Here is a 57,671-nt window from a genome sequence, read left to right on the forward strand (position 1 = left end):
TCCTCAAAAGCCATATTATATGACTAAATATTTTTGTTTTTTTCTTTATCTCTTGCTTGACTCATTACCGGAAATCTTCTCTATTAGTGTATCAACTAGAGGCTTATAAATCTCATAATTTGTTCCTGCGATAATACATGTATTTCCTTTTTCTTTATATTCTGTTAATATTTCCATTAACTTATCTATTCTCTCCTTATCAAGCGCAAGTTCTGGTTCTTCCCATATTAATAGCTCCGGTTCATTTATCAATGAAAGGGTTAGTTTTGCAATTTTTCTCATTCCATGAGATGATTTTTTATATTTTCTATTAAAATCTATATCCCAAAATTTTTCATACTTTTCCAGTTCTTCATTTAAATTTCCATAAGTAAAACCCTTTTCTTTCGCAAAATAAATTATATTTTCTTTTAAACTTAAATTTTTATATAGCCCCATTCCATCAACTACAACTCCCAGTTTTTTTAAAACTTCTGGCTCATTGTATGGTTCTTTTCCCAATACTTTTATTTTCCCACCCTTTGGTTTGATTATTCCGACTAATAACTTCAAAAACGTACTTTTTCCAGAACCATTTGAACCTTTTAAATAAACAAATTCACCTTTACTAATTTTCATAGTAAAGTTTTCAACAATCTTTGGTCCTTTCGTAAAATAAAATCGAACATTTTCCAAAACAACTGGCTCCACTTTTTTACCCCCCTCAAAAATTTTTTCGATTATTTAATAAAAAATGCTAAATCTACAAAAATAAAAATTTATTATTAATTTGTTCTTGTGATTTTTTTATCAAGATAATTTAAATTGTATTATCTTGTGAATGATAATTACAGTAATTTCGCATAGAGGTTATTTAAATTATTATTTATTTACATCTATCAGTTTATATTAATATTTTACAAAGATTGTAAATTTTACAAGATTTATAAATTCTCTGAAAGTTGTATTTTTATTATTATATTTTTGATTAATCTAAATTATACATTATTGAAATATAAATGTCAATTTAAAATTTATAGAAAATTAGAAGCCATAAATCAAATTTAATTTTAAATTGAATATTTATATGGTATTTAATGAATAATTATAGTATAATTATAGTATAATTATAAAAACTTTAGGAGGTAAATAATGAAGGTAAAGCTTATTAACCTATATGGATTTTTGAATTTTTTTACATTTGGTTTTGTTTTAGTACTTATTGGGCCTTTAATTCCAGTAATTGAAAAAAGTTTTTCTATTAATCATTCATTGATTGGGCTAGCTTTAAGTTTAGGTTCAGTAAGCTTTTTAATCGGGTCACTAGTTTTTGGATTTTTGCTTGAAAAATTTAATACATTTAATGTTGTTTTGATAGCGGGTGTTATTTTTTCTATTGGCGTGTTTATACTTTTCATAATGAATTCTTTTACTTTATTTGTATTTGGCAATTTCATGATGAATTTTGGGGGTGCTGCATTAGAAGTGAGCATCCCATTTTTAATAGGTGTTTCTGGAACTGGAAAAAAAGCAAAAAAATTAAATTTCCTTCATTCTGCTTTTGCAATTGGTGCAGTTATAAGTCCTATAGTTTCGTATTTTATATTAAAATTTACCAATTTATGGAGAACTACTTTTGCAATTGGGTTTATAACAAGTTTGCTACCATTTATTTTTCTTTTTTTGATAAAAAATACCATAAAAGAATTCCATTCTGAATATGTTAAAGAACAAATGCCTTTTAAAAATCTTATAAATTTTTCACTTGCAATTTTGATCTTAGCACTGTCCTTCTATGTTAGCTATGAAATGAACTTTTCTTCATGGATTTCTGTTTTTTTACATGAAGTAAGAAGTTTTAGTGTTTCTAGATCGGCAATTTTTCCTTCATTTCTGTGGTTAGGTTTGTTTGTCGGAAGATTATTTTTTGCAAAAATGCCAGAAAAATTTGGATATAAGAAATGGTTATTATTTGTTATAAGTTTTTCTCTGGTATTTTCAAGTTTTTCTGTATTTTTATCGATAAATTTTTTTATTTCTTCTATACTTATATTTTTTACCGGTTTATTTTATGCTACTACTTATCCAACTATTCAAGCTGTTATTGTTGAGAAATATAAATCAAATAAAGGTATTGCACTTAGTTTAGCATCATCTATCACTTCTCTGTTCTCGGGCGGAGCTTCATATCTAATTGGATTCCTCGGACAGTATTTTGGAATATTTTTTGGTTTTCTACTTATACTTATTTTTAATATTTTAGAATTAATAATTATTTCAATTTTTAAAGAGTATCGGAATAGATAAGAATGAATTTATAGATAGTTAGCATTCCAAAAGACCGTTTATATTCAAAAATAAGGCATATTTTTTTGGGTAATATATATATAGATATATCCGGAAATTAAAAAATGTCTTTATTTTCGAAAATAAAGATGTTTTTATTAAATGGCATAAATAAAGGAATTATTGAATTTTTATTTTAGATTCAAGAGATTTTTGTAATTAACCTATTGAATTAATTAAAAATTAAATAAGCATGTTTATTTTACTGAAAATGTTAATTTTTTAATTTCGTTTTGTACATTAAATAAGGTTACTACTTCAAAATGACAATTGCAAGATTTAAAATACTTGCAAATAAAACCCATAATATATATGGAATCAATAAAAATCCAGCTATTTTAGAAACTTTATAAAGCATATTATATTTATTAAAATAGCAATTCACAAAATAATAATAACTATAAAAGCCAAAAGCGGATTAGTTAATCCAAAAAATGAATATGACCAAAAAAAGATTAAGCACTAGTTGTAATAAGAAAACAAAAAGTAGAGTTTTAACTTTATTGCCAAAACCTTTTTCCCAAACAAGGAAAAGTGATAATCCTATCATTATAAACAAAATTGTTCAAAGAGGCGCAAATAACCAATTTGCTGGATTAAAGGAAGGTTTTTCTATAGTGATGTACCAAGTATCAAGAGATTTGTTTGTAATTAGTGAACTAATAAAATCTATAACCAGTGTTAAAATAATAGATAATAAAAACTTAATTCTTTTCCCAATTCTGTTTATCCATTTACGTTTTAATATAATAAATTTTCCAATTATAAATAAAACAAACATAGAATTTATTAAAATCCAAAGAACTGTGCCAGTATATAAGTAAAAATTATAACTTAATCAGGATAACCATGTGCAAATTATTTTAGAATTTTGTAGAAAAACTAATGTAATAATCTGTAGTTATAAATGGAATAAATATTTCTGGACCATTTTCAGTATATAAAGTATAACTGAGAAGATTATAAATCCAATCGGTTGCAGTAAATCCTTGAATAAATCTTAAAGGACTATCCTTACCCCATAAAAATAATCTATATCCTACTTCGATTCCAGAATAATTATCATAATACCAAGAAAACCCAAATTTAAAGGTTGAATAAATTGATTCTTGTCTTAATTCTTTAATAAAATTATCCCATTCACTATTTTTAGTTTCAGATGATGTAATTAAATTAAGAACAACTCCACTTTCTAGTGAGCCAAAAATTTCTATTTTATCTAAAATAAAATAACCAAGATTAATAAATCCTCTGGGTACTATAGCAAAAACATAATCTGAAAAGTCTGTTATTCCTGGAAAAATAATTTCAAAATAAGATTTAATTGAAGATCTATCAAAAATATAATTTGAAAAATAATAATTTCTCGTGGCAAAAATAAAGATAGGAGTACTTTCGATTGATTCTCTCATGTACACTCTAGAAACAAAAAGTGGATCTATGAAATAATTCTGTGATGAAAAAATAGCATTATTGTTAACGTAGTATCTATAATTTAAGTTAAAGATACCCAATATATCAAGTAGAGGCTGTGTCAAAATTTCAGAATTTTTAAAAGCGTATCCTAAAGACGTAAATTCAACAAAAGGACCTTCTTCGTGTTTTGGCCTAATGTATGAAAATTGAACTGAAAAAGCTTGAAAAATCAAGATTATTAAAAAGATAATTATTACTTTTTTAACCATAATATCACCTCCTATAATTTATTATATCACTTTTATATTATATAATACACGAATAATTCATTGAATTTTATATTCTTACTATTTGAAAATAAAAAAAGTAGTCAAGTGTTCCTAGATAGTAATTGTTTATTATGAAATTACCCCCTAAAATAAAAAGCTCCACGAATTGGACAATTCATGGAGCTTGTGATAACAAAAAAGTTTGTACACTATCTACAGTTCATTTTAACATTGTAAAGAACATCAAGTATTAGCATATTTAAATTCGTAGATTTTTAATTTTTATTGAATACCTTTCCATCAAACAAATTCACTTTTAATCTGACTATGAGATCAATATTTAAAATACATCAATAATAAATTTAAGATAATAAAACTTAATATCTAAGTATGAAAAGTTCTTAGAAAAAAATATAAAATTCCTATTTCAACTTACGAGGAGAAGAATATAAAAGTTTATGCATATCTTCACACCTTTTTATCCACCATTTTTTGTATTGATTATGCGAAATAATTTTTAAATGTGAAATGTTACTTATATTTTCATTTTTACACCAGTCAATACAAATTAAATATAATTCCCAATCAAGTTCTTCTGTTTCCCATTCAACTTTAATTTTTTTAAACCCCAATTTCCAAAGGGCAAATGCCCTTGTGTGACCATCTGTATAAAAAATAATATTATTAATTTTCTTAATAGGTATTGGGTCAAGGCTATTAACGCCTTTATTATATATGTATCTCATTACATTTTTGAGTTTTTCTTTTGAAATATAAAGTTGACTTGGCATTATTTTGTCAATATCAAAGTAAAAGTAATTAATATAAATACCCCCCATGAAATTTACAGATTTTATAGTAAGGATTCATTTGTTTTTTGATTACTAAATAAATTATATAACAATTTTTTGTATTTTTTCAAAATAGATTTGATTATCTATTCTTTTATAATATGGTTTGTAGCAGTTATTCCAAAACATATGTCGTTCTGTATTTAAAAAGCATATGATTATCAGATATCAATGTAAATAGATTTTAAGTACGTAAAACGTACTAATATTATTTAAAATTATTCAGACTCAGGTTAATGTAAAAAGTAGGTTAGAAAAAATTACACTAGTTAAGATTATTCTTGTACCAAAAAAAATCACTAACAAAAAGATGTAGCTTCTAAAAAAACATTTTCTTCAGTAAAAAACTTGTCATTTTTTACAGAGATTCATTTCAAAATTTTATGCTTCAAATTATTGTATTACCTCAAAGTATTTATATATTTAATTTTTCAGAACAACGAAAGAAAATATCGATAGAATAATGCAATATAATAGTTATTATATTGCATTTATTTTCGCTAATACATTTCCCTCTAAAAAGGAAATGAAATTATTAAAATTATAAAATTATCATTTTATAAGGAAATATACTCAATTAATTATAATTGATGCTACAATTTACAGGCATAAATATAGGAAGTAAATAAAAAATGCCAGTGTATTTCTACATCATCTAGCTGTATCTTTCCAACTTATTTTACGAGAATCAGAAGAAATATTATCATAATCGTATTTATTAAGTTTTTCTTTCAATTTCTGCCAACAATTTTGAGAACTTCTTTTGCCTCTGCCATTTTACCAAATTCAACTAATGCCTCAAGTATTGGTATTCTAAATTCCTTCTCTGGTGTTTTCAATCTTTTTTCTAATTTTACATATTTCTTTCTAGAAGTAATTTTTGATGCATCAATCATAAAAATTCTACGCCATTATCTCTTTAAATCCCCATTAATAAAAATTTCATTCCATTCTTTTTTTAGCTTTTATGAAAGAAATAGTACTTGATAAATTATTTTTAAGCAATTCGATGTATTCATAATTCCCACTTTTTAAAGATAGGACAATTTCATGGTTAATTTGTTAATAATTTTATTAACTTTAAAAATTAAAATTTCAAAAATTTTATCAACTTCATTTTTATTTTTTTCACTTTTTTCGCCTCTAAAAAATAGCATTTTTTATTGAACCAGATAAAATTTAATAATATTTATAATTAAAAATTTTTTCTTAGTTTTCATAATTAAACTTTTCTTTCAATATATTCTATTTCTTTTGAGGTTAATTCGTATAAATCATAAATTATTAAATTGAGTTCTATTTCAATTTTAGAAATCTTCTGTATTAGATTACTATTTTTTTGGCACATGATTATCTTTGAAACTAAAAAATCAATTTCTTTTTTCTGGTGTAACTTTTTTTTATTATGCAATAATGATATAGGTAATTTTTCTACAAATTGATTAGATAATAAAAAACCATTTGAGCCTAATTTATGAACATTCTTTAAAATGTAAAAATGAATCAATTTAGAATTCAAAATACCAGTTAAATAATTCAAATCATTCCCTGTAAAAAAGACCATACTATCTAATACATAAAAGTTAAATGGAACAATACAAAACATAGGTTTTTTTGTCACTCTTTGCCATACTACCTTTTCCTTTTCAAATTCTTGGTAATAATTTATAGAGTCTTGCGTCTCAAACCATTTATTGCTAGTTTTTTTTCTACTTTTGAACCCTAACTCCGGATATTTTTTCCCACTTTGCTCTAATTTTCTTATATCAAAATTTTTTAAAAAATATTCTTTTAAAGCTGGAAATTCCTCTATATTTAATTTTAAAGATGGAAAAGTCCCTATTAACCATTTCCCTGTCCATTTATATCTCCATTTTTCAATATCCCTACCTCTTAAAACTGGTTTAATAATTCCTTCAGTTCTTTTTCTTTCTTCTTCATTTCTACAGTTGTTTAATATCATATCTCTGGTATTTGCATCAATAATGAAAGCCTCATTTAGCCCTGTTAATACTCCTCTATATATATTTACATTCCAATCTTTCAAAGGTTTCCCCATTGATTCTATTTTTTCTTTAATCTTAAAATCAATATTATCTCCTATAAACCAAACATTCTTAGATGTATAAACCTCTTTTTGATTTTCTTCAACATATTTACTGATTTCCGTATTTCTATCCTTTAATTCAATTCCTTTTAGTTCATTTTTATTTTCTTCTTTTTGAATTATTAATATATTAGTATCAACCGTAGCCGCCCTAAATACTCCTGGCCCTAAATCAACAATTAATTTGGGATTGTATTTTTCAAAAAATTCCCTTAACTTCTCACCATATTTTGCTCTCATCCACTTATTACTTGTTATATAACAAAGTACTCCTTTATCTCTTAGTAGTTCTATTCCTCTTTCATAAAACAAACAATAAATATCTCCTGCTCCATCAAATGTTTTATAACCTTGTGTTTTATATTTTTTTGATAATTTTCCTCTATCTTTTTGAAGTTGGATATACGGTGGATTCCCTATTACTATATCAAATCCACCTTCAATTCCAAACATCCAAAATGGGTCGAAAAATTCTGCTGGCTCATCCCCAAATGGATCCCAGTTTTGTATATAATAGCCAAAAATTCCTTCTAAAAATAAAAAATTAAGAACTCCATTTTTTATTTTTTTAAATTCTCTCTTCAATTTGTTCTTTTTTTCAATTGAAATAGCACTAAAATATTCTTTAATTAATATTTTTAATTTTTCAATTTCTTTCGTTACAATTGTTATTTGATCTTTTTGTAAAGGTAATTTAATTAATGAATCAGCAGCTACAAATTTGAATTCAAGATTTGGTAAAGGTTGAATATTTCTATTTTCTTTTGTATCATCTACTTTCGATTCAATTATCAACGATAGATAAATTCTTAATTTCGCAAGTTCAATTGCCACTTCCTGAATATCCACACCATATATCGATTTTTCTATTATGTGTAACTTACGTATAAATTGAAAGGTTTCAGTTTTAAATCTATTTTCTAACGCAATTTTTAAGCTTGAAGATAAATTTTGAAACATTATTTCTTTGTAATAACTTGCTTTTGGATCAAGAAATTCTAATATATGTGTTAGTTTCAATAACATCCCAACTGGAAAAGCTCCACTACCACATGCTGGATCTAATATTTTTATGTTATAAAAAGCATTCAATATCTCTTTTTTTTCTTCACATGTTAATAAATCATCTTCATTTTGAATATCTAAATAACTTTGCAAGATTTTTTCAATTTTTTCTTCAGAAATATTTGTATGTTCAAGTAAATAGTACTTTAATGATTCTGTCACCATAAAATCTACTATTTCTTTTGGTGTATAAAAACTTCCAAGTTCTTTTCTTGCGCTTTCTCCTGTTTCTGGATTTATTTCAGCTAGCAGGTTCTCAAGTATTAATCCCAACATTTCTGGATCTATAGATAATTCAATATCTATTGGAGTATTCTCATCTACTGTAAAGTTATAAGTTTCTAAATGTTCAAATAATTCTTTAATTAAAATGTCTGGTATTCTTAAAGAATCATAATATTTAGATTTTCCACTTTCTTCTAATTCATAAAAATCGTGTTTTTTTGGAGTAAATAACCCTCCATTCAAAAATGGTATTTCCTCAAAAAATCGAATTAAATCAAATGTATTAATTTCAAAATTTCGTTTTCTTAACCTGATGGGAGTATTTAATATTTCAAAAAATAAAGGTTCGAGAACTGTATGATAGTAATTTTGCCTTATAGCCTTTGATGACAATATTTCTTCTGGAATTAAAGGCTTACCTTGTATGGATTTCTTCTTTTTTAAAAACCATAAGAAAATAATTCTACTTAAAAATCTAATTGTAAAATTTTTTCTGTTTTCATCATTATCGTCATATGGCAAAGAAATATTATTAACAAACTTATAAAAAATATCATGAATCCCTTTATAAAACTCTTTATTAACAACTTCAATAGAAAACCTATTTCTTAAATCTTCTAAAGAATTTACTTTACCAGAGAGCTGAGTCATCACTGTATGCAATTTGGAATTCGGACCTAATAAAAATGAATAACGTTTTGGATTAGAAGTTTCAACAATTACTTTTCCTTCATATCTGTAATTAACTGTTAAATAAGAAAATCTATAGTCATCCGAGTTTTCGGAAATAAAGACTGCCAGTGCATTTTCAACAAACTGATTTCTAAGAATCCTAAATGCTTCCTTTGTTAATGAAATTCGAGGATCTGATTGAGATGTGTGTTTGAATTCATAAATTGGTATTTTAAGCTTTTCATCTTCTCCTATGAGATAGCATTCTTTAATGTATCTACTCTTGGAACTTATATAATCATCAACAGGAATATATGAATTTTTTCGAACAAATCCATCAGTTAAGAATGATTCTAAAAATTTTTGAAATTCCTCTCTGTTATATCTTTTTGAAAAATCCATAGTATCCCTCCATTTTTGCTTTAAATTAAAAAAACAATTATCATATAATAAAAAATTATGTTCTCATTAATTATTTGCTTGTCTTTCAAATTGCTCAATAAAGATGATTTCAGCATCTTTTATATGTTTATTATTACCATTATATAATTTTTTCAGATATGTTTCTGGTATAAGATTTTTAATTTTTTTAATACATTCCTCTTTATCCTTTAAATTTTTAGTTAATTCATAAATCTGCTTTATATAAAATCTTGGTAAAATTCTCAATTTAATTACCTTCTCTAATAACTCAAAATATTCATCATTTAAATTGTTATAATTAAGAAAAGCTAACAATTTAAATTCTATTGATTGAGGACTCAAATTTACGCTTTCTTCTATTTCCATTTTGTAATCTTTAATCTTTTCTAAGAATTTGTCTAATTTTGAATCAACTTTTATAGATTTTTTATTTTTTACCTCTTTTAATAACTTTAGAGCTTTTTCTATTGGCCATTTATCAATGTCATCATGATTTAACATCAGAAACGTCAAATTAGTTCCTTCTTTGGCAAATACTAAAGCACCATCTAAATTTGCTACCAAAATCTTTGTTCTGACTCTTTTTGGTAATTTTAGAGCTTCATTATATATATTCTTTTTAAAATTCTGATATCGATGTAAGTCGTTTAAAAATTCAACATCCCATGAAATTTCTTCATCTGATAACTCTTTTGCAAAATATGAATTTAATTCTTCTTCAGAAGTCAAAGTTTTCATATCAGTTCCAAAAATAAAATTAAACATATGTATTTTAGCTGTAGAAATTTTCTTTACCGAAGTTTCATCTTCTCCAATTTCAGAGGGAAAATAATTATAAATAAATATTTCTTTTTGCACATTCTTACCAATTCTATTAATTCTTCCAACTCTTTGTATAACTCTAGTAGGATTATATGGAATATCATAATTAATCAATACATCTGCCCTGTTTAAATTAAAACCTTCAGATAGTGCATCTGTTGCAATTAACAGTTGAACATCATTAGCTTGGTTTTCATAATTTGCATCAAATTCCTGCATAATTATTTTTCTATTAAATTCTCTTGCATCTTCACTTGTATACTTCATTGTTTTAAAATCGTCTTTGAGATTTTCATATAAATAATTTACAGTATCAATAAATTCCGAAAAAACAACAATTTTTCTGTTTGGTTTTTGTGAATATAATATTTTTAAATGATCCTTAAAGGAAATTAGTTTTTTATCTTCTATTTTAAATAATTGATTATTAGAAAACCACATATTATATATTTCTTCCAAAATTTCTAAGTCAGATTCCATATCTTCTAAAAATGCCTTTTTGATTTCTTTAGAGTCAATAAAAAAGTATCCTTTTTCTTTTAAACTTTCTAGTTTTTCATCTTTTAATAAATCTTCATCGATATAATCATTATCAAAAATAAGCTCAGGATCAATAATTCCACCTCTTTTATAAATAGGAACTTTACCCGCTTTATACCATTTAATCATAATTTTTGTGTATTTCATCATATTCTCAATAGATTTTTTGAAAGCTTCTAATGAGCTTTCAAATCTTCTAACCAATAATTTTCTCATAAATTGTGAAAGATTCTCATGCAAAATTTCAAAATTTTCTGTGCCAAAATACTCAATTAGTTGTTCTTTATATTTATTGAAATTCTTAATATAGTGGGTTACTCTATATCTAGAAGCTCTGAAAAATTTACTATCGTTTTCTTCCGTTGGACAAATCATTTCAAGAGTTAAAAGATATTTGTCTTTTATATCATCTAATTTATATGTTAAAGATTGAGGCTCATTAACTTTTGGAAAAGTAATATTTTGTGATTGAAGATCTTCTCTATAAATATCTATTTTTTGCAAATCAAGCCTTGTTCTTCTAATTATTAGTGGATTTATTATATTACGAATTTCTTCAGATATACTTTTAATTTTTTCTTTATCATCTTTTTTTCTAGCATCTTTAAATTCATCATCTAATTTTTTAAAAATGTAATACAAATTTTTACCCTTTGTATTAATAAATGTCGCCCTAGCTGGGTTTTGGAATAAAGAAATTAAGTTAAAAATTTCTAATGGCCTATTATTAAAAGGCGTTGCAGTTAATAAGATAACCTTATTTCCATAACAAATTTGATGAAGTAAAGCATAGTTTTGGGTTTCATTATTTCTAAATCTATGTGATTCATCTACAATTATTAAAAATTCGTTGCTATTTATTTTTTCCATGTAATCCAATACATCTGATAATTTTCCACTACTAAAAACCTTACCTTGAAAATCAAAATCTTCTTTATACATTTCCCATGTACTTACAAGATGTGGAGGAGATATTATAATTGTTTTTTTTCTTAAAACATGAGCTATTGTTGAAGCTATTACTGTTTTACCTAACCCTACAACATCTGCAATTATTGCTCCATTATGTTGTCTTAAAATTGATACTGCTTTTTCAATCGCATCTATTTGATATTTTAAATCATAAAATTTATTATTTGTAATTGCTGAGGGCAAATATTCTTCTTCAAGCTGTTTTGTTTCAAAATATTCGTAAAGAGCTCTAACATAAATTAGTTCAGGAGAAGGAACAATGCCAAGAAAAGTTTCTTTAACAACTTTTTCTTCGAATTCTGTGAAATTATCTTTACTTACAATTTCTACAGATTCTTCCCAAAGCTTATCAAAGATTTCTTTTGCTTCAATAAAATAATGAGGATCCCTTAAAAATACATTAACCTCATTTTGAGATGAGAGACCACTTGCAGAAAAATTACTTGAACCAACAATTACATAGCCTGGATTTTCTCCATTTTCCTTATTTTTTCTTTCAAAAATATACATTTTTGAATGTGTAGAGTTTTTTGTTTTTCTTATTTCAAGTGTTCCATTTTTAATTTTTTCTAAGAAAACTTCAAATGCTTCTTGCATTTTTGATAAATCATAGTAATTAGTATTATTAATAAATTCTTTAAGTTTATTATAATAGTCCTCTCTTATTGATAATTTTGATTTATCCTCTGTTTTAAATATATTATAAGTTTCTTTATATATATCATCTAGACCTTTTTCTATATCAAGGCCAACAAGTATTTTTAATTCTTTATCTTTATAATGTTCATAAATTTCAGAAAATCCTGAAAAATAAAAATAGCCTACTAAAAAGTAACATTTTGAAATTGAACTACTTATGTTTTTTAATGTTTCTGATAACTTTTTATGTTTGTTTGTAATAAAAGTTCTCATTTCCATTTTTATACCTCTTTTCCAATAAATTCATTATAAACTTACTGACAAGTTTAATGCTATGGATTAGAATATAATAAATTAAAATATGAAACGCTTATAAAAAAATAAACCAACATAGTTTCATTTTTTAATTCTTTTAATAAGTTCTTCACCCTCAAAAAGTTTATCATATTTTTCTTTTCTAATTTCTTTACTGGAAAGATCTACTTTTATTCTTTTCAGAAATCCTTTAAAATCTGGATTTTCTTCTGCAAGTTTATTTATAGTATCCCAATCTAAGTCTCTTTTATGTTTCGAAGGGAAAATGATTTCTGACGAATCTGGATTCTCAATATCCAGTTTAATTACACCAATGCCAAATGCTGTAGATAATCTTTTTAGTTCATTCATTAATTCTTCATCTTTATCTATGTTTGCAGCTACTAAATAACCTTCATTTGCCCAAGAGGAATTTGATACTGCTTGAAAGAAAGATTCTCTAAGGTTGTGAAATCCAATCTCTCTTTTCAATTCGAAAGAATACAAAATTATCGATGACGAACCTATTTCTTTTGCAAAATCAAGAACTTCACTTTTCCATTCTTCAATCGGAAAATATACTCCTACAATGTCTGGATGCAACCATTGTGAATATTTTCTTTTGCTTGATTTTTCGTGGTATATTGTTTTTGTATAAATTCCCATATATGTATAAGCGAAATACGTTAGGAAAGGATGTAGTTCCCTTTCTGAATAGTTTAATTTTTTGGGACCTTCAATCTTCCCTTTTTCTTTTTCTTCTATTTTTTTCAATTCAGTTTCTGATGCCAATTTTTTTAAAAAGAATTTCCGTGGCTTGGAGCCTATTTTTACGAAAGGAGAAAGAGGATTATCTCTTATATCTACATAAATTTGTGCACCTATTGTTCTCCATGGAGTTTTACCTTGTGAGCTACATAATTTATCGTATCCTTTTTTCTTAGCTAGTTCCCATATTTCTTCTACCGTTAAAGGACGTTTTTCTTCTTCAAGTATTTTAATCGCCAATTCTTTAAAGGTTAACTTATCCATAATTTTGCACCTCTTTCTTTCTAAAGACTTTCATATAAAACAATATTGGTGAAAAAAGATTCATTACTTGAAATAGAATATAATTTTTTGTGTAAGATATGCCTTCATATTTTCTTAGTTTTTTATGTTTTCTCACATTATTTCAAAAACTTTTCTTCATTTTTTCTGTATTTTTCGCTCATTGATTTAGTTATTTTTTTTGAATGAGTTTTGTTGATGATAAAATGTTTTTTCAGCTTCGTTTATTTCCTTTTTTAGCTAAGCATTAAAATTTTTAACTAATATTTTATTCAATATCTCCTGCTTCATGTATGTTCTCTTATTAATAATAGGTCATTGAGATAAAATATTATAATCTATATTAGCTAAAATAAATTCAATAAAAATCGACTCTAAATAGCATCATTTTTTGATATTTAAGGTATTAATCCAACAATCACAGCAAATCTTTTTTTCGTCTTCTCTTTCCTATATGAATAAAAATAATCTGTGGTGCTGTAAGTATCAATTAATGATATTTCTATATTTCTAACCCCAATTTCATATATTTGATTTTCTGCTATTTGCCATAGATTAACAAAGTATTTATTGTTGCGTTCCTTGATAAACATATCGCCAAATTTTTTAGCAAACTTTTCTGCTACATCTTTGCCTACTTCAAAACTTTCAGGCCCTATGGATGGTCCTATACTTACAAAAATATTTTCTGGATTACTACCGAATTCATTCATCATTTTAATAATAAGATGTTTTGGCATATCAATCAATGTTCCACGCCATCCTGAATGGGCAACACCTAAAACATTTTTAATAGGATCATACGCAATTATTGGCATACAATCTGCATATTTGGTGACTAAAAATATTCCCTTTTCATCTGTAATAAGACCATCTGTTGTACTAATTACATTTTCATAAAATTCACCTTTTAAGTTTTTATTATTTACATATTCAACTTTGTTTTCATGAGCTTGATTTGTAAAGATAAATTTATTTAAATCTAGTCCCAAATTGTTTGACAATAAAATGTAATGATCTTTGAAATTTTCATTACTAAATGACATGTCAAGTTCATCAATATTAAATTGATTTTTATTTACTTTTCGTGTTGTAACTACATGAAATAGTTTATTAAACTGACATAAAAGACTTGACCTACAAAGAAAAAGTCCATTTATTTCTTTGCAAACATAATTTCCTATTTGCATGTTATTCCTCCCTTAAAGTAAAAATTCATTAATTAACATATCTTCTTTATCCCAAAGCTCTATTAGTGATTTTTCATTCCATTTAGTATTTAAAATTTCATTTTCTAGTTTATCTCTTTCTTGAATAAATTTCTTTTTAAGTTCTGGATTTTTAGAAATTTTTTCAACAAGTTTTTTTCTCTTAGACCAGTAATTTACGGCACTTTGAACTTCATCTTCATTATACAAAAAGTTGTTGAATGCAAGTGGCTTAAAGATAGAAGAACACGGTCTTGGACTTAAAGTTGCATATATTCTTATTATCCTATCTTTTAATTTAACAACAAAACTACCAGTAGTTTCACTAGAAATTAAGCTTCCTGAATGCATACATATACTTTTTAGTGAACCGTTTATAAAATTCTTTGAATCAGTATGTATTCTTAAAATATCTATCATATCTTTCACATCTATTTTACTATTTTACCTGATAAATTTTTTAGTTTTGCATAAGTTATATTTTTTCGAAAATCTCCAGATGCAATTTTGGCTAAAAGCTTTTTTTCAAATGTTTCTTTAAAATTTTTTTCTTTGAATGATGACTTATCATAATCATCTTTTAGAGTTAATGAATTAGAAATAGAGTATACATCTTTTATTTTTTTATATACCCATTCTTTTCCAGCAGTTTCAAGAACGTAGGCTTCATTAAAGTCTGCAATTAGGTATGAGTTGTCATAGTATAAATTCTTAGAATATCCGCATTTACCTCCTTGACCATATTTTTCTAAAAGATTAATAATTGTATCAACAGCTTCTTTTGCAGATTTTGATCTTTCAAGTACCAATCTTACATAATCCATTCCTATTAAAGATTTTTCCTTAGAAATAAGTTTGGTAAACACAGCTTCATTGCCTATAACAACTCCATATTCGTTTACCCCCATTTCTGCTCCCCAAATCCAAAAAGGTTTAAATAATATATATGAATAAGTTTCAGGTACTTGTTCTATTTCTATATATGTACATTTTACCTTTTTTTCTTTATGCTTTTTTCTTTGGACATAAACACCTATATGAGGTTCATTAGGTTCTCTATCACTATTTTTTGCAAAGATTACTGAACCATCAATAGTTGCATTTTGCAATGCAACCATAGTATCACACATAAAAATTCCTCCAATTTATTCATTTTAAAAGATAGTAGATAGAGCAATTATAAGTTGAGCTAAAAAATACGTTCCTAATATAATTATCTCAGAATATTTTATTTTTCTTACAAACTTTTCAATAGCAATTAAAAAATCTGAGAAAACAAATAATCCACCTGCTAGTGGCAGCATAAATCTTAAATAATATATATTTTTAAATGCAGGAGAAAATGTAAAGGAAAGCATTATGCCAATAGCAATTGTGTAAACTAAAATTGGGATTTTAAAGTCTTTTGCTTTTTTAAACAATATAACAAAATAGAGAATTAATAAAATAAAAAGAACTATAAAAAAGACTAAAATATTTGGAACACCAAATTTCATAAAAAAGGAGAGTGAATAGAATATATGACCTAATAGAAATAAAACCATTCCATGCAAAAATTTATCTTCAAATTCCAAAAGAAAGTCTCCTAACATTCCAAAAAACAGCCCAGCAACAACTAAAAATTCAACACCTGAGGAGTTCAATAGTGCAATAAGTAATATTGTAAACGTTGTTAGTACTTTAAAAATAACCTTACTTTTTGATTTTTTCTTAAAAAAAATTGTTAAAACAGAAAAAATAAAAACTATTAAGGTGAGAACAAACGTAGTAATAAGTTTTTTATTTTTATGCCAACTAAAAAATTGTTCAACATCTCTTCTAGTTCCAACAAGATTAGTGGGATAATAACTTATATAGTTTGTATTAGGAAGAGGTTTATTTGAAAACATGTGGTTCCAAGTAGAAACGTATACTACTAATTTTTCGCCGTCTTTTTCAAAATCATCAGTTGTTAATTTTATATAATTATGTAAATTTTCAGTTTGAAAATATGATTGAGGGTCACAATAATCGTCTTCAAAAATTACGCTATCTTTTGAAATGTAAAATGTTTCAATGTCATAAAATCTTCCCCATTTAAAAAAACGATATATGTCATATATGAAATCAATAAATGGATTAGGATGATCTTCATCCCAGAAAACTACGGTAACTTCAAGTTTATCTGGATGTTCAAATGTGTAAATTTGATAAACACCATTTTCCTTATCGTAGGCTGGTAATTTAATCTCAAATTGAATTGAAAAAAAGGTTGTGGTAATTATAACAAGAAATATAAAAATAATCTTTTTCATTCTTTTAATCCCCCCTATCCCCGTACGTTAATTATATCAAATGCATTAAATTAAAAAAAATTCCTCCTAATTAGGAGGAAGATTGCTTTTTTCTTACAGAAAAAACAAAAATAATATAATCAATTAAAAGTCCAACTCCAATTGCAATGAATAATGAACCAACAAAATGAGAAAATGATTTTGTAAAAAATCCAATTCCTAAACCTATTAAAGTTGTAGCTCCAACAGCTCCTCCTCTATTCATAACGTCCCCCCTTAATAGTTTTTTAATTAACCAATTAAATTATAGCAAATAAATTTAATATAAGTCAATGAATTAGTTCCCGCTTTTTAGTTGTTTTACTTTTTTGGATGATATTAATTTTTGTTGAACAAATATATATGTAGATAATTTTCTAATGAATAGCTTTATTTGTGTATTTTTCTAATAATTACTCTATTTATATATATCTACCTATCTCATTTTAAATCTCTAAGCAATTTCTAAGCTAACTTTAAGTACTTATTAAGTTTTTAAGAGTATCATTAATAACGTCAATCAAATCATTTGGAGGTGTTATTATGTTAAAAAAGTTTAGTGTTATCTTATTATCATTACTTGTTTTATCAGTAAGTATCTTTGCTTATGGACCATGGAGTTATTCAAATCAACCAAGCAACGCTCCACAGAATTTCTCTACCCCACTTTTTCAAAATCTACCAGAAGCTGCTAAGATTTCAGATGTAAGTTTTTCTGGAATTGTCAAAGAAATTAAGTTAGTACCTGGTCAAGGTTCTGAAATTCTAATTGATGCAGATGGTAAGGTTTACAAAGTTCACTCTGGACCTATTTGGCTTTTCAAAGATTATTTAGAAAGTGGTAAAACAATCGAAGTTTCTGGAAAGTTAGTTATACTTCAAGATGAAACATTTGTTGTTTTAGAAAAAGCAGTAATTGATGGAAATGAATTTGTAGTTAGAGAGAATGGATTCCCAACATTTGCAAAAAGAGGCAATAACCAAAGAGGTAATATGAGTGAAAGAAATAACGTAGGTAGACCAACTCAAAATGGTAGGTCAAAAAGAGGCAATCAAAGACAAGGTGGATACGAAAATAGACCCTGTAGACAAAGATATTAATTTATCCCTCTTTAACTAAAAAACCTCGCCAAAAATGGCGAGGTTTTACTTTGTTAATAATTTATATATTCTCACTTTTTTATCTTAATTCTTTCTAAAATTGGAGCTACAACAACAAATGAAAAACCTAAAATCTTTAAAGCATTAAACATTTCATCAAAAAATATAAATGATAAAATACTTGCAAATACAATTTCAAGTGGCATTATTAAAGATAAAGTTGTAGAATTAATCTTTCTTAATGAAAAATAATTTAGAGTTAAAGGAATCAATGTAGAAAATACAGCAAGTAGTAGACCGTAAATGTAATAATCTAATTTTAGAGTATATAATTCTTTATTTGCAATTGAGATTATAAAATACAGAATTGTTACTCCCAAAAAAGTATAAAAACTGCTTTCAAATGGACTTAATTGTAGTTTTTTTATTTTATCTCCAACTAATGTAATAAACAATGCGTTAAAAATTGCTGCAAGGATAACTAATAAGCTTCCAAATATTAAATTTTCGGAACCACCTATACTTTTTTCTGCTAAATTTGATAATATTATCCCAGTAAATGATAAAATTACAGCAATCAAATTAAATACACTGAAATTACCTTTATATATTAGTTTTTGAAATATTAATACAAATATTGGATTTGAAAAAAACAAAACTGTAGCATATGCTGGATTCAAAAATCTTAACCCATAAAAGAAAAGATAAGCTGCAATTCCATAATTAACAATTCCAAAAACTCCAAAAAACAGTAAATATTTAATGTTAATTTTCTTTTTTTGTAATACAAAAAGCAGTCCTGAAATAATAAGTGAAAAAAAGAATCTTAAAAACAATATCTGAAGAGCAGAGGCTCCCACATTTAACGATAACTTACCAAAAATAGAAGTTACTGATGATGAAAAAGCAGACATTATTGCTGTAATATAATGCATAATTATTCCTCCACTATTTCATAATTTTCTAATTTTACCCTAATTTATTTTACCATCTATATATAACATAAATACCAAATTTTTCAAGATTTATTATTGCTAAATTTTACATTTAGGTATATTATTTTACTAGAAATAGCTTTAAAGGGGGAATTAAATGATATATGAATACGATAAAACAATTCCGTTTAATCTTGAGATTGAAAATCATGAAAATTACTCTTTGTTAAAGTTTGATACAGTATATGAGCCAGACATTCCTGAATCAAAAAAAATCTATGTGTACAAATATAATTCAGAAAATCCATGGGGAAGATTAATATTTTTGCATGGCATTGGAAATGGTCATATACCATATTTAATGTGGTTTGCTGAAAAGTTTTCAAAAATGGGACTTGAAACATACTTTTTAATTCATCCATACCATCAAAAGAGGGCCAAAACTGATTGGGAAGGCGGTGAACCGTTTTATCATCATTCACCAGCTCATTGTGTTGTAAGATTCCACCAAGCAGTTAAAGATGTTAGAAGAACAATTGATTTAATTGAAGAGATAGAAAATAAATTACCTATTGGTATAATGGGCTTTAGCTTTGGTGGAATGATAGCTACCATAAGCATGGCTTTAGATAAAAGAATAAAAGCTGGGGTTTTAAGTTTTACAGGTGGTGATTGGCGATGGATAAATTGGTACTCGCCATATCTAGAACCAGTAAGGGAGGGATACAAAAAATATAGCAATGAATGGGGATGTAAAGATGAAAACAAATGTGTAAAATTAAGAGAAGAAAGTTTTAACAAATTAAATGAGTTAAAAAATATAGATGAAATTTTTTCTTTAAAGCCTGGATGCTTTCATTACGATCCAATTTCATACGCTAAATTTGTAGACCAGCCAGTTTTATTCTTCAAAGGAATGTTTGACAAAATAATGCCTAAAAATGCATCAAATAATCTATACAATAAATTACAAAATGCTAGAAAAGTTACAATTCCTTCTGGTCATAAATCATCTTACTTTTTTAGAAGAGTTATTGCAAGAAAAAGCTTACATTTTTTCAAAAACTCATTGTATAAATAGTTATAATATGTATTTTATAGCTGAGATTACAATCATCAAAAATACAAATATTCTAACAAATTTGGCACCTGTTTTTAGTGCTGTTTTTGTACCTAAATTAGCACCTATCATTGTCCCTGTAGCAAGAACAAGACCTTTTATTATATCCACTTTCCCATTGAATAAAAAAATAAGAAATGAAAATACAGTGTAATTTAAAACAATAAATACTTTTAAGGCATTAGTTTTAATAATATTATTTCCTTCAACTAATACTAATCCTAGTATTAGAAAAAATCCAACACCAGCCTGAATAAAGCCGCCATAAAATCCTATTGCAAAAAATACTAAAAAAGTGACTAAATAATTTCTATTTACTGATTTTCCTTCTTCCCATACTTTTGGTTTATACAATATAAAAAAGCTCATAACCAAAAAAATAGTACCTATAATCTTTTCAAGAAGTTCTTTGTTTAAATTTAAGACAGTAAAAGTACCAAAGATTGCACCAATAGTTGCAGGCAAAGCAATTATAAAGCCCTCCTTTAATGTAAAAAGTCTATGTTTTTTAAAATTTTTTGTTGCAATTATGTTTTGGAGTAAAATACCTACCCTGTTAGTACCATTTGCAACAGAAATATCCAGACCAAGTAATGTTAAAACTGGTAATGTAAGCATTGATCCACCACCAGCAAGAACATTTATAAATCCTGCTGCAACACCTGCAAAAAAGAGAAATAAGTATAAAAGTATTGCCATTTTTTAGCCCCCTGTTTTTATTTTTATATATTATACTATATTTTTTTGGATGATATAAAATATTGTTGAACAAATATCTGTTCAATACTTTTTTGTTTTTATCTTACATATAAATATATCTACATGAACTTAATTTATAAAAACAAAAAAGCCAAGCTATTGCTTGGCAGATTTTTATTTAAATAAAATTATTTAATCATCAAACAGTTTCAATTGATCCTTCATAGCTTTTTCTTTTCTTGATTTAAACCTTTTTATAACCGACACAAATGTTTTTGAATTTTCATCGAATACTAAATCATCAAATATTGATGATTCTTCTAAATCCACAAAAATAAATTCACCATTAACATATTCAGGAACATTTACAATATATTTTTGACCATATCCTTTCTTATTTTTTCTGGCAATTGGAACAATTGCATTTAATCTTTGCAAAAGCCTCATCGAAAGCTCAATAGTTCCATATTTAACGCCAAAATAATCTGCTAAATCTCTATATGAAATCCATGGAGTCACTTTTTTACCCACTGCAATCGACATAGAATAAAGATATAAATATGCTCTACCGGCATTTGCTGGCCTTGCTTTCATTACAAATTGCATAACTGGCATTGGAACAATAACAAACCTAGACTTTACAACCAATTTCTCACTCCTTTTTTAGCAATGCAATATAAGTTACCTTATATTGCATTTTAACTGAAATACTCACTCACCTAAATAAACAACAATTTCATCATTAAAACTTCCTGGCTCTGGAAACTGTTTTTTTACATACAATCCTTTTCCAACAATTTTTACTTTAAAATATTTTTCTAAAGCAAATACTTGTCTAATATTCCATCCTACAATATTAGGAACCAAACCAGGTGTTACGTAAATCATTCTATTATCTTCGGAATAATATTCCTTTAATTTTAAAACTACTTGTCTAAATATAGGAGCTGCTACGTAGCTAGAAAGAGAATATCCTTCAGGATTTGTAACCCAAACTAAAGCAGTATAATCTATGCTATTTAAAGAAAAATTACCTTCAAATGTCATAATGTAACTTCCTTCTTTACCTGGAATTTCACTCGTACCGGTCTTACCATAAATATCCATTCCAGGAATTTTTGCAAAAATTCCCGTACCATGTTCTACAACATCTTTTAAAAATTTTTTCATCTTAGCAGCTGTATTAGAAGACATTACCCGGTATTTTTTAGGAGTACTATTTTCAATTAACGTCGGTTTTATTAATATTCCATCATTAAAAATACTATTAAATGCTGTTATTAATTGTAATGGAGTTACTCCAATTGAATATCCTATTGGTAAATATGCCCATTCAATTTTTGACCATTTATCTGGAGAATTTAAAACTCCCTCAATTTCATTCGGTAGCTCAATACCAGTTTTTTCACCAAAACCAAAAGTTTTAAAAATATTATATAAAGTTTCATTATTGTATTCTTCTACTATCCTTTTAGAAGTCAAAACTGCCGCAACATTACATGATTCTGAAATTGCTTCTTTTAAATCAAGCAAACCATGAGGATGAATATCACTAATTTTTATATCTAACTCACTATCTGGATAAATATAACCTTTGCAAACAAATGTTGAATCTTCTGTAATAACACCAAGATCAAGTGCAGCCGAATAAAACATTGGCTTCATTGCTGAACCTGGCTCAATATACCCCATAAAATAGTCAGGCCAATTATTAGTGGTTACTAAAGCTCTTATTTTACCTGTCTTTGTTTCCATTAAAATTATTCCAACATTTTCTGCATGATAATTAATTTTTGAATTAAATGCTATTTCATATAATATTTTTTGTATATCCGTATCTATTGATAAAACTATTGATTGTCCATTAATTGGCGGAATATATTGAATTATTGATGCTTCTTTGGTAACACCACCTGAAACTTTTAAATTAATCTCACCATCTTGTTTCTTTGATAATATCTCATTAAAAGACTTTTCCACACCGTTTATACCTTTGCCATCTCTGACTATTCCTATTATTTGTTCTAATCCAAAATTCTCCAATCGCAGCCTTTTTTCATTAATACTAATATTAACAAACTTTCTTAATTCAACAGGTATTTTTTGCTTCAATACATTTATATCAAAAGATTCTCCTAACTTAACAAATCTTTTATTAAAATCTATTTTCACATTAAATCGACTTTCAAGAAGCTTAATATCAAAATCATAAGAAGGATTGTACAATCTTTTAAAAAAATCAACATCAAAATATGCAAGATATAATGGGAGGCTAGTTGCAAGAAGTTGATTATCACAATCATAAATTTTACCTCTCAATGAAGGTATTTTTTCATAAACTATAGTATTTTCTTCAATTTTATTAACCTCAAAAAGTTTAACTATCTCAACAAAAATTAAAATAACAAATATAAAATACAAGAATATTACTCGCGGATTTTTCATATAATCATCTTATGTTTTCAAGTCCAATTGTAAGAGATTCAATCGATTTGTTGAGATTGATTAATTTAGTATTTAACTCAACCAATTCTTTCTGATATGCCTCTTTTTGAGTTTGGATTTCTACATTAAGGGTGGAAAAATGAACAACAACATAAACCATCGTAAAAATAAGCATTGCTGGGATAGCTACTAGAAAAAACTTTTTTAAAAGTCCTAATACGGATAACTTTGATAACTTTTCTACTCTGCTCCGCTTCGCTTGAACACTAATTGCCATAAAAATTCCTCCCCCCTAAATTCGCTCCGCTATTCTTAATTTTGCACTTCTTGCTCTTGGATTATCATCAATTTCTTCTTTACTAGGTATTATTGGACCAACTATTTGCCTTAATTTGTTTGAATTTTTAATAAAATGTTTTACAAGCCTATCCTCAAGTGAATGAAATGAAATAACTGCAAGTCTACCACTAATTTCTAATAAATCAGGAACGTTATTTAAAAATTGTTCAATATTACTTAGTTCACCGTTAACTTCTATTCTAATTGCTTGGAAAGTTTTTGTAGCAAAATGTCTTTTTCTTCTCCTTATTTCTTGAGGTGGTAAAGCTTTTCTTATTGCTTCAACTAATTCCAAGGTAGAATTAATTGGTCTGCTATTTACAATACTTCTTGCAATACGTCTAGAAAATCTTTCTTCACCATACTTAAAAATAATATCTGCAAGTTCTTTTTCCGAATAAAAATTTACAACATCATATGCTGTTTTTTTCTGTTCTAAATTCATGCGCATATCAAGAGGCTCATCCCTATTAAACGTAAAACCTCTACCTTCAGCTTTCAGCTGATAAGTTGATATACCAAGATCAATCAATACTCCAGAAACCTTTTCAATATTAAGGGCTTTTAAAACAACAGGAAGGTCAACATAGGAAGACTTAAAGAGTTTAACATTACTAAATCCGGAAAGATTTTTTTCTGCAATGGTTAATACTTCAGAGTCAATATCTAAACCAATAACAAAAATATTAGGCGAAACTGAGGCCATAAGCAATGTATGACCACCTTCACCAACCGTACAGTCAACATATACCCCATCTTTTTTCCAAATAAGATGTTCAATAACTTCTTTAGGCATTACTGGAATATGCTTATCTTCATATCTTCTCACTTTTCTCGCTCCGCTCCGCTAAATTAACTCATTTTCTACTATAACATTTTAATATTCTATTTCAAAATTAAAATTAAAAAAACGAGCAGCCCTTAAGCTTTTATTTATAAGTCTTGCTGCTCGTTTCTAATTTAATAACAAAAGTATACATTTATATTACAATTAAATTTCCAATAAAATTCCTGCCTTTTTCAACAATTTTTTTGATATCATATTATGTTTTTCTAAAAAATCAGAAATCTCAAAACCTGTAAATTCACTATTTAATATTTTTATTTCTCCATTAATTACAGATAAATCAACCTGCTTTGGATCACAAAGCAATATAGAATTTATTGGATTATGTAATCCTCCAGCAAATTCAACCTTATCTAATTTAAAACCTATAAAATCTGCGGCCATTTCTGGTGCTATTTTTCCAACATAATCATCCATTTTTAATACACTTGCTCCACCTATTGTTGCCATTTTTAAAACTTCCCTAACAGTTAAAGCGTTGGCACCATATTTTGCTCTCTGGAGTAATAGTGCATTTCTTGCTTCCATTATCATGTTATTTGTATCATTACTTGCACTACCATCCACAGCAATTCCTATTCTTATTTTATTCTTTAACTCAGTTACTGGAGCAATTCCAGAGCCTAACCTCATATTTGAAGAAGGACAATGCGCCATTCCAACATCATTTTTTGATAGCTTTTCCATATCTTCTTTACTCAACCAGACCATGTGAGCAAACCACACTTTATTGTTAAGCCAACCAAGTTCCTCCATATAATCTACGGGCCTTTTCCCAAATTTTTCAAGACAATATTCTTCTTCATCTCTTGTTTCAGCAAGATGTGTATGAAGTAAAACATTATATTTATCAGCAATTTTTACAGTTTCTTTCATCAAATATGGCGTCACCGAAAACGGCGAACAAGGTGCAAGTGCAACTCTAAGCATAGAATATTTGCTTGGATCATGATATTTTTCTATAACTCTAACACTTTCTTGCAATATTTCATCGTCAGTTTGAACAACACTATCTGGAGGAAGACCTCCATTTTTCTTACTAAGCGACATACTACCTCTTGTAGGATGAAACCTTACACCTATTATTTTTGCAGCTTCGATTTCAGCATCAAAAAGTTTGTTATTACCATATGGGTAAAGATAAAGATGGTCTGTTGTTGTTGTGACACCAGTTTTAATCATTTCATAGAGTGCTATTAAACTACTTACATAAATAGCCTCTTCATCTATGAATTTCCATATTTCGTAATGAAAAACAAGCCAATCAAAAAGCTTTTTGTTAGCAGCAAGCCCTCGTGTAAGTGATTGAAACATATGATGATGTGTATTTACAAAACCGGGGATAATCATACATCCATCTAAATCGTATATTTCATCAGCTTCAATATCTTCCCAATTTCTTCCAACCTCTTTAATTACATTATCTTCCACTAAAATATAACCATTCTCAATATCTCCAATTTTTTCATCAAATGTATAAATATAAGAAATATTTTTAAACAATTTTCTCACAGTACCACCTTCAATCTTCAAAATATATTTTCATAAGTTCATCATAATGTTTTTTTCTATATTCAAGTATTTTTTCATTTACTTCATAGACTTTTTCTTGTTGCTTAATCCAATAACTCTGATTCTTCTGTGCATTTAGCTCTCCTACAGTTTTTCCTTGCTGCTCAACCCAGGTATAATACTTTAAATTATGCCATCTTTCTCTGGAATATTTATCACCTTCAAAGATCCATGAAGGCTCTTTATATAATAAAATTCTTTCAGTTCGAGCTTTAGCTTCTGCTCTATCAAGTTTTCCAAACTTTTCCTCCAAATCTTTCATAACTGAATAATACCTCTCAATTGAATCAGTAGCAACTATAAAAATATTATCATCAGACGTAAAGTTATAATACTTTGCTACTTTTATTGCTCCAATTAAATTAGCAACTCCCGAAATCCCAAATTTATCTGATATAAAATCAACCATATCCTTCGGAGCAAATTCTTTCAAAAATTCAATTCCCACTGGATCGCTTAAAACTTGAAGCATTTTCTTTGATTCCATATCGTCAACTAAAACAACTGCGTCATTATTCATAACATTATGAATCCATGTAACATGTTTATCACCAATACCTTGAATATCGTGACCACCATATCCATTAAGAGAAATTGTTGGACATTGTAATGGCTCAACAGCAACTACTTTAGCTTCTGAAAATTCTTGTTTTACTCTATCACCAGATGCTATTGTTCCAGCAGAACCTACACCTAAAACAACTGCCGAAATTCTAGAATTTCCAATTTTTTTATTTTTTACTAATTCAATCATTGTATTTCCAGTAACATAGTAATGGAATCTATAATTGCCAAATTCTTCAAATTGGTTTAATATTCTTACATGTTCAGGATCTTTATTATATAGTTCTTTTGATTTATCATATATTTCTTTAACATTTGATTCACACCCAGGTGTTGCAATAACCTCAGCTCCATATTTTCTAATAATTTCAAATCTTTCTTTACTCATAAGTTCTGGAAGTAAAACAATAGATCTATAATTCATTCTTGATGAAACCCAAGCTCCTCCAATTCCATAATTCCCGGTTGATGGCCAAATTAATGTATGTTTCAATGGATCCACTTCTCCGTAAACAGTTTTTTCTGCCAACACTGAGTATGTTGCACCAACTTTATGACTTCCTGACGGAAATTCTTTTGCATATAAAACAATTATATTAGCATCAACTCCTGTAATTTCTTTCGGAACTTCAAAATAATAAATTTCATTATTTTCATCTTTCCATGTGATATTAAACAAGTTAATTGGATGAAGTGGATCTTTCTTTTTCATTTCAATAGCCCTTTTCCTAATTTTTGGATCAATCTTTTCTGGATTAAGCATTTCTTCAAAAGTTGGTCCAATAACAGGAACCTTTCTCATCATAATTTTCCCTCCTTAGTATTTTTAACTATTTCCTCTAAAGAAATAGGTATCTTATTTAAAAAACTACCTATAGCATTTGAAACTGCATTTAAAACCGAAGGTGGAGAAGTCATCAGTGATGGTTCCCCCAATCCTTTAGCACCGAATGGTCCTTCTGAGAATTCTTCTTCCACAAAATAAACATGAATTTCCTCAGGAATATCTTTAATAGTTGGAATCAAATAATTGTTGAAATTAGTAGTAAGTATATTTCCACTATTTTGTTTTATTTCTTCCATAATAGCGTATCCCATACCTTGAATTACCCCACCTTGAACCTGACCAACAGCACCTTCTAAGTTTATAACTTTACCAATATCATGACAAACCCACGCCTTTTTCAATGCAACTTTTCCAGTTAACAAATCAACTTCAACAAGAGAAAGTTGCGTTGCAAAACTGTATGTTATATATGCCTCACCAATTCCGTTTTCGTGATCAAAATGTAATTTAGGAGATTTATACCATCCAACCTCAGACAATTTAACATTATTGTCGTTACATAACTTTGCAATCTCCTCAAAAGAAAATACTTTTTCTCTTATAAACACTTTTCCATCTAAAAAACTAATTTCGTTTTTGCCTACACCAAAATAAGAAACTAGAAATTCAACTATGTTCTTTTTTAATTTCTCAGTTGCTATCTTTAAAGCATTACCACTAAAGAATGTAGTCCTTGAAGCTACAGTCGGCCCACTATCTTGAATAAACAATGTCTCAGGTTGCAAAACCCTAATCTTTGAAATATCTTGTCCCAATATTTCCGATACTATTATCGCCATTGTTGTTTTTGCACCTTGCCCCATTTCGGTATTACCTATCATTACATTAATAGTACCGTCTGATTGAACATTAATTGTTGCAGTAGCACCATCAAGATGTTGACCACCAGCTCCTAAACTTACACCATAAAAAATATGAGACCAACCTAATCCTAGTTTTTTAAATTTAGAGTTTTTATTATATTCCAAAACTTCTTTCTTTAAAATTTCATAATTTGATGCCTTATAAACTTTTTCCAAAGTTTTTTTTGCCCCAACTGATTGAGTTAGCACATGTCCGGTTGACGTTTCCTTATTCCTATCAAGTGCATTTTTCATTCTTATTTCATACGGGTCAATATTCAACTTTTTTGCCGCACGATCCATTATTGATTCGATTGCTACTAAAACTTGAGGCGAGCCAAAGCCTCTAAAAGCCCCACAAGGTACTTTATTTGTATATACTCCATATACATCAACAGTTACGTTTTTTACTGAATAAGCTCCACTTGCATGTACCATTGTTCTATACATAACTATTGGAGAAAGAGTTGAATAAGCCCCCATATCTAAATAAACTTTTGTCTTGATTCCTAAAATTTTTCCATCTTTTGCAAATGCAACTTTGTAATATGACTTACTAGGATGTCTTTTACTTGTTTCTTTTATATCCATTTCTCTTGTATAGATTAATTTAACAGGTCTTTTTGTAATATATGATAAAAGTGCAGCCTTTGATGCAATGTATGATGGAACATCTTCTTTTCCACCAAATCCCCCGCCAGTTTCAGTCTGTATTATATTTAATCTATTTAATTCTATTCCTAATATTTTTGCTACGTCTTTTTGAACATAAAACGGGCATTGCGCACTAACATAAATTTCCATAAGCCCTCTTGGAGTATAATTTGCAACAACACCTTGTGTTTCCAAATATGCATGTTCTTGATACCCTGTTTCAAAATTTTCCTCTATAATAAGATCCGCTTTTGAAAAAGCATCATCAATATTTCCTCTTCTAATTTTTCTATGAAAACCAATATTTGATTTTCCATTAACAATTATTTTTTCCTGTATCGCTTCATCTATCGATAAAACAGGTGGCAACTCCTCAATTTCTACCTTTATTAATTTTCTAGCTTCTTCAATTGCATACATAGATTCAGCAGCAATCAGTGCCAATACATCTCCTTCAAATCTAATTTTTTCACCTATCGGAACAAGAAAGTTCATATCATCTATAACATGACCAAATTTATTAACTCCTGGAACATCTTTGTATGTTGCTATGTAAACTACCCCAGGAACTTTCATTGCTTCCGAAATATCTATATTTTTCAATATTCCATGTGGGACATTAGCATAAACTACTCCTGCATATAACATATTTTCAAAATAATAATCTGCTACGTATTTGGATGTTCCATAGGCTTTTTCTAATCCATCTATTCTCTTTACTTTCTTTCCAATTACATTCATAAATTACACCTCCACAAACAAATCAACTATTTTCTGTTTTTCAACGTCAATTAGTCCTTTATCTGTAATCTTTAATTTTGGTATTACAGCAAGTTGTAAAAAGTGTATTTGCATTAGAATATCACTATTTACACCAATTTCTACTAAAGAATTTTTTAATTTCCTTAATTCTTCGACTACAAAACCATAGTTTTTATCTGACATTAATCCAGCTATTGGAAGTGACAGAGAAGCTATAAGCTTTTTATTTTTTACAACAACAACTCCTCCATTTAACTCTTTTATCCTACTTATTGCATAATTCATATCCTCGTCACTTGTCCCAACAACAGTCAAATTATGAGAGTCATGACCAATTGTAGTTGCAACTGCTCCATTTTTAATTGAAAGCCCATGAACAAAGCCAACTGAATAACCGCTTGCTTTATGTCTATCAAAAACTGCTATTTTTATAATATCTCTGTCAATGTCTGAAACTAAGTAACCTTTTTCAACATTTGGCTCAACTATAAGCTCATCTGTTAAAAGAGTCCCAGATTTTACAGATATCACACGTATTTTTTTATTCCTATTTTTAATACTTAAAGAATGGTTTTTTACAATATTTATTTTTCCTAATGTATTCGGAATGTTACGAATTATACTTTCAACATTCATATTGATCCTTTTATCTTCAACTACAACCTTTGAGTCTTTAATAACAAACTTAATATTAAAATCCTCCAAATTATCAATAAAAACAATATCAGCTTTATAACCTGGCGAAATTGCACCCATACTTCTCAAATTAAAATATTTAGCAGTATTAATTGTTGCCATCCTAATTGCAATTATTGGATCAATTCCATTATCAATTGCACTTTTAATAATTCCATTTATATGACCTCTCTCAATTATGTCATTTGGGTCTCTATCATCAGTACAAAAAGAGAAGAAAAAGTGGTTCATTTCATTTACTGCTGGAAATAATGCATTCAGGTTTCTGGCTGCTGTCCCTTCTCTAATAAATATTTGCATTCCTTTTGAAAGTTTTTCTAATGCTTCTTGCTTTGTTTCACATTCATGATCAGATCGAACAAAAGCATCAATATACGCATTTAACTCTTTTCCAGTCAATCCTGGTGCATGGCCATCAATCTTTTTATATTTATGTCTTAATATCTCAATTTTTGTAATGAGATCTCTATCACAATTTAAAACACCAGGATAATTCATAACTTCTCCTAAAGCGATAATTCTAAACGGATATTTTTCAACTAAGCTAACCATATCTTCAGCACCAAGTGTTGCTCCTGATGTTTCAAGATTTGTTGCCGGCACTGCAGATGGAATTGCAAAATAGACATTTAACGGTATACCTTCAGTTGCCTTAATCATGTATTCAATACCTTCTACTCCTAATACATTTGCAATTTCATGTGGATCTGCAATAATTGTTGTTGTACCAAAAGGAAGAATTAATTTTGCAAACTCAGTAGGCGAAAGCATAGAGCTTTCAATATGAACATGAGCATCTATAAGTCCAGGAATTGCAAATAGGCCTTTTGCATCAATAACTTCCTTTCCAACTTTATAATCATCTCCAATTCCTGCAATTCTTTTTTTATAAAGAGCAATATTAGTTTTTTCAATTTTTCCAGTGAATACATTCACAAGATTAACATTCTTTATTAATACATCAGGCATTTTCTTTCCTAAAGCAACAGGAACAATTTCATATATTTTCATTTTATCCCTCCTTCTTTTTAGGAAGATTATATAAAAAAATCACCCTTATAAAAAAGGGTGATTTTTTACCTTATTTAATAATAAATTCTAAAAATTATGAAATATTAACCTTTTTAACCTCTCAGTAATTGTAAAATATTTTGTGGAAGTGTATTTGCCTGAGCAAGCATTGCCATCCCTGATTGAATTAATATCTGCTGTTTTGTAAAGAACATCATTTGCTTAGCCATATCAGCATCTCTTATTCTACTTTCTGACGATGTTAGATTTTCTGACGAAACACCTAGATTAGCAATTGTATGTTCCAATCTATTTTGCATTGCTCCTAATTTTGAGCGAATTCCACTTACTTTATCGATTGCAGCATCTATTAAACTTATTACCCTTTCTGCTCCATCTTGTGAAGTAACATCAATTAAACTAGTGATAAGTCCCAAATTTTTTGAATCAACAGCGTCAATTCCACCAACCATATTTGCTCCCTCATTTGCACCAATCTGGAAAACCAAATAATCAGAACCAGTGTATTTCCCCTCAATTCTTGCAACCGCAGCATCAATAACTTCACCACTTGGTAATCCATTATAATTTGAAATTGATAAGACAGTTGAATCCCATCTTAAAGTAACCCCACCTACTACAACATATCCTTGAGAAAAAGAGGTAACAATTGTGCTATAAACAGATGAACTTGTTACTAAAGTTATTCTTACATCCAATGCACTTGTAGGTGAACCTCTAAATTGTCCTACCTCAACCAAATAAGTACCTTCTTTAGCATTTTGATTTAAAGTGTTAATTGTTAAATCTATTATTCCACCATTTACAATATCTGCTTCAGCATTTGCTCTAAAACCTTCTAAATTTCCATTCAAAAGCTTTTTAGTATTAAATTCAGTTGAACGGGCTATTCTATCAATTTCTTGACGTAATTGTTCTATTTCAGCTTGAATATTTTCTCTATCAACATCAGTATTTGTATCACTTGCTGCTTGAACTGCAAGTTCCCTCATTCTCTGAAGTATTGAATGAACTTCATTTAATGCACCTTCTGCTGTTTGGATTAATGATATAGCATCTTGTGCATTCTTTCTTGCCATATCAAGTCCTTTAATTTGACCTCTCATCTTTTCACTTATTGCAAGTCCAGCCGCATCATCAGCTGCTCTGTTAATCCTTAATCCAGATGATAATTTTTCCAAAGTTTTTGTCATATTTGAATTAGTTAATGAAATTTGTCTCCAAGCATTTAAAGCACTTAAATTATGGTTTATTCTCACTTTATACACCTCCTATTCTTTTTCAAACAAATTTTTCTTTATTAATTATTTATTTTCCTAAAAAAATAGCATCTCACCATAAGGTGAGATGCTATTTTTAAAGAAATTTTTATTATTTTAATGATCCTGGAAAGTGACAGGCTACAAAGTGACCCGGTGATACCTCTTTCAATTGAGGTTCTTCTTTAGCACAAATTTCCTTTGCTACAGGACATCTTGGATGGAATCTACATCCACTTGGTGGATTTACAGGACTTGGAACATCTCCTGTTAAAATTATCCTCTTTTTCTTATATTCTGGGTTTGGAACCGGTATAGCACTCATTAATGCTTTTGTATATGGATGTAATGGATTATCAAATAATTCTTTCTTTGAAGCATTTTCAACAATTTTTCCTAAATACATAACGACAACTCTATCAGAAATATATTTAATGACTGATAGGTCATGTGAGATAAATAAATAAGTTAAATTATGTTTCTTTTGAAGTTCAAGCATTAAGTTAATAACTTGAGATCTAATGGAAACATCAAGTGCTGCTACTGCTTCATCGGCAACTATTAACTTTGGATTCATTAATAATGCCCTTGCTATTCCTATTCTTTGACGTTGCCCTCCTGAAAATTGGTGAGGAAATCTATACATATGTTCTCCATGAATACCAACTTCTTCTAAAACTTCTTTTACCTTATCTACTACTTCAGATTTTTTTATCAGACCATGCAATACAGGCCCTTCAGAAACAATTGTCTTAACTCTAATTCTTGGATTAAGAGAACTATATGGATCCTGAAAAACTATTTGCATCGTTCTTCTAAAATCTCTTCTCTTTTCAGTAATATTATCTAAAAGTTTGCTATAAAAACCACTTTCACCTAGTTCCTCATATATTTCATAGTATTCTTTATCAATTCCTGTAAATTTTGATGGATCTTCTTTTTTAAATTTCTCTATATACATTTTCTTTAAATATTTCTTTGCCCTATAACGTGGCATAAAATAATATGTTGTATCCTTTCCGTCTACTATAATTCTTCCAGACGTAGGTTCATAAAGTCTTAAAAGCGTCATTCCGGCAGTAGTTTTTCCACAGCCTGATTCACCAACAAGCCCAACAGTCTCACCCTCATAAATTTCAAAGCTGATGTCATCTACTGCTCTAACCCATGCTACAACTCTTTTAAATACTCCTGCACGAATTGGAAAATACTTTACAAGATTATCAACTTTAACTAATACTTTTTTTTCACTCATGCACTTTCACCAGCCTTTTTGAGTTTCTGAGCCTCTTCAACTTTTTTATAGTAAAAACATCTTGAATAATGATTTTTTCCAACTTCATATAACGGTGGAATTTCCTTTTTACATCTTTCATCTGCAAACTCACATCTGGTATTAAACCTACAACCTGGTGGAAAATGCAATGGATCAGGAACAATTCCAGGAATATTATAAAGTTTATCCTGCTCAATATCTAACCTTGGAATTGAATTCAAAAGTCCCCAAGTATATGGATGCCTCATTTCTTTAAATAATTCTTTTACATCAGCTGTTTCCATAACCATTCCACCATACATTACAACAACTCTATCGGCATTTTCTGCAATAACACCAACATCATGCGTAATTAAAATTATAGCCATTCCATACTCTCTTTGCAATTCCTTCATTAAATCAAGTATTTGCGCTTGAATAGTAACATCAAGTGCTGTTGTTGGTTCATCCGCAATTAATAATTTTGGCTTACATGAAAGTGCCATTGCAATCATTGCTCTTTGCCTCATACCACCAGATAATTCATGTGGATATTCATCAACACGTTTTTCTGGTTCAGGTATTCCAACTTTTCTTAGCATGTCAATTGCCATTCTTCTAGCTTCTTTTTTATCAACATCTTGGTGCAACAAAATTGCTTCCATAATCTGCTCACCAATTGTAAAAACTGGGTTTAAAGCTACCATTGGTTCCTGAAAAATCATTGCAATATCATTACCTCTAATTTTTCTCATCTCATCTTCTGATAACTCTAAAAGATTCTTTCCTTCAAAAATTATTTGACTTCCTTCTAAAATTTCACCATTTGGATCCAACAATCTTAAAATTGATAATGAGGTAACACTTTTTCCACTACCAGATTCGCCAACAATTCCAAGTGTCTCGCCGGGATAAACTTTAAAATCCACACCGTCAACTGCTTTAACAATTCCATCTTCTGTATGAAAATAGGTCTTTAAATTCTTTACTTCTAATAATGGCTTTTTTTCCAACTCAATCACTCCTTTTATTTCAATTTCGGATCAAAGACATCTCTTAAAGCATCACCTACTAAATTCCATGCTAATACAAACAAAACCATTGCCATGCCTGGATAAAAAACCGTATACCAGTAAGCTAGTGCTTGACCGCTAGCACCTAATATATAGTTTCTTGTATAGTTAAGCATTGAACCCCAATCAGCATAACCAATTGGAGCACCAAGTCCTAAGAATGAAAGTGCAGCAGCTGTAATAACCAAAGATCCTAATCTCATTGTAGCTTGAACTAAAACTGGAAAGATTGTGTTTGGAAGCACATGTCTTACAATTATAATAAAGTTTTTTATTCCAAGAGCTTTTGCAGCTAGAACGAATTGTTCTTCTTTAACCTGCAGTATATTAGCCCTAATTAATCTCGCAACAGCCATCCAACCAAAAACTGTCATTGCAATCATAACTTTATCTAAACCACTTCCTAAAATTGTTGTTAATACCATTGCAGCTAATAAAAATGGAATTGATAAGAAAATATCTGTAACCCTCATTAGAATTTCATCTATCCAACCACCAAAATAACCAGCAATTGATCCTATTATTAAACCAATTATTGTTGATAACGTAACAACTGTTAAACCAATTTTAAAAGCAGTTCTTGTACCCCAAATTACCCCGTAATAAATGTCTCTACCTGCAATCATACCAAAGGGATGATCTTTACTTGGTGGTACTGGATCTGAATTCCAAGAAAGAATTGGCATTATGTATGGATCTTCAAGTTTCATTGGATTTCCATTTTCATCTGGAAACATTGGATTAACAGGCGGTGCAAGTAATGGAGCAAATGCAGCAATTAAAGCAAAAAATATTAACAATGAAAATCCTAAAACTGCAGAAGGATTTCTAAACAATTTTCTCATTGTTCTTTTAAACTCTGTATTCATCAACATCCACCTCCTTAACCTAGTCTGATTCTTGGGTCTAATATTGCGTATAGTATATCGATTATTAAATTTCCAACCACAAGCAATGTTGAATAAAATAAAGTACTACCTAAAATTGCTGCATAATCAAGCTGAGTTGCTGCCTGAGCTGTAAATCTTCCCATACCGATTCTATTAAATATAACTTCAACAATAACAGTTCCTGCAAGTAAGCCAATAACCATCGCTCCTGCTACAGTTACAACAGGAATCATTGCATTCTTTTTTGCATGCTTGTGTATAACTTCTTTTTCAGGAACTCCTTTTGCTCTAGCCGTTCTAACATATTCTTTACCAAGAACTTCTAGCATACTTGATCTTGTAATTCTTAACAAATATGCCCACCAAAGCCAAGAAATTGTTAGAATAGGTCCAATTAAGTGTCTCAATGCATCCCAGAAAATATCAAGTCTACCATTTAATAATGAGTCAATTGTTAATAAATGTGTTATCTTATGAAAACTATCTGATTTTACAATTGAATCTGCCCAATCACTCAAAGTTCCTGGTGGAAACCATCCAAGAACCGAATAGAAAATCATCAATATTATCAATCCAAATACGAAATCTGGAAGTGACCATCCAACTATTGCAAAAATCCTTATAAAATGATCTATAAACTTGTCTCTATTAACCGCAGCCGTAACACCTAACCAAATACCAACGGCAATAACCGGTATAAATGCATATAGTGCAAGCTCAATCGTATAAGGAATTCTTTCTTTAATAGCATCAGCTACTGGTTGCTTTGCCGTAACAGACCAACCTAGATCTCCTTTTAAAACTCCACCAAGCCATTTAAAATATCTGGTCCACATTGGATCTTTTAATCCATATTTTTCAATTAATTTATCAATTTCCTCATTTGATAGCTTATCAAAAAGATTTGGATTAACGTATGCTGAAATCATTTTTTCAGGACCTAAGATCTCTGTAAAACTAAATATTATCAAAGTCACACCAAACAAAATCAGTGGAAGTAGCAAAAGTCTCCGAATAATATACGCCGTCAAGTTTAACACCTCCTAAATTTTTTAAGTTTACATCAATATTATTATAACAGCAGTAAAAAATGTTTCAAGTCTGAATTAAACTTAATTTTAATTTAAATCTTGTAATTTTTAATAAATACTTACAAATATTCCTTTAAACGTAACGCTATCTTTTTACCAACTATCTTTGAAAGTTCATCAAGAGGTGCCATTTTTATATTTTCTATACTTTTATACTTTTTAAGCAATAATTTTTTTCTTTTTGGTCCAATTCCTGGAATATCGTCTAGCTTGCTTAATGTATAATTTTTTAACTTTAAGCTACCACTAAAACTATTTGCCACTCTATGTGTTTCATCACGTATTGCTATTAAAGTACGCAAAACTTCATCATTTTCTTTCAATTTAAGTTCTTTATTTTTTGTAACAATTATTTCTTCCTTTTTAGCAATACCAACTACATCAACATTTAGTCCCAATTCATTAAATGCTTCAATTGCAGCATTGACCTGCCCTCTTCCTCCATCAACAAAAATAAGATCAGGTACTTCATGTTTTATATATCTTTTCCTTATAAACATCCTGATACTTTCAAAATCATCCAAAATATCACCAAGTTTATACCTTCTATATTCTTCTGGTTTTGGTACTCCATTTTCAAATACTACCAAAGATGCTACTGTAAATTTTCCATTTCTGTGAGAAATATCTGTCCCTTCAATTCTATATGGAATCTTTTTCAACCCTAATATTTCTTTAATCTTTTTTAAAGTATCTTTTCTCAGCCTTTTTGCTTTGAAATGTTCCTTTAAATTTTCATATGCTATTTCAAGTAAATATCTATCACTATCATCTAAAGAAACATTTATAGGTATATCAAACTCTATTTTATTTAAATTATTACTTTCGATTGTAACTATTTTTGTTGGTAAATCACTTTTCATTCCATAGTAAAATTGATACAAAAATTCTTCAAATGATAAATTTGCTTCATAAAAAAGCTTTGATAATAAAACTCCACCACGAACCTTTAAAACTAAAAAAACTCCTTTTGAATATGCAATATAGTCCACACATCTTTTATCATTTAAAATCACACCTTGTGTGTTTAACAGTTTTTCAAATGATAATAACAAATCTCTATATTTAGCAGCATTTTCAAAATCAAGCATTTTAGAATGATAATTCATCTTTTGTTCAATGTAGTCTTTTACAAATTCAAAATCTCCTGATAAAACCTTTTTCAAATTATTTATTGCTGATATATAAATATTTTTATTTTCAAATTTACATGGTGCTAAACATGTTTTTAAATGGTATTCAATACAAGGTTTCTTAATTTTAGATAAATCTTTTTTGCAAGTTCTAAAACCAAAAATTTTTTGTAAAATCTCTAACAGCAATCTTGTAAAAGTTATATTAGTAAAAGGGCCAAAAAATATTCCTGAACTTTTCCTACTTCTTGTAACTTCAACATACGGATATTCATCATCTGATATCCTAATATATGGATATCGTTCACCTTCTTTTAGCATTATGTTATACTTTGGTTTATGTTTAAATATTAAGGTAGCTTCTAATAATAATGCTTCTTTTTCATTTTTTACAACAATAACTTCTAGACTATTTGATTCCTCAATAATTAGCCTACTCTTTTCTTCTTTAAATGAAAAATGTGAACTAAGCCTTCTTTTTAAATTTTTTGCTTTTCCAATATAAATATATTCACTTCCATTCTTAAAGATATACACTCCAGGTTTTTCACTAACGTTATATAAAACACTTTTGTCTAACATTTGATCCCTCCATACAAAAAATGTGGGGACTTCCCCCACATTTTTTATAAGCTAAACTTTGCTTATTCTATATTTCTATTTTTAATACCAAAAATCAAAGTTATAACATATGCCCAACCGATAGAAAATAAAGCAACAAATGCAGCGTCTTTAACCCAAATCAAATCAATTATCAAGAAGGCAATCATTATTATTGAAAATAGTATAGCTTTTCTCATTGCCTTGCGAATATTCAACTTTGAAATATCACTAGCAGCTAGCATTGAGTAAATCGCTATCACCAAATACGCAACTGGCGATATTGACAATCCAAGTTTCGAGTAAAAATTTACAAATCCACCAGATACAAAAAATGCTAGAGAAACAACAAAAAATACCCATGAAACCACACTTGAAATACCAAATGATGATTTAGCTTGTTGAATAACACCAAGCAATAATACTATTCCAATCACTATATTCATTATAAAAACCAAAACTGCATATGCGGTAACACCTAGCATTAATTATCACCTTCACTGCTAAGAAATTCCTTATATTCTTCCTCTGTCATCAATTCATCAAGTTCTGAAGGATTTGAAATTTCAATTTTTACCAACCAACCTTGACCTTCAGCATCTTCATTAACAAGTTCTGGCTTTGCATCAAGCTCACTATTTACTTCTACAATTTTTCCGCTAACTGGTGCATAAACATCACTTGCTGCTTTAACACTTTCTATTGATAACAAAACATCACCTTTTTTAACTTCTTTACCAACTTCTGGCAAATCAACATAAACAATATCTCCAAGCTCTTCTTGTGCATGAGAACTTATTCCAACATACCCGTTTTCATCTACCCATTCATGAGTTTTTGTAAATTTTTTCATGAAAACCCCTCCTTGATTTTATTTGTTCAATAATATTCTAACATATAAACTAACTATTTCAACTATCTAAAGAAAGTAAATAAGTTTAATTCCAATAGAAAATTTGTAATTTTCCTGTATTAATAAAATTATTGAAATGTCATAAATCAAATGATAAAATGGACAATGTTTGGAAGAATTAAATCATGGAGGTGATTTAATGAAGATAGAATACTTTAAGAACGACAAATGCAGTGTATGTAAAGCTATGCTTCCCAAAATCCAAACTATAGCAAAAAACTTTGATATTGATATTGAGGTAATTGACGTTATAGAAAATCCTTCTTATCCAGCTCAAAAACTAGTATTTACAGTACCAACAGTAATAATATTGGATGAAGAATTTGAAATTAAACGATTTGCAAGAAATTTTAGTATTAGTGAGGTAATAAATACAATTGAAAGATACTTAGAAATAAGTAAAAAATAAGGCTAATAGGGAAATCCCTATTAGCCTATAATTAATTTTCCTACATTTAAGAAGATAAAGGACAATATATATGCTATCAAAAAACTATATATTACAGAAAAAGCAACCCACTTCCAACTTCCAGTTTCACTTTTTATGGCCGCAATTGTTGCAAAACAAGGAATATATAACATTACAAAAATTAAAAACGCATAAGCATTTACACTATTTAAAGACGCACCAAGAGCAATTTTTGCACTACCCATATCTCCCTCTGCAAATCCATATAACATGGACATAGTTGAAACTATTACTTCTTTAGCTACACCTCCAAAAAATAATGCTGTTCCAATTTTCCAATCAAAGCCTAAAGGTCTTAAAATATATTCTAGAGCTTTTCCAATATATGATGCATAACTTGTTTCAACATCTCCTTTATTTGGAAAATATGTTAGTCCCCAAACTAAAATGCTTGCAATAAGAATTATTGTTCCTGCCTTCTTTAAAAAATGACTTCCTTTATTCCACATATAAATTGCTATATTTCTAATTGTAGGTATTCTATACCTCGGCAATTCCATTACTAATGGCACACTTTCACCCTTGAAAAATACTTTATTGACAAAAAAAGCTGTAAAAGCTGTAACCAAAATACTTATAGCATAAATACTAAACAAAATCTCAGCTTTATACCTTGGAAAAAATATACTGATTATCATCATATAAACTGGTAGCCTCGCACTACATGAAATAAACGGCGCCGAAAGTATAGTTCCTAATCTTTCTTTCTCATCTGGTAATCCTCTTGCGGTCATAATAGATGGAACATTACAACCAAAACCTAACAATAAAGACATAAATGATCTTCCGGAAAGTTTCATTTTATACATTATTCTATCCAATACAAATGCTGCTCTGGGCAAATATCCTGTCTCTTCTAAAATACCTAACGCAAAAAACAATGCAAAAATATTAGGAACAAATACCAAAATACCACCAACACCACCAATTAAACCATCTGCAATTAATGAAGTTAATAAACCATCACCAAAAGATTTTACATAATCTGCAAGTTGACTAAAAGAATAATCCAATATATCAGACAATGGCTGTACAACATCAAAAGTAAATTTAAATATTATATACATAATAGCTACTAAAATTGGAATACCAAATATTTTGTGCGTTAAAATATGGTCAATCTTATCATTTAAGGTCTTTATATACTCAATTTTGTTTCCTGAATAGGCTTCCTTTATTACATATTTTACATATTCATATCTTATTTTTGGAATTTGGTTCATTGCATTTTCTTTAATAGTATTATCAATTTTTACTATATTTTTAAGTTTACTAACAAAATATTCATCTCCTTCTAAATATTTAAGAGCTGCATATCGTTTATTTTTAAATAAATCATCTGGAATTTGATTTTCAATATCTACAATTATCTTTTCATATTCTTTATAATCAAAAATAACATTTTTAATTTTTTTACCTTTTGCTATATCAACTATCATATCTTTTAACTCACTAATTCCTTCTCCAGTTTTTGCGGAAGTAAATACTACAGGGACTCCAAAATGTTTTTGAAGTTCATACTTATCAATTTTTATCTTTTGCCTCTTAACTTCATCATAAGAATTCATAACCAAGATTACGCTTTTTGTAATCTCCAAGGTTTCTATTAAGAGATAGAAACTCTGTTCAGGATTTAAAGAATCAGCTATTAATAAAGTCACATTTGGAGGTGAAAAAAATAAAAAATCTCGAGTAACCTTTTCATCAATCGATTTTGATGACAATGAATACGTTCCAGGAAGATCTATAAAATGTAACGTATTTCCTTTCCATTCGGTTGCACCCTCAATTTTACTTACAGTAACTCCGGGCCAATTTGCAACATATTGCCTTGCACCGACAAGCCTATTAAAAATGCTTGTTTTACCAACATTTGGATTTCCAACTAAAGCTACGGTCACTACCATATCAGATCCTCCTTAATATTATTTTGTTTTTCATTCCCTCACCTAAATGAATTTTACTATTATCCAAAAAAATTTCACCATTTTTTACTTGAATAATTTTTCCTTGCAAAATCCCCAATCTACTAACCTTATATAAAAATCTTCTTCCTCCACAAAATTTAACAACTTCATATTCACCATCATTTGCTAAAGATAATGGTATTGAATCATCTAACAATTCAACTTCAATAGTAGAAGCCTCAGAATTTCTCATAGATATTAATTTATTAAAAACTCTGTACATTCTTGGATCTCCCATAGGAGAAGTTCTAACAACTTCTATTATACTTTCAGGAATTAATCCCAAACCCAAAAGTCTGTTTTTAATTTTAGAATCTTTGATTGATACAATTTTCACTTTTACACATTCCGGTATTTTATCTAAAGTCAAATCTATTCCCCCTTCTTATTGAAAATAATTCTCAACAAGATTTTATCAAAAGTTTTAGCTAAAGTCAAGTAGTGATATAATTTATATAGGACTAAAAAGGGGGGATTTTATGAATAACAAATTAAAATGGCTAGTCATAGCAATTTCACTGACTTTTACTATAGTTAGTATGATCACGGTTACGCTTTTTTCAAAAGGAATAATTCAATATTCTTGGATTTTAAAAGTTCCTGGAAGAATTTCTGGAGGACAATTTATACCTGAAATGGAAAAGTTGTACACTAAACTCTTTCTCAGCTTTTTATTCAATACATTGGCACTTCTTACTTTATCCACATTATTTAGCAAATTTAATAATAAAATTACCGACGAAATTTCACTTGTTCTTGGTATGTTTTTTTTATTTGCTTCATTATTATCTTTTTACAATATTTTTCAACTAATAGCATTCCTTTCTTCTTTATTTTTGCTATATTTTATATTTTCAAAACGCTAAATAATTTTTAATCTTTTCAAGTGTTTTCGGACCTATTCCATTAACATTTAGAAGTTCATTTAAAGACTTAAACTTACCATTTTTTTCTCTATACTCAATTATTCTTTTTGCTTTTGTAGGGCCAATTCCTGGTAATTTCTCAAGCTGTTTTTCATTAGCTTCATTAATATTTATCTTTTTAAACTCTTTATTCTCATTAACTTGCACCTCATTTGTTTTAGAAACAGTCAGATAATCTCTTATTTTTTCAAGTGTTGATGGACCAATTCCAGTAACATTTATTAAATCATCAATTGAATTAAAATTTCCATGCGCTTGTCTGTAGGAAATAATTGCTTTTGCTTTTACTGCTCCAATCCCAGGAAGGCTCATTAACTGCTCAAAATCAGCCTTGTTAAGATCTATTGTTTGTGATTCATAGTTCCTCTTAATTTCCTTACTAGTTACATTATTATATTGTTTTTCATGAAATAAAACTGAACTTATTATAATAAAAAGTGTGAATATAATTATAAATTCTTTACAATATTTTATTTTACTATTCAAAATCTCACCATAAAACAAAGCTTGCATACCCTACAGTAAAAGAATAATCCTTTGAATATTCTGCACTAGTAGTGTGATATACAAGCTTTACATTATCAAAACACATTGTTAAAACTGACATTGGCCCTATTCCACAAGCACTAATTGATTCTCTTAGTGAATAAATTCCTTCTATATCTCTTTCTAATATCTTTTCAATTAATTTTTCGTCTTTTCTAAGAGTGATTTCATGAGATTCGTAATGATTAAAATCAGATGAAGCAACCAAAAGAGTATTTTTTAAATCTATCTTTTTTAACAATTCTACTATCTTTATTGTGTTTTCATAAGATTGATAATTATAAATAATCGGTACAAATTTAAAGCTACCAAAATAATATTTTAAAATTGGCAACAAAACTTCAATTGAATGCTCTAATATATGAGCTTTATAGTTCTCTTCAAAAATTTTATTTTTTAACAAATAATTATTTAATTCTTCGTCAATCTCAACATATCCAAAGGGAGTATTCCATCTTCCTCTTGGCCACAATGAACAAATATTTCCAGCAATTCCAGTATGATTTGTTCCAATGATAATTATTCTTTCAGGTTTTCCAAAATCCAAAGCTTTACATATTGCATACAAAGCAGTTTTACCACTATAAACGTATCCTGCATGAGGCAAAATTAAACCAAAATTAGTATTTGCATTTTTAATTTCTTTTGCTTTGCAAAATTGGTTAAAAAATTTTATTAATAATTCAGAATTTCTAGAATAAAATTTATCAGCATAGTACATTTCTCTTTCCATTATTTCACAACCTTCGCCGAAATAAATATAACTATATTACGTTTAACTTTATCAGATTTTTCAGAAACAAAGAATCTTCCAATAATTGGTAAATCACCTAAAATTGGAATCTTTGAAACCGTTTTGCTATTTTCCTCTCTAGAAAGTCCTCCAATTACTAAAGTCTGATTTTCTTTCAATAATATCTTTGATGAAAATTCTCTTGTTCTTTCAACTGGTAATGAGAGCGAATATTGGCTCTTTAAATCCCAATCAAAACTACTTACTTTAATATTAAGTTCCAAATCAATAGTATTATCCGCATTAATATACGGAGTAATTTCAAGTGTTACTCCTGATTCAATGTATTTAATTTCTTGAGTATTCTCTGTTGTTGTTAAAACTATAGGAATCTTATCACCTATTAAAATACTTGCTTTTTCTCCACTTTTTGCTACTACGTTTGGACTTGCTAAAACATTTGTGTTTTTATTAGTTACATTATTTCCATTACCTATCTCAATATTTAAATTACTATTACCATCACTTCCAATAGACAATAACTTATTTATAATTCCTTCAATGCTCAAATCACTCAATGATAATTTAACGTTAAAATCGTCATTTGATAAAGTACCCAAATCTGACGTTATTTTTCCCAAATTATATTCAAAATTATCTGATAACTCTTCATCTACTACTTTAACTTCTATCAATGCAAGCTTTGCGTTTAAATTTTGTTTAATGTAACTTCTGACCTCTTCAGCAACTTTTGCATCAATTCCTGTTGCAATAACAACTCCTGCCGAAGTATCAACAAACGATTGACCGCCATAAAACTCTATTAATTCTTTTACTTTATCTACATTTTGAGAAACTGAAAATACAAATGTTGTAGTTGTCTTTGTTGAACTACCTGTTATCATATCAAAGATGTAAATACCGTTTTCTTTTTTTATTGCTACATTATAATTACTTAAAATTGTTTCAAAATCATCAAAAGTAATATCTTGAACATATATATTAGCAATTGAATTAATTTCTCTTGAAATAACCGCAGAGTATTTATAGCCTTTTACAACCTGTTCAATTATATTTTTAAGTGGAACATTTTCTGCGTTTATTGTAATTAAACCATCTTCACTTATATTCACATTTTTTTCACTAACATTTGGAACATTTTCTTGCCCTTTTGGTTTTATAAATACCATACTTCCTTCTTTTGTTATATCAACTTTCGAACTTATAATATTTTCAAATTCGTCCAGACTCGAATCTTCTAAAACAATATTCAAATTATCGGTTACAGAATCAATCAAAACCGAATAACCAAATTTTGGATAAATTTCTCTGGCAAGTTGTTCTATTGAAATATTAGTAGCATTAATAGTAATTTTATTATCAACAACCTCTACAAATTGTGATTTTAATTTTCTTCCAACATGTAAAAATCCATTTTCTTCTCTAACAAAAACACCGTATTCGTTTAATAATTTCTCAAAATCTTCTATCGATGCGTTTGACAATTTTATATCTACTTTCCTATCCACTTTTTCATCGAGTATTACCGTCTTTTTAGTAGTTAATAAAAATACTTTTTTAATTAATTCGTTCAAATCATAATCTTTTACATCTATATATAATTTACCATTTTCGAAACTTATTTCATTTTTCGAAAATTCTTTTAATAACTCTACTGCTCTATAAATTATTTTTTCATTGCCCTTTAAATAAAACTTATCGTCTATTTTTTTAGCAATTATGCTATTTCCAAAGTAAAGATTTAATATCTCAGCAATCTTTCCTTCATCTAAATCACTTTCCAAGGAAACTATTGTCGAATCATTAGTCAAATTTTCAAGCAAAGTTTCTGCTTCATCGATTTCTGATTGACTACCAAAAAGCAATAGATTATTGTTTATTTTAAATACCTTTAATTCTCCCACTTCTTTTAATAATTCATCAATTCCATCAAAATAAACATTATTCAAAATCTTGATACTCTTACCTTGTGAGTATTTTCTTACAAATTCTTTTGCTTTTTCTAAGCTTTCACTACTTCCATTAAGTATTAATATTTGACTTTTTGGATAATATTCCATATTCACTTTAAACAACTGCGATATTACTTCTTGAAGTTCTTCGTAATTTTGAAGGTTTATTTTCTCTAAATAATATTTATTATCACTATTACCAAAATAATTATTTATAAACTCAAAAGCTTTGGAAATTTGCCTTCCCTTTAGAATAACACCTTTTTCAGTATTGATAGCATCAATGTTATATAAATCTTTTAATATCTTTGATTGAGATTCGTTAAGATAAATATTTTCAATAAATTGTATCTTATCTCCGTAACTTTCTCTAATTTCCTTTATCTTGTTTTCTATATCATTATTTACATTATTAAAAACCAGCAAATTATCAGTTTCATAGACTGGTGAAGCATCCAAAAGTGCTTTAAAAACTGATTTTGGTGGATCAAATGGAGTTATCTCTAAAACATATTTCGAATTTAATGTGTTATTAGTAATTATTTTATCAATAATTTTTTCTTTTCCCCTAATTAATAAACTACCATCTGAAAATTCTTTTAAAATTTCCACATCGTACGGTTTTAAATTTTCTTTATTAATTTTCACTCTCAATGTTTTTACACTTGCAAGTTCTAAAAATTGCATAAATCTAGAATAAACTTGTTTAGTTGCAAAAAGAGTTACAAAAACTTTTCCATTAACTTCTAAAACCTTACCGTTTTCTTCAGAAATATTTAAATACTCTAAAGCCCTTCTAACTGTATCAATATTTATATCTTCAAACACCATCCTGTAAGGATTGCCTATTGTTCTATCATTATTTAATGTTATGACTAAATCTCTAAACTTTTCAGGTACTTTAATATTTTGACCTAAAGATTTAAATGGAATATTTAAGCTTTTTAGAATAGTTTTTATTCTTTCTGGATATCCGACTTCAACAGTTACATAATCAAAAAATGGATCGTCAAAACTATCTTTCAAAATTGAGATTAAGTAACCAATAGTATTAGCAGATTCATTATCTGAATATATCGCAACTTGTCTTAAACCATACAAAATAGAATATTTAAAATCATATATACTCGAAATATTAGTTAAAAAATCTTCTAAAACCTCTTTACTAACATTAAATTTAAAGTAGTACCATGACTTACTTGGTTGCTGAGATATAGCATCAGCTATTAATCTGTGTTCCCTAATGCCTCCATATACAAATAATTTGCTCTTATCCTTTATATAATTAGCAAACGTTCCAGCACCAAGCAACAATCTTATTTTTTCAGAATCAACTTCTTCATCATAAATTTGCCAATAATATGCAAAATTCTTTTTAATTTCATTTTCTAATCCCAAATAAAGCGTCCCATCCGGTCCATATGCATAACAAACTTCAGGATTATTTAATAGCAACAGCCTTAAAGCATCTTCAATAGAAACATCTTTAACTTCAAGATTAACATTTTTATTTCTAACTCCATCGTATAGCGAAATATTAACACCAATTGCATCAGAAAAATCTCTAATAACAACATCTAATGGAGCATTCAAAAATGAAAAACTATATTTCTTATCAGAAACACTTACAGGCATTGTAAGAACTATTTTATTACCCATAACAATCCAATCAACCTTAACTGGTACAAGATAAAACAAAAATACATTGGTATCATTATTAATAGTTACTATTTGTAATCCTTCTAAAGGCCCTTTAGATACCGGTAAAAAAGAATTTTTAGAAATTGTATTTTTCAAGGTTAAATAATAAACATTTAGTGAATCATTCCAACCAAAATCAACTTCAGAGGGTTGAAGATTCCTATCATTCTCTATTATCAACTGCATTTTATTACTATTTATGTAATAATCAACGTTAATTAAATTAGCAATCAAATTTAAAGACATAGCTAAAAATACAATAATTGTAAACTTAATTTTCATCACTTATCCCCCCTAACTTTTTTGAAACTATTAATTTAATGCTTCCATCTTTAATGTCTAATACAACAAGATTATTTCCCGAAATATTTAATATATAGTACCTATTTAACAGAAGCTGTTTGGGATCAAATTTCAATAATTGCTTTTCATTTCTTAAATATACAACAGAAATACCTGATTCATCATAATAACCTAAATATTCTAAATCTTCTACAATTGAAAAATTACCCAGTTTTGAGTAATTTCCATCAATTTTCAAGTAATACGGCTCAAAAAAACTTACGTTTTTTACATTAATAAAGTTTAGATAATAATCTTTTATTTTAACAACATTAACAGAGCTTAAAACTTCAACTTCTAAACTTTTCCTCAAATTTAAAATAGAAATGAAAAAAATTACTACAATTAAAATTAACACTAAAAAAATAAATAAATATTTCTTATTTAACATCAATTATATCACCAACCTCTAAATCAAACGAAACATTTGCCTTACTTTTGGAATTAAATATTATTGGAAAATCAACATTTACCTCAACATTTAATTTATTAATAATTATAGATTTTGAGTTAAGCAAATTATAGAAAAACTTTTCAAATTTTTCCCCTTCAAGTGTATCAGATAAACGTTTGTTTTCATCTAAATACTTAGCTACCTCATTACTAAAATGCCTATCGTTTTTTAAAAATAACTTTGCATTATTATACTGATTTAATAAAATTTTAAAATCACTAATTTTCCTATCTAAAATTATAGTTTTTTCATTAAACTTTTTTAAAAATCCAATTTTAATAAATAAAAAATCATACAATGCAAATAAAATACCAACCAAAAAGGCTATAATTAAAATCAAATTAGCAATTTTTAATTTTAAACTCACAACTCTCCCTCCAATTGAAACTCATACATCTTAAAATTCTCATATACATTTTTTATATCAATAACTTTTAGATCAACATTTTTATAATATTTACTTAATTTTTCTTTTATTGTTTCAGGTACAATAGGATTTTCCGAATATTCATAAAAAGTTATCAAAAAACTCTTACCATCAAATTCAATATTTTTTATAAAAAAATATTCATTAATTTTTGATATTTCATCTACTAAAACTTGAAGAAAATACTTTGAAAAGAAAGATTTATTCAATGAAGTTTTTAAATGTCTAATCTTATTAATCAAAGTATTTATTTTAGAATCATATTCTGAAATCTTTAAATCAACAATGTCAGGAATTTCTGTTAACTCATTAAAAGAAATTTCATTAAACACCAATGGATGACTTCTAATTATATTAGCTATATTTGAAAATAAAAAATATTGAGAAAAATAATACAATGAAAAGAAAGGTAGAAACGATATAACTAAATACATTAAAAATCTCTTTAGTGAAATTCTCTTTTCTTTATCTTTGTATAAATTTAAATTTTCCAAACTCAAATCCCCCCCTTGTGATTAACCCTAAAGTTCCTAAATACCTAGGTTTCATAACAGGATATTTAAAATTACGAACTGTGAAAATTTTCTTAAAAATTTCAGAATCTGTATAATGTTCAAAAATTAATTTATTCACTAATTCTGAATCAGTATATACAAATCCAGATTGTATATCTTCAATAGTTAATTGTTTTTGAGAAGAATTCAAACTAACAAAAATCTCGCGTTCAATCAATGAAAACATGTCTCCTATAAAATTATATAAAAATCTACTAACATCCTCTTTTAAAGCTTCATCATTCAAATCTTCAACTTCATACAAACTATAACCAAATTCATCGTTACACAAATCATTTAAGTATTTTAAACTTAATTCTGAATACCTTACTGATTCTAAATTATTTCCATTAAAAATTATAAGCCCCGAATATTCTGAATCTATGAAAAATTCAATATTATAACCTGGAAATTTTGATAGCAATAATGATTCTTTAAAAAAATCTGGATAAACAATATCTGGTACTGGTATCTTCATAGATTCTAATTTGTGAAAATACTCATTTAACTCGGCTTTTCTTACAACAAATACTTCTAAACCATTTGAAGTTTTCAAAAAATCAAAACTAAATTCAGATCTTTCTAAATTAAAATTTTGTGAAACTTCTAAAACGATATAATTTTCAATATCCTTCCTTTTTTTTATCATTGGCATTTGAAGATTCAAATTTAAAATCAAATCCCAAGGTATATTCACTATAATCAAATCATCTACTTCAAATTCAAAATCTCCATTATATTCTCTTAATTCTTTAATTTTGATTTTTCCAAAAAAATACTCTCCAACCGCTTGATATACATTACTACCAATTATATCAAACCCAACCAATCTTCTACTTAAAAGATTCGACAAAAAACTTCCCCCCTTTATTTTACAGATACATCAAATGAAATAGGTTCAATCTTAAAATTTCCAAAAGTCCCAGGAGTAACGCTTTTTCTTGGAATTATTCTTAAATTATTATCTTCAAAATAATCTCCAAAATATATCTTCTTCCTTATTAGTATTTCTTTTTTTGTAAATAACGAGTAATAAATCTTAACAGTGTCAGCATTATACTCAATCATATCAGCATTAGATTTCCACAATCCACAATATACAATCGTTTTAAATAATTCTTCTTCTAGCACAACTTTATCAAGAATCGAAAATAAAGAAAAAATTGAAACAGAAAAAACTATTAACGAAATAACAATAACAATTAAAACCTCAATATATGTCATATTAACCACCAAAAGTAGATTGCATTTGAAAAATAGTAGAATACATTGCATAAGCTAAAAATGCAATAAACAAACCTACAAAAGCAATCATTAAAGGTTCAAGCATTGATAAAAGCTTTTTTGTATCCTGTTGAATCTGCTCGTCAAAAAAGTCCGCCACTTTTTCCATAATCGTGTCTAACTTACCAGTTTCCTCTCCAGTACCAATCATTTCATAAATAATCTGAGGAAAAACTTTTTCACTTTTCAAAGCTTGCTTTAAAGTACTTCCACTTTTTACTTTTTCAGAAACATTTTTTATTTTCATAATAAACTTTAAATTATTTGAAGCTTTTGCAGCCATTTCCAACGAATCTATTATTGAAACACCACTTGCAATTAAAACTCCAAATGTTCTACAAAATCTTTCATATGTAATTTTCTCCTGTAATTTTCTAATTGGAGGGAATAATCTTCCGAAAAATTCTTTTGTTTTTTTACCTGGTTCAGTCCTTAAAAATAAAAACATTCCAATTAATAAAGAAATTATAACAAAAACTACCATAAATGGATTGCCTGTCACAATTTTATTTACACTAATTAAAAAAGAAATTATACCCCCCGTTGGTATAGTTCCAAACACATTGAAAAGCTTTGGCAAGATAAAAACACTGATTACTACAACAACTATAACAGCAAATCCTAAAATAAATGTAGGATAAACCATAGCAGATTTTACCTGTTGGTTTGTTCTATTTAAATTTTCATAATAACTAGCTAATTTTTCGAGAGTTTCTTCTAAAACTCCACCTTCTTCCCCAGCTTTAATCATATTGATAAATACGTCATCGAAAACTTTTTGCTTTTTAAACGCTTCTGAAAGAGACGTTCCCACATCTAATTCACTAACTATATTAACTAAAATACTTCTAAACCTTTTTGAAAATATCTCTTGATTTGACAAGATATAAATTGCCTCTCTTAACCTTAATCCGGCTTTTACCATAGTTTCTAATTGCCTTGTAAAAAAAACTATATCTTTTAATCTTATACTAAATATATTAATATTAAATTTCTTTACTTTACTTGCTTCTTTAACATCTATAACAATGTAACCACTAGATTTTAACTTTGATAAAGCTTCCTGAAGGTTGTATGCTTCAATTTCCCCTCTTACCTTTTTCATTTCTTTATCGTAGGCTTTATAAGCAAATTTCAAAATAATTCCCCCCTGTTTACAGGAAATAACCTTCCATCTACAATTTCAAAAATTTTACCTTTAAAGTCAGAAAATTTTTCAAGATCATGTGTTACTATTATCAAAGATTTATCGTTTTTACTGACCCAAAGTTTCAAAAACTCAATCAATGATTTTTCAGATTTATAATCCAGACTTACAGTAGGCTCGTCTAATATAAGGAGTTCTGGATCATGAGCAATTGCACTAGCTATTGCAACTTTTCTTTGTTGGCCACCAGAAAGCTGAAATGGAGATTTCTTCAATAAATCATCCTCTAATTTTATTAATTCCTTAATTTCTTCCAATCTTTCTTTGGGATTTTCAAGTTCAAAATTTTTAATTGAAAACATAATTTCATCCTCTACAGTCTCAGAAAAAAACTGCTTTTCCGGAAACTGAAAGGCAAAACCTATTTTTTTTCTAAATTTATGAGGGTTAGTATAAGGATCCTCACCATCAACAACTATTTCTCCAAAAGTAGGCTTCAAAAGAAAATCTAATAAGTATAACAAAGTAGTTTTACCGCTTCCTGATTTTCCAATTATAAAAATAATTTCATTATCATTTATTCTAAAGTTTATGTCTTTTAAAACGTGCTTTTGAAACACGGTTTTATAATTATAAATATAATTTACATTTTTTAATTCAAGCGTCATAATTTTTTAGAACTATATACCCTTATTCCTCCTTCTTTACACAATTCTTCAACATTTCCAAAAATTGATCTCATATATTCTTTTATTCTCTTTCCACCTTTATTATGATATGCAACAAGTTCTAATGTACCGCCACCTCTAAGCTTTTCAAATGCGCCCTCAATTAATTTCATCCAAACTTGTTTTCCAGCAACTATTGGAGGATTAGATATAATATGATTAAAATTTACATTATCCCACGGTTCATATAAATATCCATGTCTGATATCAGCTTCAATATTGTTATCTTTACTATTAATTTTTGCAAACTCAACTGCACGTTCGTTTATATCACTCATATAAAGGTTAATGTCAGGATTTTCTTTCTTCAAAGTTATTCCAATCACTCCATATCCACAACCAATATCTAATACATCTCCATAATTAATTCTACTATTTTCAATCAAAATTTTTGTTGCTCTATCAATCTTTCCAAAAGAATAGACTCCACTCGGACTTTTAAATCTGTATACGTGTCCATTTTTTAATTTTAATTCAACAATCTTTACCTTTAAAATACTTGTCGGTTTTTCAGTATAGTAATGCTCAAACATTTAATCCCTCCAAAATTTATGTTCTCCATACAATAAAACTTTTTCATTATTAAAAATCTCTTCAAAATTAACTTTCCCTAAAAATATATTATGATCTCCTGTTTCAAAATCTCCAATTTTTTCACATTCTAAATACGCTACTACACCATTTAATATTGGAATTTTATTTTTACTCATTTTAAAGTTAATCCCCTCAAATTTGTTAAAATTTCTTCCAGAAATAGTTCCAAATTGTTTTGCAATATTTATCTGATTGACACTAAGCAAATTTATGCCAAAAAAATTAACTTTTTTCAAAAGTTCATAGCTATATCGCTGTTTACCTATCGAAATTGCCAAAAGCTTTGGATTTATCGAAGTCCTCATTATCCATGCTACAGTAATTCCATTTAAATTACCATTATAATTCATTGTTACAACTGCTACAGAGTTATATATTTTGGACGAAGCACCCATAAAATCACCTCAGAATATATTATAACATAGTAATTTTTATAACAATATTTTTACTGAAAATTTGTTTTTCATTTGGTATAATATATTGAGATAAAATGAAGGAGGTGTATATTTTGAACTTAAATCTTGAAGAAATTTCAAAAAAATGTAGAGGAGATATTTTGACCATGACCACCGTAGCTCAATCTGGACATCCAGGTGGTTCTATGTCATCAATTGACATTTTAGTTAGTTTATACTCTTTTGCAAAAGTTTTTCCAAATGATCCTTGGAACGAAGATAGAGATAGAATCATAGTTAGTCATGGTCACATTTCACCTGCCGTATACAGCACACTTGCGGCGTATGGATTTATTAATAGAGAAGAAGTTTTAACTGGTTTTAGACATCCATCAAGTATTTTTGAAGGACATATCACAAGAGGAATTCCTGGTGTCGAATGGACAACTGGAAATCTTGGCCAAGGACTTTCTGCAGGCGTTGGAATGGCTTTAGCTGGGAAATTAAAAAACAAAGACTATCATGTATACGTTGTCATGAGTGACGGCGAAAGTGCAAAAGGCCAAGTAGCAGAAGCAAGAAGAACTGCAAATAAATATAATCTTGATAACTTAACTGTTATTATTGACTACAACGACATTCAAATCAGCGGAAGAGCAAGAGAAATAATGTATGTAGATCTAAAAAGAGAATATGAAGCAGCTGGATGGAATACTTTGGAAATAAACGGACACGATTTTGAGCAAATACTCTCGGCACTAAAAATTGCTAAAAATGATGGAAAACCAACAGCAATAATTGCACATACTATTATAGGAAAAGGCGTAAGCTTCATGGAAGATACACCAAAATACCACGGTAAACCATTATCAATTGAAGAATTTAAAAATGCTATTCAAGAACTTGGATTAAATATTGATATAGAAAAATACATTGAAAATAGAAAAAAACTGCCAATTTCAGAACATAAAAAATTGTTTTTAAAATACGATGTAAATATCAATACTGGAAAATTTAGAACTTACGCAGAAAAAATTGATAATAGATCAGCATTGGGAAGAGCTATTGCTGATCTTGCATTAATAAATGATAACGTTGTAGCTGTTGATTGTGATCTCAAATCTTCTGTGAAATTAGATTTTCTTGACAAAGAAAGAAAGGATAGACTAATTGAAATTGGTGTTCAAGAACATAATGCTGCTGCATTAGCAGGTGCACTAAGTGTTGAAGGATTTATTACATTTTTCGCAGATTTTGGAGTATTTGGGATAGATGAAACATTTAATCAACATAGATTAAACGCAATTAATAATACAAACCTTAAGGTTGTAGTAACACACTGTGGAACAGATGTTGGTGAAGATGGAAAAACACATCATGCATTAAACTATGTTTCTGCACCTCTATCATGGTTTGGCTTCAAAGTCATTGTTCCTGCAGATCCTAATCAAACTGATAGAGCAGTAAGATATGTTGCTTCAGAATATGGAAATTTTGTAATAGCTATGGGTAGAAGTAAATTAGAACCTATAAAAAAAGAAGATGGAAGCATATTCTTTGATGAAAATTACGAATTTAAATATGGAAAAATTGATATATTAAGAGATGGAGAAGATATTGTAATTATTACGATGGGTTCAGTAATTCCTTCAGCATTAAAAGCAGTAGATGAACTAAGGAATGAAGGAATCAAAGTAGGTTTACTTAATGTATCTTGTCCACTTGATTTAGACGAGGAAGTTCTTACAAGATACTCACGAAACAAAGTGATTGTAATTGAAGACCATAATATTTACAATGGCCTTGGAACATTAATAGAAAACAAACTCTTCAATCTAAAAATAATTCCTGACAAATTTGTTAAGATTGGTATTGACAGGTTCCCAGTATCTGGTAATAGCAATTACTTATTCAAAATTTATGGTTTTGATAGTGATAGTATTAAAAATAAAGTTAAAGAAATACTAGAAGACTAATAAAAAGCCTGGCATCAGCCAGGCTTTTTTGAATAGTTAAAGCTTTTCAATTATTTTAATATCATCATTAAATCTAAACTTTAATACATTTTCCAAAGTTTCACTGTCAGATTTTCCAGATTCAAATAATATCAAATATGTATTTTTGGAAACTTTCACATAAAAGTCACTTTTTCTAATTTTTGAACTAATATCACTCTGTGACTTTATAAGTAAGGGAATAAACATTGGATTTCTTCTTTTTTTATCCAAAACTATTAGTTTTAAAGCAAGATCCATTGGTATTTCATTTTTTGTAGGTAATTCAGCAAGTTTTTCCAATAAATTCAAATCATTCTTTTTCAATTGTTGAGTGATCATTAAAATCTGCATTTCACACAACTCGCGATAAGGAATGACCCACTCTTCATCTAAACCTTCTAAAAGCTCACCTTTATAAATCTTTGCAATTTCATCCCTTGTTTTTTTTGAAGGATTTTTATCCATAAGCTTTTGAAACAAAATATAATCAATTTTCAACTTCGAAACATCCAAATATACAACATTTCTATCAATTTTTAGAGAATCTTTTGTTAAATTTAATCCTTTTCTCAACATATACAAAAGTGTATTAAGATTCTTCCGAGAATAACTTTCATCATATCCTTCAAAAAAAACATTAAGAATTTCGCTAACAAATACTTTTCTTTTATAATTCAAAATTAAGTAATATAAAATATGCTCTGCCTTTTTACTTTTTAAAACAATTTTTTCTGATTGAAAATAAACGCCATATTCCTTTCCAAACAGTCTGATCTCCATTAAATCCCCCCCAACATTTTATATTTTATCATATTTTATATAAAAATTTTAACATATTTATCAATTTTTTCCATCTTTCTCAAAAATTAAGCTTGTTGCAAAAAATGAGATTATATTGTATCATAAGTTATAAGAATAAACAAAGGAGGTAAAAGAAATGTATGAAGCAATAGTAATAGGTGGAGGGCCTGGAGGATATGTTGCAGCGATAAGGCTTTCACAGCTTGGTAAGAAAGTTGCAATTGTTGAGAAAGAAGAATTTGGTGGTACCTGTACTAACAAAGGGTGTATTCCTACTAAAGCTATGCTTACAGCCTCACACCTTTTTACTGAGATAAATGAAAAGGCTAAAAAGTTTGGTATCTTAGTTGATAATGTTTCATATGATCTATCCTTAATCATGAAACACATGCAAAAGTCTGTTACTATGTCTAGAAAAGGTATAGAATTTTTAATGAAAAAGAACAAGATTGATGTATTTAAAGACAAAGCAATATTGAAAGACAAAAATACCGTTTTACTTGAAAATAGTGGACAAGAAATAGAGGGAGAAAATATAATCTTAGCACATGGTTCTGTGCCAGTTATCTTTCCACCATTTGATCAGATAGAAGGTATATGGACAAGTGATGATGTATTTAAGATGGAAAAGATGCCAGAATCGATATTGATAATAGGCGGAGGAGTAATAGGAGTAGAATTTGCTACATTCTTTTCAAGTTTTGGGGTAGATGTAACGATAGTAGAACTCGCAGAACATATTTTACCATACGAAGATAGTGATGTAGCAGAAGA

At 28.0% G+C, this 57,671-nt stretch carries 52 protein-coding genes and 1 pseudogene (1 of these 53 running past the window's edge); 7 read left to right on the top strand and 46 right to left on the bottom strand.

The window, feature by feature from the left end:
* Positions 1–45: 45 nt before the first annotated feature.
* Positions 46–690 (bottom strand): ATP-binding cassette domain-containing protein, encoded by a 645-nt coding sequence (locus tag EO083_RS06915; RefSeq protein WP_206512281.1) that lies wholly within the window; start codon positions 688–690, stop codon positions 46–48.
* Positions 691–1,131: 441 nt separating this feature from the next.
* Here EO083_RS06915 and EO083_RS06920 point away from each other — a divergent pair, with 441 nt between their 5' ends.
* Positions 1,132–2,286: an MFS transporter gene (locus EO083_RS06920; RefSeq protein WP_126993432.1), complete on the top strand. Its 1,155-nt coding sequence runs from the start codon at positions 1,132–1,134 to the stop codon at positions 2,284–2,286.
* Between the two features lie 292 nt (positions 2,287–2,578).
* Here EO083_RS06920 and EO083_RS10170 read toward each other — a convergent pair.
* From EO083_RS10170 to EO083_RS06975, 12 genes and pseudogenes are all read right to left on the bottom strand, one after another.
* Positions 2,579–3,106 (bottom strand): annotated as a pseudogene (locus EO083_RS10170) (TspO/MBR family protein).
* Positions 3,107–3,188: 82 nt separating this feature from the next.
* Positions 3,189–4,010, bottom strand: coding sequence for a hypothetical protein (locus EO083_RS06930; protein ID WP_241230009.1), 822 nt, complete (start codon positions 4,008–4,010; stop codon positions 3,189–3,191).
* 422 nt (positions 4,011–4,432) lie between these two features.
* Complete coding sequence (locus EO083_RS06935) at positions 4,433–4,801, bottom strand: hypothetical protein (RefSeq protein WP_126993433.1); 369 nt, start codon at positions 4,799–4,801, stop codon at positions 4,433–4,435.
* 791 nt (positions 4,802–5,592) lie between these two features.
* On the bottom strand, positions 5,593–5,757 hold the full coding sequence (locus EO083_RS09885) for a hypothetical protein (RefSeq protein WP_164723705.1): 165 nt from the start codon (positions 5,755–5,757) through the stop codon (positions 5,593–5,595).
* 326 nt (positions 5,758–6,083) lie between these two features.
* Positions 6,084–9,332, bottom strand: a complete 3,249-nt coding sequence (locus EO083_RS06940; protein WP_126993434.1) for an Eco57I restriction-modification methylase domain-containing protein — start codon at positions 9,330–9,332, stop codon at positions 6,084–6,086.
* Between the two features lie 66 nt (positions 9,333–9,398).
* Positions 9,399–12,605, bottom strand: a complete 3,207-nt coding sequence (locus EO083_RS06945) for a helicase-related protein (protein WP_126993435.1) — start codon at positions 12,603–12,605, stop codon at positions 9,399–9,401.
* A gap of 117 nt (positions 12,606–12,722) precedes the next feature.
* Complete coding sequence (locus EO083_RS06950) at positions 12,723–13,652, bottom strand: COG2958 family protein (RefSeq protein ID WP_126993436.1); 930 nt, start codon at positions 13,650–13,652, stop codon at positions 12,723–12,725.
* Positions 13,653–14,068: 416 nt separating this feature from the next.
* The gene (gene pgeF / locus EO083_RS06955; RefSeq protein ID WP_126993437.1) at positions 14,069–14,860 is read right to left on the bottom strand and encodes a peptidoglycan editing factor PgeF; all 792 of its coding nucleotides are present in this window, start codon (positions 14,858–14,860) and stop codon (positions 14,069–14,071) included.
* A 12-nt stretch (positions 14,861–14,872) separates the two neighbouring features.
* Positions 14,873–15,298, bottom strand: a complete 426-nt coding sequence (locus EO083_RS06960; RefSeq protein WP_126993438.1) for a hypothetical protein — start codon at positions 15,296–15,298, stop codon at positions 14,873–14,875.
* Positions 15,299–15,309: 11 nt separating this feature from the next.
* Positions 15,310–16,008, bottom strand: coding sequence for a C69 family dipeptidase (locus EO083_RS06965; RefSeq protein ID WP_126993439.1), 699 nt, complete (start codon positions 16,006–16,008; stop codon positions 15,310–15,312).
* 24 nt (positions 16,009–16,032) lie between these two features.
* Positions 16,033–17,172 carry a lysoplasmalogenase gene (locus EO083_RS06970; RefSeq protein ID WP_126993440.1) on the bottom strand — a complete coding sequence of 380 codons (1,140 nt, stop codon included), beginning with the start codon at positions 17,170–17,172 and terminating at the stop codon, positions 16,033–16,035.
* Between the two features lie 70 nt (positions 17,173–17,242).
* Positions 17,243–17,416 carry a multidrug transporter gene (locus EO083_RS06975; protein WP_126993441.1) on the bottom strand — a complete coding sequence of 58 codons (174 nt, stop codon included), beginning with the start codon at positions 17,414–17,416 and terminating at the stop codon, positions 17,243–17,245.
* A 317-nt stretch (positions 17,417–17,733) separates the two neighbouring features.
* On the opposite strand from EO083_RS06975, the gene EO083_RS06980 reads away from it, so the two are divergent.
* Complete coding sequence (locus EO083_RS06980; RefSeq protein ID WP_126993442.1) at positions 17,734–18,291, top strand: hypothetical protein; 558 nt, start codon at positions 17,734–17,736, stop codon at positions 18,289–18,291.
* A gap of 71 nt (positions 18,292–18,362) precedes the next feature.
* On the opposite strand, the gene EO083_RS06985 is transcribed toward EO083_RS06980, so the two are convergent.
* Positions 18,363–19,226, bottom strand: a complete 864-nt coding sequence (locus EO083_RS06985; protein WP_126993443.1) for an EamA family transporter — start codon at positions 19,224–19,226, stop codon at positions 18,363–18,365.
* Positions 19,227–19,383: 157 nt separating this feature from the next.
* Here EO083_RS06985 and EO083_RS06990 point away from each other — a divergent pair, with 157 nt between their 5' ends.
* On the top strand, positions 19,384–20,307 hold the full coding sequence (locus EO083_RS06990) for a serine aminopeptidase domain-containing protein (protein WP_126993444.1): 924 nt from the start codon (positions 19,384–19,386) through the stop codon (positions 20,305–20,307).
* Here the strand turns inward: EO083_RS06990 and EO083_RS06995 are convergent, their stop codons facing one another.
* The 17 genes from EO083_RS06995 to gcvH form a co-directional block, all read right to left on the bottom strand.
* Positions 20,308–21,045 carry a sulfite exporter TauE/SafE family protein gene (locus tag EO083_RS06995; protein ID WP_126993445.1) on the bottom strand — a complete coding sequence of 246 codons (738 nt, stop codon included), beginning with the start codon at positions 21,043–21,045 and terminating at the stop codon, positions 20,308–20,310.
* A 192-nt stretch (positions 21,046–21,237) separates the two neighbouring features.
* A complete protein-coding gene (locus EO083_RS07000; RefSeq protein ID WP_126993446.1) occupies positions 21,238–21,693 on the bottom strand; it encodes a hypothetical protein in 456 nt (151 codons plus the stop codon).
* Positions 21,694–21,756: 63 nt separating this feature from the next.
* Positions 21,757–23,466, bottom strand: coding sequence for a penicillin-binding transpeptidase domain-containing protein (locus EO083_RS07005; protein WP_126993447.1), 1,710 nt, complete (start codon positions 23,464–23,466; stop codon positions 21,757–21,759).
* Between the two features lie 28 nt (positions 23,467–23,494).
* The gene (locus EO083_RS07010) at positions 23,495–23,767 is read right to left on the bottom strand and encodes a hypothetical protein (RefSeq protein ID WP_126993448.1); all 273 of its coding nucleotides are present in this window, start codon (positions 23,765–23,767) and stop codon (positions 23,495–23,497) included.
* Positions 23,768–23,782: 15 nt separating this feature from the next.
* Complete coding sequence (rsmH, locus tag EO083_RS07015) at positions 23,783–24,658, bottom strand: 16S rRNA (cytosine(1402)-N(4))-methyltransferase RsmH (RefSeq protein ID WP_126993449.1); 876 nt, start codon at positions 24,656–24,658, stop codon at positions 23,783–23,785.
* 162 nt (positions 24,659–24,820) lie between these two features.
* A complete protein-coding gene (locus EO083_RS07020) occupies positions 24,821–26,188 on the bottom strand; it encodes an 8-oxoguanine deaminase (protein WP_126993450.1) in 1,368 nt (455 codons plus the stop codon).
* 10 nt (positions 26,189–26,198) lie between these two features.
* Complete coding sequence (locus EO083_RS07025) at positions 26,199–27,617, bottom strand: PLP-dependent cysteine synthase family protein (protein ID WP_126993451.1); 1,419 nt, start codon at positions 27,615–27,617, stop codon at positions 26,199–26,201.
* Positions 27,614–29,896 carry a xanthine dehydrogenase family protein molybdopterin-binding subunit gene (locus tag EO083_RS07030; protein ID WP_126993452.1) on the bottom strand — a complete coding sequence of 761 codons (2,283 nt, stop codon included), beginning with the start codon at positions 29,894–29,896 and terminating at the stop codon, positions 27,614–27,616. Before EO083_RS07030 ends, EO083_RS07025 begins: the two co-directional genes overlap by 4 nt.
* Before the next feature lie 3 nt (positions 29,897–29,899).
* Positions 29,900–31,624 carry an adenine deaminase gene (gene ade, locus EO083_RS07035; protein ID WP_126993453.1) on the bottom strand — a complete coding sequence of 575 codons (1,725 nt, stop codon included), beginning with the start codon at positions 31,622–31,624 and terminating at the stop codon, positions 29,900–29,902.
* A 113-nt stretch (positions 31,625–31,737) separates the two neighbouring features.
* The gene (locus EO083_RS07040; protein ID WP_126993454.1) at positions 31,738–32,904 is read right to left on the bottom strand and encodes a flagellin N-terminal helical domain-containing protein; all 1,167 of its coding nucleotides are present in this window, start codon (positions 32,902–32,904) and stop codon (positions 31,738–31,740) included.
* A gap of 112 nt (positions 32,905–33,016) precedes the next feature.
* Entirely contained in the window at positions 33,017–34,159 is a 1,143-nt protein-coding gene (locus tag EO083_RS07045; protein ID WP_126993455.1) for an ABC transporter ATP-binding protein, read from the bottom strand.
* Positions 34,156–35,172: an ABC transporter ATP-binding protein gene (locus EO083_RS07050; protein ID WP_126993456.1), complete on the bottom strand. Its 1,017-nt coding sequence runs from the start codon at positions 35,170–35,172 to the stop codon at positions 34,156–34,158. Before EO083_RS07050 ends, EO083_RS07045 begins: the two co-directional genes overlap by 4 nt.
* Before the next feature lie 14 nt (positions 35,173–35,186).
* Positions 35,187–36,101 (bottom strand): ABC transporter permease, encoded by a 915-nt coding sequence (locus tag EO083_RS07055; protein ID WP_126993457.1) that lies wholly within the window; start codon positions 36,099–36,101, stop codon positions 35,187–35,189.
* Between the two features lie 14 nt (positions 36,102–36,115).
* Positions 36,116–37,153 carry an ABC transporter permease gene (locus EO083_RS07060; protein WP_126993458.1) on the bottom strand — a complete coding sequence of 346 codons (1,038 nt, stop codon included), beginning with the start codon at positions 37,151–37,153 and terminating at the stop codon, positions 36,116–36,118.
* 119 nt (positions 37,154–37,272) lie between these two features.
* Positions 37,273–38,928 carry an excinuclease ABC subunit UvrC gene (gene uvrC, locus EO083_RS07065; protein WP_126993459.1) on the bottom strand — a complete coding sequence of 552 codons (1,656 nt, stop codon included), beginning with the start codon at positions 38,926–38,928 and terminating at the stop codon, positions 37,273–37,275.
* A 62-nt stretch (positions 38,929–38,990) separates the two neighbouring features.
* Positions 38,991–39,431 carry a hypothetical protein gene (locus EO083_RS07070; protein ID WP_126993460.1) on the bottom strand — a complete coding sequence of 147 codons (441 nt, stop codon included), beginning with the start codon at positions 39,429–39,431 and terminating at the stop codon, positions 38,991–38,993.
* Positions 39,431–39,799 carry a glycine cleavage system protein GcvH gene (gene gcvH, locus EO083_RS07075; RefSeq protein ID WP_126993461.1) on the bottom strand — a complete coding sequence of 123 codons (369 nt, stop codon included), beginning with the start codon at positions 39,797–39,799 and terminating at the stop codon, positions 39,431–39,433. The genes EO083_RS07070 and gcvH overlap by 1 nt, the downstream gene beginning before the upstream one ends.
* Positions 39,800–39,998: 199 nt before the next feature.
* Here gcvH and EO083_RS07080 point away from each other — a divergent pair, with 199 nt between their 5' ends.
* Positions 39,999–40,268 (top strand): thioredoxin family protein, encoded by a 270-nt coding sequence (locus tag EO083_RS07080; protein ID WP_126993462.1) that lies wholly within the window; start codon positions 39,999–40,001, stop codon positions 40,266–40,268.
* A gap of 20 nt (positions 40,269–40,288) precedes the next feature.
* Here the strand turns inward: EO083_RS07080 and feoB are convergent, their stop codons facing one another.
* Both feoB and EO083_RS07090 read right to left on the bottom strand, forming a co-directional pair.
* Positions 40,289–42,235, bottom strand: a complete 1,947-nt coding sequence (gene feoB / locus EO083_RS07085) for a ferrous iron transport protein B (protein ID WP_126993463.1) — start codon at positions 42,233–42,235, stop codon at positions 40,289–40,291.
* A gap of 1 nt (position 42,236) precedes the next feature.
* A complete protein-coding gene (locus EO083_RS07090) occupies positions 42,237–42,665 on the bottom strand; it encodes a FeoA family protein (RefSeq protein WP_126993464.1) in 429 nt (142 codons plus the stop codon).
* 109 nt (positions 42,666–42,774) lie between these two features.
* Between EO083_RS07090 and EO083_RS07095 the strand changes: the two genes are divergently transcribed.
* The gene (locus EO083_RS07095; RefSeq protein WP_126993465.1) at positions 42,775–43,161 is read left to right on the top strand and encodes a hypothetical protein; all 387 of its coding nucleotides are present in this window, start codon (positions 42,775–42,777) and stop codon (positions 43,159–43,161) included.
* On the opposite strand, the gene EO083_RS07100 is transcribed toward EO083_RS07095, so the two are convergent.
* The 12 genes from EO083_RS07100 to EO083_RS07155 are packed head-to-tail and all read right to left on the bottom strand — an operon-like array spanning position 43,150 to position 54,099.
* Positions 43,150–43,734 (bottom strand): ComEA family DNA-binding protein, encoded by a 585-nt coding sequence (locus tag EO083_RS07100; RefSeq protein ID WP_241230011.1) that lies wholly within the window; start codon positions 43,732–43,734, stop codon positions 43,150–43,152. The genes EO083_RS07095 and EO083_RS07100 overlap by 12 nt on opposite strands.
* Positions 43,712–44,500 (bottom strand): AmmeMemoRadiSam system protein B, encoded by a 789-nt coding sequence (amrB, locus tag EO083_RS07105; protein WP_126993466.1) that lies wholly within the window; start codon positions 44,498–44,500, stop codon positions 43,712–43,714. The genes EO083_RS07100 and amrB overlap by 23 nt, the downstream gene beginning before the upstream one ends.
* Positions 44,500–48,456: a type II secretion system protein GspD gene (locus tag EO083_RS07110; RefSeq protein WP_126993467.1), complete on the bottom strand. Its 3,957-nt coding sequence runs from the start codon at positions 48,454–48,456 to the stop codon at positions 44,500–44,502. Before EO083_RS07110 ends, amrB begins: the two co-directional genes overlap by 1 nt.
* Positions 48,446–48,907 carry a hypothetical protein gene (locus EO083_RS07115; RefSeq protein WP_241230012.1) on the bottom strand — a complete coding sequence of 154 codons (462 nt, stop codon included), beginning with the start codon at positions 48,905–48,907 and terminating at the stop codon, positions 48,446–48,448. Before EO083_RS07115 ends, EO083_RS07110 begins: the two co-directional genes overlap by 11 nt.
* The gene (locus tag EO083_RS07120) at positions 48,897–49,337 is read right to left on the bottom strand and encodes a hypothetical protein (protein WP_126993469.1); all 441 of its coding nucleotides are present in this window, start codon (positions 49,335–49,337) and stop codon (positions 48,897–48,899) included. The genes EO083_RS07115 and EO083_RS07120 overlap by 11 nt, the downstream gene beginning before the upstream one ends.
* On the bottom strand, positions 49,334–49,891 hold the full coding sequence (locus EO083_RS07125; RefSeq protein WP_126993470.1) for a hypothetical protein: 558 nt from the start codon (positions 49,889–49,891) through the stop codon (positions 49,334–49,336). The genes EO083_RS07120 and EO083_RS07125 overlap by 4 nt, the downstream gene beginning before the upstream one ends.
* Positions 49,863–50,804 carry a hypothetical protein gene (locus EO083_RS07130; protein WP_126993471.1) on the bottom strand — a complete coding sequence of 314 codons (942 nt, stop codon included), beginning with the start codon at positions 50,802–50,804 and terminating at the stop codon, positions 49,863–49,865. The genes EO083_RS07125 and EO083_RS07130 overlap by 29 nt, the downstream gene beginning before the upstream one ends.
* 14 nt (positions 50,805–50,818) lie before the next feature.
* Entirely contained in the window at positions 50,819–51,175 is a 357-nt protein-coding gene (locus tag EO083_RS07135) for a type II secretion system protein (RefSeq protein ID WP_126993472.1), read from the bottom strand.
* A gap of 1 nt (position 51,176) precedes the next feature.
* A complete protein-coding gene (locus EO083_RS07140; RefSeq protein ID WP_126993473.1) occupies positions 51,177–52,373 on the bottom strand; it encodes a type II secretion system F family protein in 1,197 nt (398 codons plus the stop codon).
* A complete protein-coding gene (locus EO083_RS07145; RefSeq protein WP_126993474.1) occupies positions 52,370–53,050 on the bottom strand; it encodes an ATP-binding cassette domain-containing protein in 681 nt (226 codons plus the stop codon). Before EO083_RS07145 ends, EO083_RS07140 begins: the two co-directional genes overlap by 4 nt.
* Complete coding sequence (locus tag EO083_RS07150) at positions 53,047–53,643, bottom strand: class I SAM-dependent methyltransferase (protein ID WP_126993475.1); 597 nt, start codon at positions 53,641–53,643, stop codon at positions 53,047–53,049. Before EO083_RS07150 ends, EO083_RS07145 begins: the two co-directional genes overlap by 4 nt.
* On the bottom strand, positions 53,644–54,099 hold the full coding sequence (locus EO083_RS07155; protein WP_126993476.1) for a flavin reductase family protein: 456 nt from the start codon (positions 54,097–54,099) through the stop codon (positions 53,644–53,646).
* A 95-nt stretch (positions 54,100–54,194) separates the two neighbouring features.
* On the opposite strand from EO083_RS07155, the gene EO083_RS07160 reads away from it, so the two are divergent.
* Positions 54,195–56,075: a transketolase gene (locus EO083_RS07160; protein ID WP_373277313.1), complete on the top strand. Its 1,881-nt coding sequence runs from the start codon at positions 54,195–54,197 to the stop codon at positions 56,073–56,075.
* Positions 56,076–56,111: 36 nt separating this feature from the next.
* Here EO083_RS07160 and EO083_RS07165 read toward each other — a convergent pair whose 3' ends face one another.
* A complete protein-coding gene (locus EO083_RS07165) occupies positions 56,112–56,876 on the bottom strand; it encodes a hypothetical protein (RefSeq protein ID WP_126993478.1) in 765 nt (254 codons plus the stop codon).
* Positions 56,877–57,033: 157 nt separating this feature from the next.
* Here EO083_RS07165 and lpdA point away from each other — a divergent pair, with 157 nt between their 5' ends.
* A protein-coding gene (gene lpdA, locus EO083_RS07170) for a dihydrolipoyl dehydrogenase (protein WP_126993479.1) crosses the window boundary here: on the top strand, positions 57,034–57,671 show its start. 706 nt of this gene lie beyond the right edge of the window; the window shows 638 of its 1,344 coding nt (coding positions 1–638); the start codon lies at positions 57,034–57,036; its stop codon lies beyond the right edge, outside the window.

Origin of the sequence: Thermosipho globiformans, assembly GCF_003990895.1 — a bacterium.
Classification (GTDB): domain Bacteria; phylum Thermotogota; class Thermotogae; order Thermotogales; family Fervidobacteriaceae; genus Thermosipho; species Thermosipho japonicus.

Bases quoted from the DNA above. Each gene is read 5' to 3' on its own strand.
- EO083_RS06995 (WP_126993445.1), bottom strand. From the start codon at position 21,045: ATGGCAATACTTTTATACTTATTTCTCTTTTTTGCAGGTGTTGCAGCA.
- EO083_RS07135 (WP_126993472.1), bottom strand. From the start codon at position 51,175: ATGACATATATTGAGGTTTTAATTGTTATTGTTATTTCGTTAATAGTT.
- EO083_RS07100 (WP_241230011.1), bottom strand. From the start codon at position 43,734: ATGCAAGCTTTGTTTTATGGTGAGATTTTGAATAGTAAAATAAAATAT.
- EO083_RS07070 (WP_126993460.1), bottom strand. From the start codon at position 39,431: ATGCTAGGTGTTACCGCATATGCAGTTTTGGTTTTTATAATGAATATA.
- EO083_RS07095 (WP_126993465.1), top strand. From the start codon at position 42,775: ATGAATAACAAATTAAAATGGCTAGTCATAGCAATTTCACTGACTTTT.
- EO083_RS07155 (WP_126993476.1), bottom strand. From the start codon at position 54,099: ATGGGTGCTTCGTCCAAAATATATAACTCTGTAGCAGTTGTAACAATG.
- amrB (WP_126993466.1), bottom strand. From the start codon at position 44,500: ATGGAAAGAGAAATGTACTATGCTGATAAATTTTATTCTAGAAATTCT.
- EO083_RS06930 (WP_241230009.1), bottom strand. From the start codon at position 4,010: ATGGTTAAAAAAGTAATAATTATCTTTTTAATAATCTTGATTTTTCAA.
- ade (WP_126993453.1), bottom strand. From the start codon at position 31,624: ATGAAAATATATGAAATTGTTCCTGTTGCTTTAGGAAAGAAAATGCCT.
- EO083_RS06965 (WP_126993439.1), bottom strand. From the start codon at position 16,008: ATGTGTGATACTATGGTTGCATTGCAAAATGCAACTATTGATGGTTCA.
- feoB (WP_126993463.1), bottom strand. From the start codon at position 42,235: ATGGTAGTGACCGTAGCTTTAGTTGGAAATCCAAATGTTGGTAAAACA.
- EO083_RS06985 (WP_126993443.1), bottom strand. From the start codon at position 19,226: ATGCATTATATTACAGCAATAATGTCTGCTTTTTCATCATCAGTAACT.
- EO083_RS06935 (WP_126993433.1), bottom strand. From the start codon at position 4,801: ATGCCAAGTCAACTTTATATTTCAAAAGAAAAACTCAAAAATGTAATG.
- EO083_RS07165 (WP_126993478.1), bottom strand. From the start codon at position 56,876: ATGGAGATCAGACTGTTTGGAAAGGAATATGGCGTTTATTTTCAATCA.
- pgeF (WP_126993437.1), bottom strand. From the start codon at position 14,860: ATGCAAATAGGAAATTATGTTTGCAAAGAAATAAATGGACTTTTTCTT.
- EO083_RS07145 (WP_126993474.1), bottom strand. From the start codon at position 53,050: ATGACGCTTGAATTAAAAAATGTAAATTATATTTATAATTATAAAACC.
- EO083_RS07115 (WP_241230012.1), bottom strand. From the start codon at position 48,907: ATGTTAAATAAGAAATATTTATTTATTTTTTTAGTGTTAATTTTAATT.
- EO083_RS06975 (WP_126993441.1), bottom strand. From the start codon at position 17,416: ATGAATAGAGGAGGAGCTGTTGGAGCTACAACTTTAATAGGTTTAGGA.
- EO083_RS07160 (WP_373277313.1), top strand. From the start codon at position 54,195: ATGAAGGAGGTGTATATTTTGAACTTAAATCTTGAAGAAATTTCAAAA.
- uvrC (WP_126993459.1), bottom strand. From the start codon at position 38,928: ATGTTAGACAAAAGTGTTTTATATAACGTTAGTGAAAAACCTGGAGTG.
- EO083_RS06980 (WP_126993442.1), top strand. From the start codon at position 17,734: ATGTTAAAAAAGTTTAGTGTTATCTTATTATCATTACTTGTTTTATCA.
- EO083_RS06960 (WP_126993438.1), bottom strand. From the start codon at position 15,298: ATGATAGATATTTTAAGAATACATACTGATTCAAAGAATTTTATAAAC.
- EO083_RS07025 (WP_126993451.1), bottom strand. From the start codon at position 27,617: ATGATGAGAAAGGTTCCTGTTATTGGACCAACTTTTGAAGAAATGCTT.
- EO083_RS07055 (WP_126993457.1), bottom strand. From the start codon at position 36,101: ATGAATACAGAGTTTAAAAGAACAATGAGAAAATTGTTTAGAAATCCT.
- gcvH (WP_126993461.1), bottom strand. From the start codon at position 39,799: ATGAAAAAATTTACAAAAACTCATGAATGGGTAGATGAAAACGGGTAT.
- EO083_RS07150 (WP_126993475.1), bottom strand. From the start codon at position 53,643: ATGTTTGAGCATTACTATACTGAAAAACCGACAAGTATTTTAAAGGTA.
- EO083_RS06940 (WP_126993434.1), bottom strand. From the start codon at position 9,332: ATGGATTTTTCAAAAAGATATAACAGAGAGGAATTTCAAAAATTTTTA.
- EO083_RS07010 (WP_126993448.1), bottom strand. From the start codon at position 23,767: ATGGCAATTAGTGTTCAAGCGAAGCGGAGCAGAGTAGAAAAGTTATCA.
- EO083_RS06990 (WP_126993444.1), top strand. From the start codon at position 19,384: ATGATATATGAATACGATAAAACAATTCCGTTTAATCTTGAGATTGAA.
- EO083_RS07110 (WP_126993467.1), bottom strand. From the start codon at position 48,456: ATGAAAATTAAGTTTACAATTATTGTATTTTTAGCTATGTCTTTAAAT.
- EO083_RS07080 (WP_126993462.1), top strand. From the start codon at position 39,999: ATGAAGATAGAATACTTTAAGAACGACAAATGCAGTGTATGTAAAGCT.
- EO083_RS06920 (WP_126993432.1), top strand. From the start codon at position 1,132: ATGAAGGTAAAGCTTATTAACCTATATGGATTTTTGAATTTTTTTACA.
- EO083_RS06950 (WP_126993436.1), bottom strand. From the start codon at position 13,652: ATGGATAAGTTAACCTTTAAAGAATTGGCGATTAAAATACTTGAAGAA.
- EO083_RS07045 (WP_126993455.1), bottom strand. From the start codon at position 34,159: ATGAGTGAAAAAAAAGTATTAGTTAAAGTTGATAATCTTGTAAAGTAT.
- EO083_RS06970 (WP_126993440.1), bottom strand. From the start codon at position 17,172: ATGAAAAAGATTATTTTTATATTTCTTGTTATAATTACCACAACCTTT.
- EO083_RS07030 (WP_126993452.1), bottom strand. From the start codon at position 29,896: ATGAATGTAATTGGAAAGAAAGTAAAGAGAATAGATGGATTAGAAAAA.
- EO083_RS06945 (WP_126993435.1), bottom strand. From the start codon at position 12,605: ATGGAAATGAGAACTTTTATTACAAACAAACATAAAAAGTTATCAGAA.
- EO083_RS09885 (WP_164723705.1), bottom strand. From the start codon at position 5,757: ATGATTGATGCATCAAAAATTACTTCTAGAAAGAAATATGTAAAATTA.